Raw genomic sequence first — 56,923 nt, 5'->3', positions numbered from 1 at the left:
ATGGCGGGACTGGTGGGATCGGCGATCAGCGGGGTGGCGATGTCGACAAGACGGCCGTCGACCCATTTCAGGACGAGATTGGCGGTGCGGTAGCCGGCCACGACCAACTCGAAGGCGCCGTCGCCGTCGATGTCCGTGACCGCAATCCCGTTCGACGGCCGCGGCGGGTTCTCGGCGAGCAGCGACGAGCAATCGAGGAACATATGCACCCTCTTGTCCCGTGGTCGGTCCACCCCCGCCGCCCGCAACAGGCCTTTGGAGCCATTGGGCTTTCGAGCGGTGTATCCCTGTTGATACCCCGTCCCCGCCCGGCCGTAAACCCGGACGGAGGATCAGGGGCGGCCTATGTCCGATGCCGCATCCCGAATCCACGCGGCAGGATCGTCTCGCCGGAAAGAAAAATCCCCCCGGCGCCGTGACGCCGGAGGGATTTCGCCAATGAGAAATCGAGGGGCCGAAGGCCGGATCCGCTCAGATGCGCTTCTTCGCGCCGGCGTTGCCGGCCGCACGCTTGGCCGCCGCATCGTCGTTGCCGGCCGGCTTTTCCGCCGTCTTTGCCGCCGCCGCGGCCTTGGCCTGTTCGCGGGCCGGCAACTCGATGTTGACCTCCAGCGTCGAGCAGTCGCCGCCGCGGTCGAGCTTCACCTCGACCTTGTTCTCGTCGATGTTGACGTATTTGGCGATCACCGCCAGCAGTTCCTGCTGGAGCATCGGCAGATAGTCGGGGCCGCTGCGCCCGGCGCGCTCGTGCGCCATGACGATCTGCAGACGCTCCTTGGCCTGGACGGCCGACGCGCGCGGGGCCGCGCGGAAGAAGTTGAAGATGCTCATGCGCTCCTCCGCAGGAGCCGGCTGAACAGGCCCTTCTTCTGGGGGGTGACGAAGCGATGCTCGATGTCCTCGCCCAGGAAGCGGCCGACCGCATCCGAATAGGCGAGACCGGCGTTGGAGACCTCGTCGAGAATAACCGGCATGCCGACGTTGGAGGCGCGCAGCACCGCCTGGCTTTCCGGAATGACGCCGAGCAGCGGGATCGCCAGGATCTCCAGCACGTCGTCGACCTTCAGCATCTCGCCGCGCTCGACGCGCTCCGGGTCGTAACGGGTCAGCAGCAGCTGCTGCGTCACCGGCTCCAGCCCCTGCTCCGCCCGGCGGGAGCGCGAGTTCAGCACGCCCAGGATGCGGTCGCTGTCGCGCACCGACGAGACTTCCGGGTTGGTGACGATGATCGCGTGGTCGGCGAAATAGAGCGACATCAGCGCACCGCGCTCGATGCCGGCCGGGCTGTCGCACAGGATGTAGTCGAATTCCTTCGACAGCTCGTTCAGCACCTTCTCCACCCCCTCGCGGGTCAGCGCGTCCTTGTCGCGCGTCTGCGAGGTCGGGAGGATGTACAGGTTCTCGATCCGCTTGTCCTTGATCAGCGCCTGGTTCAGCTTCGCTTCGCCGTTGATGACGTTGATGAAGTCGAAGACCACACGGCGCTCGCAACCCATCACCAGATCAAGGTTGCGCAGGCCAACGTCGAAATCGATGACGACCGTCTTGAAGCCGCGAAGCGCCAGCCCGGTCGCAAAGGCCGCGGACGAGGTCGTCTTGCCGACACCGCCCTTGCCGGAGGTCATGACGATGATCTTGCTCAACGGAGCCTCTCCCATAATCCCAAAGTTGCCGTCACCGATACCAAACACCGTCCGAAGATTTCAGTCCCCGGACAAGATTCCGTCGTTTCAGCTCTCAGGCGGTCTTCAGCAGGTCCATGCTGAGGACGCCGTCGCGCAGGAAAACCTGCACGGCTTTCTTGTAAAAGTCACTGCCGATGTCTTCGCTGACGCGGTAATTGCCTGCGACCGATAGCACCTCCGCCTCCAGGCTGTGGCAGAAGATGCGGGCGTTGCCGTCGCCGGAGAAACCGGCCAGCGCCCGGCCGCGCAGCGCGCCATACACGTGGATGTTTCCGTCGGCCAGCAGCTCCGCTCCGGGGGAGACGGAGCTGGTGACGATCAGGTCGGTCTTCTCGGCATAGACCCGCATGCCGGAACGCACCGGCTCGGTCACCACCACGGTCGGACGGTGGACGACCTCGATCAGCACCTGCGGCGCCGGGATCGGTGTCTGCTGATCGTGCTGCCGCGGGTCGGGGGCCTTCACCACCTCTTCCAGCTTGGCGGCGCGGCCCGACGGCATCGGCGTCAGCCCGACCGTCATCGCCGCCTCGCGCACCGGCTGCGGCCCGCCCTGGAAGCCGACCGGCAGCAGATTCAGCGCCTGCACCTGCGACACGAAGGCGCCCAGGTCGAAGACGATGCTCTCCGGCAGGTCGTCGAAGTCCAGCACGACCGGCGCATTGCGGAAGAAGTTGGGCGCCTGCCGCACCTTGACGTTCAGTTGGGTGAAGAAATCCGGCGATGTCGGGGCGAAAACCTTCAGCACCATCATGGTGAAGGAGTTGCCACGCAACTGGAACGGCGCATCCCGTTCGGCGACCTGACTGGCGCTGCTCACCGTAGCCTTCCCGTTCGTTCCTGCCGCCCCGTGCCGTGCTTCCGGTTCACCCATGCGCCCGAAACCGCCCCAGGGGCGCCGTCGCGCAGCACCGGCATCGAGCCAGCCAATCAGCGCCTTCTAGCCGTCCACACCGGTCGGATTCAAGAGTTTCCCCGTCCGCCGGGGTGACAATCGAAAGCTCCGCCGCCGCCTGTAGCGAGACAAACGCCCACCCTCCCCGGCCATCGCCCGATGCGACGATCTGGGATCGCAGCCCGCCACCGCGGTGGACAGGCCAGGGTTGCAACTTGACTTTCGATTTCCCCCGTGACCGACCATAGTAATGAAAGCGCACGACAGCGGCAAAGCCTTTCGGTCGTCTCCGCCGGAAGGCTATCCCACGGCCGGCCCGGCTCGGCGGAAAGGGTTACCAAGCCCGCTCTGGCGGCTTTCCTGCGGCACCCACACCACATCTGGTATGAATATTTTGCGTCGGCCGCAATTTTGCCTGACGCCGCGCGTTATCACCGGTACAGTCAGGTTGCGTGGCTTTCAACGACGACGAGGTTCTCTTGCACCTTGTTTCGCCCATAGAGCACCTCCCCCGTCGGCCCGCACCGGCATGTCCGGACCCGGCACGGCAACCGGCCGCAGTGCCCGGCGAAGCACTCATCACCGCGCATCCATGCGACCGATCGAGCCTCCCCCCTGCGGGAGGCTTTTTTGTGCCCGGAATCCCCGTTCCAGGGTTTGGCGCCACCCCCACCATTCGAGGAGATGCGACATGGCCAAGCGTTCGAGCAAAGGCATCGCCGCGGCGGGCGACTCCACCGTCCACCCGCTTTTCCCCGGTATGACCGCCCCCGCCGCCTTCGGCTGGGACCCGCTCGGTGGGAGCGAGGATCGCCGCGACCAGAGCTATCTCCGCAAGGTGAAGCCGCAGAACCCCAACCAGAAGCTTCTGATGGACGCCATCAAGACGCACAATCTGGTGGTGGCGCTGGGTCCGGCGGGCACCGGCAAGACCTACATCGCCATCTCCTCGGCGGTGGAGGCGCTGGAATCGGGCAGCGTCGACCGCATCGTCCTGTCCCGCCCGGCCATCGAGGCGGGCGAGAGCATCGGTTACCTGCCCGGCGACATGCATGAGAAGATGGCGCCCTTCCTGCGCCCGCTCTACGACGCGCTGACCGACCGGCTGGGCTCCAAGCGGCTGCGCACCATGATGGCCGACGGCACCATCGAGATCGCCCCGGTCGGCTTCATGCGCGGCCGGACCCTGAACAACGCCTTCGTGGTGATCGACGAGGCGCAGAACTGCACCTATGCCCAGATCAAGATGCTGCTGACCCGGCTGGGCTGGCATTCCACCATGGTGCTGACCGGCGATCCCGACCAGACCGACCTGCTGGACAACCTGTCCGGGCTGGCCGACATCGCCCGCCGGTTGGAGGCGGTGGAGGGAATCGCCGTCGCCCGCCTGACGGAGAAGGACATCGTCCGCCATCCGCTGGTCGCCAGCATGCTGACGGTCCTCTGATCCCTCGGGATCGTCCCGTGGTTGCGCGGGAGTTGCGGCCGCCGCATCTCCCGACAGCCAAATGGCCGACCCTCGCCGGGCACACTCCACTATGGTTGCAATTATGACATTCCGTTGAACGAAACGTAAGATATACGAACATTACCGCTTGACGAGCAGCCCCGATCCGGCAAAAAGTCCCGAAAATTTTATGGACACCGCCGTTTCGTTGCCGGAAGGGGTTGCCGCCGTGACCGTTGCCTTGTTCGAACGCATCAGCATCAAGGGCAAGATCGCACTGATCCTGGCCGCGGCCGGCTTTGGGCTGGTCCTGGTCGCCGCGGTCAGCCTGATGGGCCTGCACGCCGAGATGATGGCGGACCGCCAGGACAAGACCCGCAACGTCGTCGAGGTCGCCCACAGCCTGATCGCCCATTTCGAGGCGCAGGAGCGTGCCGGCACCCTTCCCCGTGCCGCGGCGCAGGCCCAGGCGAAAATCGCGCTCAAGGCTCTGCGCCACGATGGCGACGAGTATTTCTTCATCACCGACCTCGCCCCGCGCATGATCATGCACCCGATCAAGCCGGAGCTGGACGGCACCGACGTGTCGCGCAATGCCGATCCCAACGGCAAGCTGCTGTTCCAGGAGTTCGTCCGGGTGGTTAAGGCCGACGGCGCCGGCTTCGTCGATTACCTCTGGCCCAAGCCGGGATCGGCGCAGCCGGTGGCGAAGCTGTCCTATGTCAAGGGCTTCGCCCCCTGGGGCTGGCTGATCGGGTCGGGCATCTACATCGACGACGTCGACGTCGCCTTCCGCCATGCCGCGCTGCGGCTGGCGGGGACCGGGCTGCTGATCGCACTCGCCGCCGTTCTGCTCGCCCTGCTGGTCAGCCGCGCCATCGTCCGGCCGCTGGACGGGCTGGGCCGCGTCATGCAGGATCTGGCCGGCGGCAACAGCGCGGTCGCCGTGCCCAGCCTGGACCGCGGCGACGAGATCGGCGCGATGGCCCGCACGGTCGAGGTCTTCCGCGTCCAGCAGATCGATCTCGCCCGCCATTGGGACCGGCAGAAGATCGAGCATCGCGTCACCGAACAGCGCGCCCAGGCGCTGAAGCGGCTGACCGACCGCTTCGACGCCACCATCGCCGAGACGATCCGCACCGTCGGCAGCGCCGTCGGCACGCTGGAGACCACCGCCCGCGCCCTGTCCGCCACCGCCGACCGCAACCGGCGCGAGGCGACCTCCGTCGCCGGCGCCTCCCAGCAGGCCAACAGCAGCGTACAGACCGTCGCTTCGGCGGCGGAGCAGTTGACCGGCTCCATCGCCGTGATCGGCGAGCAGGTGGTGACCTCCTCGGCCATCTCCACCCAGGCGGTGGAGGCGTCGCAGAAGGCGGGCGAGCGGATCGACGGGCTGGGCCAGGCTGCCCAGAAGATCGGCGAGGTGGCCGACCTGATCGCCGGCATCGCCGGGCAGACCAACCTTCTGGCCCTGAACGCCACCATCGAGGCGGCACGCGCGGGCGAGATGGGCAAGGGTTTCGCCGTGGTCGCCGGCGAGGTGAAGACGCTGGCCAACCAGACCGCCAAGGCCACCGAGGAGATCGCCCGCCACATCGGCGACGTGCAGGAGGCGACACGCGCCGCCGTCGCCGCGATCCACGAGATCGGCGCCATCGTCGCCCGCAGCGACGAGATCAGCACCTCCATCGCCACCGCCGTCCAGCAGCAAGGCGCCGCCACCGGCGAGATCGCCCGCAGCGCCGGCGAGGCGGCGGAGGGCACCCGGCAGGTTTCCACCAGCATCGACGCGGTGTCCGACGCCGCACTGGAAACCGAACGGTCGGCCGAAGCCCTGCTGGAGGCCGCCGGCGGTCTGTCTCAGCAGGCCCAAGGACTGCGCGGCATGGTCGATGCCTTCCTGGTCAATGTCGGGGCGATCAACACCGCGCCGCTCGCCGCCCTGCATAATGCGCCGTCGGAAGGGTCGGAGCTGTTCATGCCGTGGACGGAAGGCCTTGCGGTCGGCGAGGAGGTGATCGACACCGACCACATGATCCTGATCGCGCTGATGAACGAGGCGGCCTCCCTCGCCCAGCAGGCCAAGGCCGGGCCGAAGGGACGGGAGAGCGGCAACCGCCGGGCGCTGTCCGAGGCCGTCGGCCGGCTGCTGGCCTACACCGACCTGCATTTCGAGCAGGAGGAGCGGTTGATGGACCGGTGCGGCTATCCCGACGTCACCGCCCACAAGGCCCAGCACGAGGCTCTGCGCACCCGTGCCGGCGAGCTGCGCCGCCGTCTGGATGCCGGCGAGTCCGTGGCTGACGAACTGCTGGCGCTGCTGCGCGAATGGCTGTTCGAGCATATCCAGCGCGCCGACAAGCGGATCGGCGAGCATCTGGCGGCGACGGGCCGCAGCGTGGCGGCGAAGGCGGCCTGACCGTCGCATCGGCTGCACGATATCGGCTGCGCGTTGGCGCCGCGCCCCCTTGACCTCGGCTGCGGACGGCCCCATTCCTGACGGACCATGAAGACACGACTCCTGCGCATCGCCGCCGCCTCCGCCCTCGCCATCGCCGTGTCCGCCGGGATCGCCTGGTGGCAGGTGCGCAACGCCGCCACCACGGTGGAAAGCGGAACGAAGTCCGCCGTGCCGATCGGCGGTCCCTTCACGCTGACCGATCACACCGGCAAGTCGATCACCGACGCCGATTTCCGCGGCAAGTATATGCTGATCTATTTCGGCTATACCTATTGCCCGGACGTCTGCCCGACCGAACTTGGGGTGATGACCCAGGCGCTCGACCAGCTGGGGCCGAAATCGGAGCAGGTCCAGCCGATTTTCATCACGATCGACCCGGACCGCGACACTGTGGCGCACATGAAGGACTATGTGAGCCTGTTCCACCCCCGGCTCGTCGGCCTGACCGGCACGCCGGAGCAGGTGCGGGAGGCGGCACGCGCCTATCGCGTCTATTATGCCAAGGCACCGCAAAAGGATGGAAAAGCCGATGACTACCTGATGGATCACTCCAGCTTTATTTACCTGATGGGGCCGGACGGAAAGTTCGTCGGGGTGTATCCCGGCGGCACCACAGCCGACAAGATCGCCCAGGATCTGTCGTCCCGCATCGGGAGCTGATGGGGGCGGACCGGCCCCGGACCGGGTGAAAAGCGGCGAAAAAACCCTGAAAAGCGGTCATACCACCGGGTTTTTTCGCATGCTGGAGCGGGACAACGCGCCGCAGCGCGGCGAAATCGGTCACTTTTCCGCTCTTTCCTATATTTTTCAAAGACTTACACCACAGGTTTTGCGACTTGACAGGGTAGCGCCCCGCCCGTATGGTCTCGCCGCTTTCGCATGGCTGCGAGCCAAGAGTGATTGAGAGGCGGAATGAACAACAAATCGCCCCCCGATCCCTTGGATGACCTCGAAGTCCGGTTGCGGAAGGCGCGTGAGGGACAACGCGGCTGGTCGGGCGGACCCGGTAGCAAATACCACCGTCCGCCGCAGGGCGCTCTCGCCACCGCCTGGCGCATCGGGACTGAACTGGTTGCGGCCATGATCGTCGGCGTCGGCGGCGGGCTTCTGCTCGATCGCTGGCTCGGCACCGCGCCCTGGGGACTGATCGTCATGTTCTTCCTGGGGGCTGCGGCGGGAGTCCTGAACGTCTACCGGGCCGTCACCGGCTTCGGCATCGCCGCCGGCTATCGCCGGCCCACTGGGGACGATAACGAGCGCCAAGACGGCGACGCACACTGAGCGAGGACGACCTTGGATCCGCTGCACCAGTTCCAAATCAACCCGTTGTTCCAGATCGTGCTCGGCGGCTACGACGTGTCCTTCACGAACTCGGCCTTGTTCATGGTCGTGGCCGTGGCGGCGATCTACGCCCTGCTGGTCATGGGCGTGGCGAACAAGTCGATGGTTCCGGGCCGCCTGCAGTCGCTGGCCGAGATGTTCTACGAGTTCGTCGCGAACCTGGTGCGCGACAACGCCGGCCACGACGCCCGCCCCTATTTCCCGTTCGTGTTCTCGATCTTCATGTTCGTGCTGATCGGCAACATGATCGGCATGATCCCGTACACCTTCACCTTCACCAGCCACATCATCGTGACCTTCGCGCTGGCGGCGACGGTGTTCGTGTTCGTGACCATCCTGGCCCTGATGAAGCACGGCCTGCACTTCTTCTCCTTCTTCATGCCGCATGGCGCTCCGATCGCGCTCGCCCCGATCCTCATCCCGATCGAGGTGATCTCCTACGTGATGCGCCCCGTCAGCCTCTCGATCCGACTTTTCGCCAACATGATGGCGGGTCACACGATGCTGAAGGTCTTTGCCGGCTTCACGGTCATGATGATCAGCGGCATGGGCGCGCTGGGCTTCGTCACCGGCCTCGTCCCGCTGGCGATCAACGTCGCCCTGACCGGCTTCGAGTTCCTGGTGGCTTTCCTGCAAGCCTACGTCTTCTCGATCCTGACCTGCCTGTACATCCGCGACGCCCTGGAACTGCACTAAGCAGCGCCTGACGGTCGCCGGACTAAAGTTCACCAACAGTTCCAACAAGTTCACCCTTACCTAGAGGAAGAGAGTACTATGGATCCTCAAGCCGCCAAGTTCATCGGTGCCGGTCTTGCCGTTATCGCCCTCGCCGGTGTCGGCCTGGGTATCGGCAACATCTTCTCGACGCTGATCGGCTCGATCGCCCGCAACCCGGCCGTCCAGCCGAAGGTCTTCCCGATCGGCATTCTGGGCTTCGCGCTGACGGAAGCCGTCGCGCTGTTCGCCCTTCTGATCGCCTTCCTGATCCTGTTCGCCTAAGGCCAGAGCGGCTTTTCAAAAAAACAGCTCTGACGCGGCGCCGGGCTTCCTGATCGGAGTTTCGGCGCCGCTCCTTTGCCTAGGGGGACCGATCATGCCGAACCTGTTGGCCAAAGGCCGGCTGGCCCGCTGGTCGGGAGTGGCGGGCGCTTCGCTCGCTACCCTCACCACGATGGCCGGCACCGTCCTGGCGGCCGCGGCGGAGCACGCTCCGGACGCGGCGCACGGCGGCGAGCACGCTTCCGGCGGCCTGCCGCAGCTCAATCCCGCCAATTTCCCGACCCAGATCTTCTGGCTGGCTCTGACCTTCGGCGTTCTCTACTACCTCATGTCCAAGAAGGCGCTTCCGCGCGTGGCCGAGGTTCTGGAAGCGCGGCAGGAGCGCATCTCGCGCGATCTCGCCAAGGCCGCCCAGTTGAAGGAAGAGGCCGAGGCCATCCTGGCCCAGGTCGAGAAGTCCCTCGCCGGCGCCCGCAGCCAGGCCCAAGGCGTCATCGCCGAGGCCAGCGCCGAGATCGAGGCGAACAACCAGGCCCGTCAGGCCCAGCTGAACGCCGACATCTCCGAACGCCTGCGCAATGCCGAAGCCTCCATCGCCGCGGCGAAGGAACAGGCTCTGGCCAACATCCGCGCCGAGTCGACCGGCATCGTCCGCGACATCACCGGCCGTCTGGCCGGCGTCGACGTCGATCCGGCCCAGGCGGATGCCGCCGTCGCGGCCGTGCTTGAGGAGCGCCGGGGATGAACGCACCTGAATTTTGGGTAGCAATCGCCTTCGTCATCTTCGTGGCCCTGGTCTGGAAGAAGGCGTCGGCCGCCATCGGCACCATGCTGGATGGCCGTGCCGAGCGCATCCGCTCCGAACTGGACGAGGCCGAGCGTCTCCACCGCGACGCGCAGGCCCTGCTGAACGGCTACCAGAGCCGTCTGGCCGACGCCCAGAAGGAAGCGGAGGCCGTTCTGGCCCACGCCCGCGAGGAAGCCGCCCGCCTGCGCAGCCAGGCCGGCAGCGACCTCGAAGCGTCGCTGAAGCGTCGCGAGGCCCAGGCCATGGACCGCATCGCCCAGGCGGAAGCCGCGGCGCTGGCCGAGGTCCGCAACCTGACGGTCGACATCGCCATCGGCGCCAGCAAGCGCGTCCTGTCCGGCGGCCTGCCCGCCGCCCAGGCCGACAAGCTGATCGAGCAGTCGATCAGCGAGCTGCCGAAGCATCTGCACTGATCGGTCCCCCGATCGATCACCGATCTTTGGTGATCAGCCGGGTTCCGCGGCAATGATTGTTGCGGCGCGAACAACGGACTTTGGAAAAACCCCGGCCTATGCGCCGGGGTTTTTCTTTGCTCGAATGGAACGGTCGCCGCTCCTCCCCTGCCCTCCCCATCGACCGGCCGGAGTTCCGTTCACCGATGCCCGATATCAACCCGCTCCCTGCTCCGCTCCCTTCCGTGTTCGTCTCCCACGGCGCCCCCACACTAATCCTGGAGACCAGCGCCGGACGCGACTTCCTTGCCGGGCTGGGACGCAGGCTGGGCCGGCCGAGCGCGATCCTCGCGGTTTCGGCCCATTGGACCACCCGGGTACCGGCGGTCAGCGGGGCGACGGCGCCGGAGACCGTCCACGACTTCTACGGCTTCCCCGATGCGCTCTATCGCATGCGCTACCCGGCACCGGGCGCGCCGGCGCTTGCCGACCGGGTGGCGGACCTGACCGGGGCCGTCGTCGATCCGTCGCAGGGGCTGGATCACGGCGCCTGGGTGCCGCTGATGCTGATGTATCCGGAGGCCGATATCCCGGTGGCGCAGTTGTCGGTAATGCCCGGCCGCAGCGCCGCCGACCACATTGCGCTTGGCCGGGCGCTCGAACCCCTGCGACGGGACGGCGTGCTGATCCTCGCCAGCGGCGGCGCCGTGCACAACCTGCGGGAGTTCCGCTTCGGCGGCACCAGCGCCGCCCCCTGGGCGACCGGCTTCGCCGGCTGGCTGGACAGGACGCTGGAGGCCGGCGATGCCGAAGCGCTCGGCAACTGGCTCGACGCCAGTCCGGACGCCCGCCGCGCCCACCCGACGGACGAGCATTTCCTGCCGCTGCCCGTGGCGCTCGGCGCCGCCGGGCCGCGGCCGAGGACCGTGCGGCTGCATGCCGGATTCGAGCATGGCAGCCTGGGCATGCACGCCTACGCGTTCACCGACACCGAGAGTGATGCGGGCTCCGCCTGATCTTTGGCGGTACTCCGTCGCACACTTGTCTGTTTGCCTGAGGGGATAGCCAAGCTACAATCCGCGCCGCGCGGCGACCGGCCGCTCATTGCGCAGCGACAGGCTGCTCATTGGTTGTGGCCGGTCGGATGCGGGAATCGTCAGGCACAGCGCGAGCGGGAGTCGGTGTGAAGCGGAACGGCATTCTGTCCCGGAGCGGCCGCCGGACCCGATTCCGCGACATGACCGTGTCGGCGCGGGTGGGCGCGGGCTTCGGCATCGCGCTTGGGCTGGTGGTCCTGCTGGCCCTGGTCGGGCTCGGCTGGTTCTACGCGGTGTCGCGCGACATCGGCGCCTTTTCCGGCCGGGCCGACCTGTCCCAGGTGGCGGCCGACGCCGACGTCAGCCTGCGCGACCTGGAGGTCGCGGTGCGCGACCATCTGACCTACGGCGACGACCAGAGCCTTCTCGACGCCTCCTGGCGCCACGACACGCTGCGCGAGCGGCTCGACGCGCTGGCAAAGGGCGTGGTGGAGACGGCCGACCGGCAGGCGGTGGCCAAGGCCCATGCCTCGCTGGAGGATTATTGGGCGGCGGTGCAGAAGCTGATCGCCCTGCGCGGCGACCGCAACGGCCAGATGACGGGCGTGCTGGAGCCCCTGGTCGCCGAGACCCGCCAGAAGCTGAACCAGCTCAAGAATGCCGGCGGTGTCGATTCGACCGCGCTCGCCAGCGACGCCGCCATCGCCACCCTGCTGATGCAGGAGCATCTGACCCGCTACATCGACCGCCGCGATCCCCAGGACGCCGAGGCGATGCGCGCCCAGCTGGCCGTCGCCCGCGAGCGTCTGGCCGAGATGAACCGCTATCTGTGGGTGCCCGGCACCAAACAGGCCATCGACGAGGTGACCGCCCTGCTGGCAAAGGCGGGCGGCGTGCTGACGGCGATCGAATCCTCGGTGGTCGAGGAGGACAATTTGCGCGCCGAGGCGATGGCCGCCAACGCGGCCGGCATCGCCGCCAATCTGGGCGAGATCCGGCGGCGGGCGGAGGCCGGGACCCAGGCCTTGCGCGGCACGCTGGGCAACGGCCTGTCCGGCTACACCAGCGTCGCGCTGTGGATCGGCGGCCTGATCCTGCTGGCCGGGCTCGTCGCGCTGTGGCTGGTTCAGCGCAGCGTCGCGGTTCCGGTGAAGACGATGGCCAACGCGGTAACGGCGCTGGCCGCCGGCCGCACCGACGTCACCCTTCCGGCGCTGACCGGCCAGGACGAGATCGCCGCCATGGCCCGCGCAGTGGAGGCGCTGCGCGGCAGCGCCGAGGACACCGATCGCGAGCGTCGCGAGGCGGAGATCGAACACACCCGCCTGCTGCGCGAGAAGGCGATGGCCGAGGCCGCCAGCCAGGCCAAGAGCGACTTCCTGGTCAATATGGGCCACGAACTGCACGGCCCGCTGACCGAGATCGTCAATGCCAGCCAAACGCTGATGACCGACCTGCACCGGCTGGGAGTCGACGAGTTGGCGACCGATGTCGAGCATATCCAGTGGACCGGCGAGCAGCTGACGACCCTGGTCGACGCCATCCTGGATTACGCCAAGGTCGAGGCCGGGGCGATGGACGTCTGCCTGCAGGATTTCGACATCAACCGGCTGCTGACGGAGGCGCGCGAGCGGTCGATGCCCGCCGCAGACCTCTACGGCAATGCGTTGGACCTGTCGGCGCCGGCCGGGCTGGGGCAGATGCATTCGGACTTCACCAAGGTGCGGCAAATCCTGCTGAACCTGCTGGACAATGCCTGCAAATTCACCCAGGACGGCACCGTCACCCTGTCGGCGGAGAAGGTGGAGCGCGACGGCGCCCGCTGGTATCGCTTCACCGTCTCCGACACCGGTCGTGGCTTCCCCACCGCCCAGACCGGCCGGCTGTTCCAACCCTTCGTCCAGGGCGCCGGCAACGGTGCGGTGGCGACCCGCGGCCAGGGCAAACCGCGTGGCGCCGGGCTTGGGCTGACGCTGGTCGGGCACTACACCGCCATGCTGGGCGGCGACATCGAGGTGGCGAGCGAGCCCGGCCAGGGCACCCGCATCACCATCGCCCTGCCCGCCGTCTATGAACCGCCGGCGGAGGAACGCCCGCTTCAGGTGGAAGCGGTCGGCAATGCCAAGCCGCTGCTGCGCGTCGCCAGCCTCAAGCCGGCCGGGCATCTCGCCACCAGCACCTCGATGACGCAGATCGGCCCGTAACGCAGGCCGGTCAGTAGCGGGGGCGCGCGGTGTCTTCCGGCGCGTCGCCGTCATCGATCGGTTGGCCGTACTTCATCCGCCGCATCTTCTCCGCCACCCGTGCGATCTCATCGGGCGGCAGGATCACCGGCTCACCGAACTGCTGGGCATGGAGATACTGGCGGGCCAGCGTCTCGACCTCCACCGCCAGCGCCAGCGCGCTCGCGACATTGACGCCCAGCACAATCATGCCGTGATTGGCCAGCAGACAGGCCAGCCGCCCCTCCAGCGCCGCCAGGGCGTGGTCGGACAGTTCCTGCGTGCCGAAGGTGGCATAGGGGGCGCAGCGAATCGAATCGCCTCCGGCCAGCGCCACCATGTAATGGAAGGACGGGATGCCGCGGCCATGCACCGCCAGCGCTGTGGCGAAGGTCGGATGAGCGTGAAGGACGACCGTCACGTCAGGCCGCGCCCGCAGGATGTCGCGGTGGATGCGCCATTCCGACGATGGGCGGCGGTTGCCGAGATAGGTGCCGTCGAAGCCCATCTCGACGATGTCGGCCGGAGCAATGGCGTCATAGGCCATGCTGGTCGGCGTGACCAGAAATCCGCCGTCGATCCGGTGCGACAGGTTCCCCGACATGCCCTGGTTGACGCCCAGCCGGTTCATGGCGAGGCAACCGTCGATCACGGCCTGACGTTCGGCGAGGTTGCTGGTCATGGTGGGCGCTTCCGGGATGGTGGAAGCGCCAAGGGGCCATGGAGTGTGGAAAGGGTCAAGAGGGACGACGAGCGCGCCCCCCCTGAGCCCCCTTATTCCGCCGGCGTCCCGTGATGGCCGTGGCGCACCCTCTCGCCGGTGACCTCCTCGACCCACAGCGAGTGGTGCTCGCGCGCCCATTGCAGTTCGACCTGACCGTCGCCCATGGCGGCGAAGGCGCCTTCCATGCCGATGGAGCCGATGTAGATGTGCGCCAGGATGATGGCGATCATGACGACGGCAATGGCCGCGTGGGCCAGTTGGTAGAGCTGCAGTTCCTCCAGCGTGGCGAAGCTGAAGGGGAAGACCAGCTGTACGCCGGTGAAGCCGAGCGCGGCACCGCCGACCACTGTCGCCCAGAAGATCACCTTCTGGCCGCCGTTGAACTTGTGGGCCGGCGGGTGGACGCCCTTGGAGAACAGGCCGCCCGCCTTCAGGAACCAAGTCAGGTCATGACGCGACGGGATGTTGTGCCCGACCCACATGACGAAGATCAGCGCCACACCCAGGATGAAGGCGAAGCCGAGGAAATTGTGCGCCAGCTTGCCGTAATGGGACAGGGCGGCGAACGGCTCGGGCCCGATCAGCGGCAGCAGCGTGTACCGGCCGTAGAGAACGTTCAGGCCGGAGATGGCGAGCACGACGAAGCTGCCGGCGGTCATCCAATGCACGCCGCGCTCGAAGGCGTTGAAGCGCTGGATGGTGCGGCCGGTCTTCTCGCCGTCGATGCGGATGCGCCCGCGGACCAGGAAGAACAGCGCCAGCAGGGCCAGGATGCCGCCCAATACCCAGGAGCCGTATTGGCTGAGCGGCCCGTTGCGCACGGCGCGCCACGCCTCGCCTTCCGACTGGATCAGGACGCCGGCCTGCCTGTTGGGGATCGAGACGGTGCCCTGCTCCCCCAGCCGGATGCCGTGCCACGTATCGCCCAAGCTCTGGCCCGGGACCTGGGTCGGCACCAGCGGACCGTCGCGGTCGACCTGCTGTTCCGCCACCGGCCCGCCGACGCGGACGCTGGACTGGGCGGCGGCCGGCAGCGCGACGCCACCGGCAAAACCGACCCCAAGCAGCAGGGCGGCAACAGCCGACTTCATGCGATGACCTTCCATCGGACGCTCCCTATCGCACGGCCTGATAGGCGGTGCGCTGTTGCAGCGCCCGCACCTGCTCGGCGGTCAGCGGCGTGTCGGCCGCACCCTGGTAGACGCCCTTGTCGAGATGGACCGGGCGCGGCGCCCCGTCCTCCTGGCAGCCGGCCAGCAGGACAGCGGCGCCGAACGCCAGCAGGACGAGGCGCGTCACCGTCACAGCCCCTGCTTCTGGACGGGCATGCCGCCGGCAGCGCCGCCGGTGCCCTGGAACAGGGAACCGCCGGGCTGGCCACGCTCCTGACCCGACTTGGTCTGATAGGCGGTGCCCCAGCCCCAGGCGCCGGAACCGAAACCGCGGGCGGCGACGCGCTCGCGGTAGATGTCCGAGACCGTGTTGGCGTCACCGGCCAGCAGAGCCTTGGTCGAGCACATCTCGGCGCAGAGCGGCAGCTTGCCTTCGGCCAGACGGTTGCGGCCGTACTTCTTGAACTCCGCCTCCGAATTGTCGGCTTCCGGCCCGCCGGAGCAGAAGGTGCACTTGTCCATCTTGCCGCGGGTGCCGAAATTGCCGGCTTGCGGATACTGCGGCGCGCCGAACGGGCAGGCGTAGAAGCAATAGCCGCAGCCGATGCACAGGTCCTTGTTGTGCAGGACCACGCCCTCGGCGGTCTGGTAGAAGCAGTCGACCGGGCAGACTGCCTTGCAGGGCGCGTCGGAGCAATGCATGCAGGCGACCGAGATCGTCCGCTCCCCCGGCCGGCCATCGTTGATGGTGACGACGCGGCGGCGGTTGATGCCCCAGGGCACCTCGTTCTCGTTCTTGCAGGCGGTGACGCAGGCGTTGCACTCGATGCAGCGCTCGGCGTCGCACAGGAATTTCATCCGGGCCATGGTTCAAACTCCTGCGCGTCAGGCCGCCTGGATGCGGCAAAGGGTGGTCTTGGTTTCCTGCATCTGGGTCACCGAGTCATAGCCGTAGGTGGTCGCCGTGTTGGCGGCCTCGCCCAGCACGATCGGGTCGGCCCCGGCCGGGTATTTGGAGCGCAGATCCTGCCCCTGATACACGCCGCCGAAATGGAAGGGCATGAAGGCGACGCCGCGGCCGACACGGTCGGTGACCATGGCCTTGACCTTCACCTTGCCCTTTTCCGGGCCTTCCACCCACACCAGCTGGCCGTCCTTGATGCCGGCGTTGTTGGCGTCGAACGGGTTGATCTCGACGAACATGTCCTGCTGCAGCTCGGCCAGCCAGGGGTTGGAGCGCGTCTCGTCGCCGCCGCCCTCATACTCGACCAGACGGCCGGAGGTGAGGATGATCGGGTATTCCTTCGACACGTCGCGGTCCTGGATGGACTTGTACAGCGTCGGCACGCGCCAGGACTTGGTGTCCTTGTAGGTCGGATAGCTGGCGACCAGATCGCGGCGCGGGGTGTAGAGCGGCTCGCGGTGGATCGGAACCGGGTCCGGGAAGTTCCAGGCGACACAGCGCGCCTTGGCATTGCCCGGCGGATTCAGGCCGTGCTTGATCGCCACGCGCTGGATGCCGCCGGACAGGTCGGTGGTCCAGGACACGGCCGCGACCTTCTCGCCGCCGATCTTCTGGATGACCGCCAGTTCCTCCGCCGTCAGGTCCTTGTCGAAGCCCAGCTTCTGGAGCATCGCCATGGTGACTTCCGGATAGCCGTCCTTGATCTCCGACCCTTCCGGATAGGAGCCCTCGGCCAGCAGGGTCACGCCGTTGCGCTCGACGCCGAAGCGGGCGCGGAAGGCGCCGCCGCCCTCGGCCACCGGCAGCGAGGTGTCGTAGAGGTTGGCGGAACCCGGATGCTTCATCTCCGGCGTGCCCCAGCAGGGCCAGGGCAGGCCGAAGTAATCGCCGTCGCACGGACCACCGACGGCGCGCAGCGTCGTCTTGTCGAAGGTGGCCTGATGCTGCATGTGCAGCTTGAGGCGCTCCGGCGACTGGCCGGTATAGCCGACCGACCACATGCCGCGGTTCCACTCGCGGGTGATGTCCTCGACCAGCGGCTCGTTGCCGTTGACCTTGATGTTCTTGCAGAGATCCGCCGCGAAGCCGAACTTCTTGGCGAAGAGATACATGATCTCGTGGTCGGGCTTCGATTCGAACAGCGGCTCGACGATCTTGTCGCGCCACTGGACCGAGCGGTTCGACGCGGTGGCCGAGCCGTAGGTCTCGAACTGGGTCGCGGCCGGCAGCAGGTAGAAGTCGTTCTTGCGGTCGGGCAGCACCGCCGTCATCGTCGGGTACGGATCGACGACGACCAGCAGCTCCAGCTTCTCCATCGCCTTCTTCATGTCGGGCAGACGGACCTGGCTGTTCGGCGCGTGGCCCCAGAAGACCATGCCCTTGACCGGGTTGGGCTGGTCCAGGTTCTCCTTGGCTTCCAGCACACCGTCGAACCAGCGCGACACCGGGATGCCGGTGCTCTCCATCAGTTCCTTGGAACCGAAGCGCTTCTGGAGGCCGTCATAGGGGAGATCCCAGACGCGCGCCCAGTGGCGCCACGCACCTTCGGCAAGGCCGTAATAGCCGGGCAGGCTGTCCGAGGTGACGCCGAAGTCGGTCGCGCCCTGGACGTTGTCGTGGCCGCGGAAAATGTTGGTGCCGCCGCCCGAAACGCCGACATTGCCCAGCGCCAGCTGCAGCACGCAATAGGCGCGGGTGTTGTTGTTGCCGATGTGGTGCTGGGTGCCGCCCATGCACCAGACCAGCGTGCCCGGACGGTTGGAGGCCAGCGTGCGGGCAACGCGCTGCAGCTGCGAGCCCGGAACGCCGGTGACGCGCTCCACCTCTTCCGGCGTCCACTTGGCGACCTCGGCGCGGATGTCGTCCATGCCGTAGACGCGCTTGGCGATGTAGTCCTTGTCCTCCCAGCCGTTCTGCAGAACGTGCCAGAGGATGCCCCAGATCAGCGCGACATCGGTCCCGGGACGGAAGCGGATGTATTCGTTGGCATGGGCGGCGGTGCGGGTGAAGCGAGGATCGGCGACGATCAGCGGGGCGGCGTTCTGCTCCTTCGCCTTCAGCACATGCATCATGGCGACGGGATGCGCCTCGGCGGCGTTGGAGCCGATGAAGAACAGCGCGCGCGACTTCTGGATGTCGTTGTAGCTGTTCGTCATGGCGCCGTAGCCCCAGACGTTCGCCACGCCGGCCACGGTGGTGGAGTGACAGATGCGCGCCTGATGGTCGACGTTGTTCGTGCCCCACAGCGCCGCGAACTTGCGGAACAGATAGGCCTGCTCGTTGCTGTGCTTGGCCGAGCCGAGCCAGAACACCGAATCGGGACCGGACTGCTCGCGGATCGACAGCAGCTTGGAGCCGACCTCCTCGATGGCCTGGTCCCAGCTGATGCGGGTCCACTTTCCGTCGACCATCTTCATCGGATAGCGCAGGCGGCGCTCGCCGTGAGCGTGCTCGCGCACCGAGGCGCCCTTGGCGCAGTGCGAGCCGAGGTTGATCGGGCTGTCGAAGCCGGGCTCCTGGCCGATCCAGACGCCGTTCTGCACTTCGGCCACCACGGTGCAGCCGACCGAGCAATGGGTGCAGACCGTCTTGATCTGCTTCACCGGAGCGCCGGCGACGGTGGCGGCGGTGGCGGCGTCGGCCTTCTTCACCATGCCGAAGGGGATGGCCGAGGCCAGCGCAGCGCCGCCGGCGGCGATGCCGGAGGTGCGCAGGAAGGCGCGGCGGTCGACAGTGACGCCGGTGGCGGTCGCCAGCGTCTGGGTCAGGGTGCGGGCGAGATGGCGGCCGCCGGAGGTGGCCGAGCTTTTCTTGATGAGCATCGGGGCGTTCCTCTTAGAAGCGGCTGACTTCGTAGACCTTCCGGACATGGTCGGTCTCGCGGTAACCCGTGGAGGTCGTCTCGGCCGGGGCGGCCTCGGCCGTTCCGCTCGCGGCGGTCACGCCGGCCGCGACGGCACCGAGCGCGCCGACGCCGAGACCGGCGACGCGGAACAGGTCGCGCCGGGCGAGACCCTTTTCCGAGCCCTGAATGTCCGTGTTCCGCTTTGCTGCTTCGTCAGTGGCTTTGACCGCGTTCCGCGTCATGGCTTCGCTCCTCACCTTTACGCCGCAAGGTCGAAGGCGCGCGCCTCGACCGCCAGAAAACTTCGTCCGACCGCACCGACCGCCCGATAGAATCGGGCCGAGGGCGAGGCCTCCAAATCCGCGAAGAACCGCCCGGCCCAGGAGCCGATGTGGCGGTCGAAGAAAGCCCGCTGCGCATCGAGACCGACGGCCCCGTCCTCCTCCGGCGCGAACGCGCCGGTGATCAGGCCGGCCATCATCTCGCACAGGGCAGCGATATGGTCCTCCGGCTCCGACACGTCGTCGGCACGGGCGATGCCCAGCCGCGCCATGTCGGCGCGCAGCTCCGCCAGCGGCTTTTCGTTCAGGAATCCGGTCAGGTAGAAGGACCCGTAGGGCGTGCGCTCGCTGCCACCGACGCCGATGAAGAGGGTGGTGAACTCCTCCTCCACCGCCGCCGGGTCGCTATCGCGCGCGGCGCCGGCCAGTTGATCGAGAGCCGCGCCGAAGTCGCCGCCCTCCCCCGCCAGATCGCCCAGCGTCGCCAGGAGGGCAGCGTCGGGCGCACGCGCGAGCAGGCGCGCCAGCAGGCCATAGACCTGCGCACGCAGCAGTTCCTCCTCCGCGACCGCGGGGGAAACGGTGTGATCGACGGCCCTGGACACGCGCCGCAAACTCCTCTCGGACACAAGACGGGGGTATCGGCGTTCACGGTTTCACCGCGCGCCGTCTTTGGACCGATGGCCCCGCACCCCTTTTGATGCACCTGCGAAAAGCCGTTGCCTTACAGTGGCTTAGCGTTCGGCAGATGGATAATAGAAGGACTGAACCTGTCCATTTGTCAACTAAGGACGCGCCCGAAAGTGGGGACAAATGAAACTTTATCGTGCCGCTATGCTCACGCTGTCAGAGCGCCCCTGACTTTTGAGGGGGTCTAAATCGGCGCGACGATCCGTCGCAATTTGAAAGTCGTTTTGCGAGGGAGTGCGCTGCGGGCAAGCCCCCTCTCCCCCCGGGGAGAGGGTCGGGGTGAGGGGGAGGCATGACGTGGGCAAATGGGGAGATAGGGACTGTGCGCCGATCAGTAAGGTTCCGCAGTGCGTCCCCCTCACCCTAACCCTCCCCCCGAAGGGGAGAGGGAATTGGTGGTTGGGGAGTAGGGGTTTCGCTTACCTCGGCAATATTCGCGTCAGCCGTGGTCGGAGCGCTAGGCACATCCCCCGCCACCTCGTCCAACGTGTCGAGGAAGCCCTTGCCGACGCGGTAGAGCGTCTTCACCGAAACATCGCCGGTGAACAGGCTGGCGTAATCGTCGGCGTAGTCCTTCAGGCCGTCGTCATTGGCGTAGACCGGGTCGGAGGTCCACAGCTTGCGCAGGGCCTGACGGTGCAGATCCTCCGGCACCTCGGCGCGCAGGAAGGGGGTGAAGTCGGACTCGCCGGTCAGTTCCTCGATCGGCGGCAGGTCCTTCAACGGGTCTTCGGGGTCCGCATCCGGCTGGGCGGACCCGACCGGGACGTCTTCGGCAACGGGGATCGGAAGGTCGGCCGTCTCTTCGACCGGCGGCACCTCGACGGGAGTCGGCTCCGGCTTGACCGCCGTGCGTTTCAGGCGCGACCAGCGCGACAGGAAGGCTTCGTCGCTCACCGCTGCCGGTCCTCTTTCTCGAAATGGCGCTTGCGCTCGCGCTTGTGGAAGGGGACGTCGACATGGTGCTGCTCGACGAAATCACGAACCAGCGCAATCACTTCCGCCGGCATCGGCACCGTCTCCACCACGTCGGCACCGACCTGATAGCCCTCCCCCTCGTGGGCCGACGCCGTGACGGTGAAGGGCACCAGCGCTTCGCCGTCCGGGCCGGGGCGCATCACCACCCACAGGCGTGGCGGGTCCTGCGACAGGTTCAGGCGGTAACCTTCGGTGTCGGTGCGGAACAGTTCCAGCGTCAGGGTGGCGGCATGGCTTTGGGTCCAGCCCTCCCCCTCCATCAGCAGCCGGCCGGGCGGGTCCACCGGACCGGCGCCGGGGATGACCGACACCGGGCGCCAGCTCCAGTCGGCCCAGGCGGTGACGCCGCGGCGGCGCTCCACCACGATGCCCAGCGGCATGGTCTCGATACGCTCCAGCGGTTCCGTCATGACACGTGCCCCGATGCCAGCAGGCGTTCCGCCTCGGCCAGATCCTCAGGCCGGTTGGTGTTGAAAAAGGGATCGACAGGATCGACCGCGAAGTCGGCGACGGCCAGGCGGTAGCGGGCGGTCCAGGCATCGACCTTGCGGATGCCCTCCTCCACCATGGCGCGGCGCAGGTCGCCGGCCAGACGGATCGGCCACAGGCCGAAGACCGGATGCTCCTGCCCACCCGAACGGGCACAGGCGAGGTCGGCGCCCTCGCGCTCCAGCGCCGCCACCATGCGGGTGACGAGGTCGCGCGGGATGAAGGGGGCGTCGGTGGCGAAGCTGGCGACCCAGCCGATGCCGGGGGCCGTGCCGCGCATCCACTCCATGCCGGTCAGCACGCCGGCGAGCGGGCCGGCATAGCCCTCCACCACATCCGCCGCCACCGGCAGGTGGAGATGGGCGAAGCGGGCCGGATCGCCGTTGGCGTTCAGCACCAGCGGCCCGACCTGCGGCCGGACGGTGGCGACGATGCGTTCCAGGATGCTGCGGTCGCCCAGCGGGCGCAGGCACTTGTCGCCGCCGCCCATCCGGCGCGACAGGCCGCCGGCCAGCAGGACGCCGCCGATGTCGGGGTGAACGGAGTTAGTCGTCATCGCGGCTTCCCTTGCGTCCATGCCGACGGTCCTCGTCGGTTGCACCGGCGGTATCGGCGTCGAAGACCAGCCGGTCGGTGCCGGCCAGCGCGATGAAGCGCCTGCCCTTGGCCCGGCCGACCAGCGTCAGGTTGGCCTGCCGCGCCAGCTGCACGCCCCAGGCGGTGAAGCCGGAGCGCGAGACCAGGATCGGAATGCCCATCTGCACCGTCTTGATCACCATCTCGGATGTCAGGCGGCCGGTGGTGTAGAAAATCTTGTCGTCGGCGGAAATGCCGTTGAGGTGCATGTAGCCGGCGACCTTGTCCACCGCATTGTGGCGGCCGACATCCTCCATATAGACCAGCGGCCGGTCGCCCTGGCACAGCACGCTGCCGTGGATGGCCCCGGCCTCCAGGTACAGGCTGGGCTGCAGGTTGATCTGCTTGGACAGCGCGTAGATCCACGAGGTGTGGAGCCGGACGTCGGCGGGAAGCCTGACGGACTCGAAGGTCTCCATCACGTCGCCGAAGGCGGTGCCCTGGGCGCAGCCGGAGGTCAGCGTCTTCTTCTTCAGCTTGGATTCATAATCGGTCGCGCGCTCGGTGCGGACGACGACGGTGTCCGTCTCCTCGTCCACATCGATGCCGGTGATGCGGTCGTCGCGCCGCAGCATGTTCTGGTTCAGCAGATAGCCGACGGCCAGACAGTCCGGATAATCGCCGATCGTCATCATCGTGACGATCTCCTGCCCGTTCAGGTACAGGGTCAGCGGCCGTTCGACCGTGACCGAGGTCTCGATCTCGCGGCCGTCCTGGTCGAGGCCGCGGACGCGCTCGGTCAGCTTGGGGTTCGCCGGATCCGGCGCTATGGTGAAGGTCTTCAGGCTCATGGTCGGGCTCATGCGCGCGAGTGTGGGCGAGCGGCGTCCGTCGGACAAGCCCCCGCCGGAATGATTTGAAAAGTGATTTGGACTGAATGCAGGATTTTTCCCAAGCCCTCGCCGTCGCTTTTTCCATGATCGTGTCGATGGACGAGGGGCTGATGCGGATCATCGGCCTGTCGCTGCGGGTCAGCCTGTCCGCCGTCGCCATCGCCACGCTGATCGGCCTGCCGTTGGGCGCCGCCGTCGCGGCGTTGCGCTTTCCCGGCCGGCGCGCCATCGCCATCACCTTGAACACGATGATGGGGCTGCCGCCGGTGGTGGTCGGGCTGGTGATCTATCTGCTGCTGTCGCGCTCCGGCCCCTTCGGGGTGCTGGGACTGCTGTTCACGCCGGCAGCGATGATCGTCGCGCAGACGGTGATGATCGTGCCGATCGTCGCCTCGCTCACCCGCCAGACGGTGGAGGATCTGCTGGTCGAGTATGACGACCTGCTGCGCGTCACCGGCGCCGGGCCGATCCGCCGGCTGGCCACCCTGCTGTCGGAAGCGCGCTGGAGCCTCGTCACCACCGTGCTGGCCGGATTCGGGCGCGCCTCGGCCGAGGTTGGGGCGGTGATGATCGTCGGCGGCAACATCGAGCATGTCACCCGCGTCATGACCACCGCCATCGCGCTGGAGACCAGCAAGGGCGACCTGCCCATGGCGCTGGGGTTGGGCATGGTGCTGATGACCCTGTCGCTGGCGGTCAACCTCGCCGCATCCCTGCTGAAGGAGACGGGCGAGCACGCCTGACCCGACGCGGCCGGTTTTTCCGCCATGCGGCAAAATCGACCGAATCCCGGCAAGGCTTTGCAGGGATTGCCGGCATACGCTATGCCTTGTAGGCAACAACGCCTTTTGGAAGGAGTGACGCGATGCTGCGCCGTTCGTTCGTGCTGGGGGTTGCCGCCGCCGCGGCCCTGACCGGCCTGATCCAGGCAGCCGTCCCGCCGTCGGCGTCGGCCGCCGACCGCTTCATCACGGTGGCCTCCACCACTTCGACCGAGGATTCCGGCCTGTTCGGCTCCATCCTGCCGAAATTCACCGCCAAGACGGGGATCGAGGTGCGGGTCGTCGCCAAGGGCACCGGTCAGGCCATCGACCTCGCCAAGCGCGGCGACGCCGACGTGCTGTTCGTCCACCACAAGCCGTCGGAGGAGAAGTTCGTCGCCGAAGGCTTCTCCACCCTGCGCAAGCCGGTGATGTACAACGATTTCGTCATCGTCGGTCCCGCCGGCGACCCGGCCGGCGTCAAGGGCGGCAAGGACGTCGCCGCCGCCCTGTCGAAGATCGCCGAGACCAAGGCCCCCTTCGTGTCGCGCGGTGACGACAGCGGCACGAACAAGGCCGAACTGGCCCTGTGGAAGACGGCAAAGCTCGATCCGGCGAAGGCGGATGGCGGCTGGTACCGCTCCATCGGCCAGGGCATGGGCCCGACGCTGAACACCGCCGCCGCGATGAACGGCTATACCCTGACCGACCGCGGCACCTGGCTGAACTTCAAGAACCGCGGCCCGCTGACGGTGCTGGTGGAGGGCGACAAGCGGCTGTTCAACCAGTATGGCGTTATGCTGGTCAACCCGGCCAAGTTCCCCCACGTCAAGGCGGCCGACGGTCAGGCCTTCGTCGATTGGCTCGTCTCCGCCGAGGGGCAGAAGGCCATTGCCGACTACACCATCAACGGCGAACAGCTGTTCTTCCCCAACGCCAACGAGCCGGGGGCGTAAAGCCGCCTCGCTTTCTGCGACCCCGCTGTCCGGCAGGGTCGCAGGAACTGTCCAGTCAGCGTTTATCCGGACCGGCCCCAATAAGATTCCCGTTCCCATCGCGCCGCATTCCCCCATATGAGTGTCCTCAGGCCAGGGGCGTCAGCCCCAAGCGACAGGAGTTTTGGGGACGATGAAGATCGGCGATCGGACGGTGCTCGTCTGCGACTGCGCGCACAGCATCGCGCTGGACGGGGCGGCGCTGGGCAAGGCATGCGGCGACGGCAGCGCTCCCACCGTGCATACCCAGCTGTGCCGGGCGCAGCTCGACCGGTTCGAGGCGGCGGTCGCCAGCGGGCAGCCGCTGCTGGTCGCCTGCACGCAGGAAGCGCCACTGTTCAGCGAGATCGCGGCGGAGGTGGCGCCGGATACGTCCCTGACCTTCACCAACATCCGTGAACGTGCCGGCTGGTCGGACGAGGGCGAGCTGGCGCTGCCGAAGATCGCAGCATTGCTGGCCGAAGCAGCCCTGCCGATCCCGCCGACCGGCGCCCTGACCCTGACCTCGCAGGGCACCTGCCTGGTCTATGGCAATGACGAGCGCGCCATCGAGGCGGGGCGCGAACTGGCCAAGCACCTGGACGTCACGGTCCTGCTGACCAGCGCGAAGGACATCGCGCCGCCGCCGGTGATGGACGCGGCGATTTTCCGCGGCCGCATCCGCACCGCCCGCGGCTGGGTCGGCGCCTTCGAGATCGTGGTGGACGATTACGCTCCCGCCCTGCCCTCCTCGCGCGGGGCGCTGGGGTTCGAGCCGGCGCGGCAGGGGGCGTCGGCCCGCTGCGACCTGATCCTCGACCTGACCGGCGGCACGCCGCTGTTCCCCGATCACAAGCGTCGCGACGGCTATCTGCGCCCCGACCCCAACAGCCCGGCCCAGGTGGCCAAGGCGCTGCTGGAGCTCGCCGATCTGGTCGGCGAGTTCGAGAAACCGCGTTTCGTCGACTTCAAGGCCGATCTCTGCGCCCATTCGCGCAGCCGCAAGACCGGCTGCACCCGCTGCCTGGACGTCTGCCCGACCGGGGCGATCACGCCGAACGGCGATCATGTCGCCATCGACCCGCATGTCTGCGCCGGCTGCGGGTCCTGCGCCGCGGTCTGCCCGACCGGGGCCGCGACCTATGCCCTGCCCCCCGCCGCCACCGTCTATGAGCGGCTGCGCACGCTGCTGGGCACCTACCGGAAGGCGGGCGGCGAGGCGCCGGCGCTGCTGATCCACGATCCGCGCCACGGCGACGCGCTGGTCGGCATGATGGCGCGGCATGGCCGCGGCCTGCCGGCCCGCGTGCTGCCCTTTGCGCTGAACGAGGTGACGCAGGTCGGCTTCGACCTGTTCGCGCTGGCACTGGCCTACGGCTGCACCCATGTCCGCGTCCTGACCGGCTCGGAGAACGACGGGGAGACCGCCGGCCTCGCCAACCAGATCGGGCTGGCCGAGGCTGCCTTCAGCGGGCTCGGCTACGGCTCCGGACGGGTGGCGGTGATCGACGCCGCCGATCCCGACATGGTCGCCGACGAGCTTTGGAACCTGCCGGCGGACACCGTCGAGGCCGGGATGTTCCTGCCGATGGGGCCGAAGCGCACGGTGACCATGCTGGCATTGCGCCACCTGCACAAGGTTGCACCCACCCCGGTGGAGGTCCTGCCGCTGCCGCCGGGCGCGCCGTTCGGCCGGGTGTCGGTGGATGTGGCGGGCTGCACGCTCTGCCTGTCCTGCGTCGGCGCCTGCCCGACCGGGGCGCTGCTCGACAATGCCGACAAGCCGATGCTGTCCTTCGCCCAGGATGCCTGCGTGCAGTGCGGCCTGTGCAAGACCACCTGCCCGGAGAAGGTCATCTCACTGGTGCCGGAGATCGACTTCCGCGATCAGGCCCGCGGTGCGACGGTGGTGAAGGAGGAGGAGCCCTTCTGCTGCGTGTCCTGCGGCAAGCCCTTCGCCACGAAGTCCTCGATCGAGAAGATCGTGACGACGCTGGCGGGCAAGCACTGGATGTTCGCGACGCCGGAGGCCGCCAACCGCATCCGCATGTGCGAGGACTGCCGCGTGCGCGACCAGTTCGAGCGTGGGAACGAGCCCTTCTCCCTGGGCCGCCCGCCGGTGCCGCGCACCACCGACGACGACCTGCGCGAACGCGAGGAGGCCGAACGGGAAGCACAACTGGCGGCAGTGCGGCAAAAGCTGATGTGACGTCGAGATCCCTTGATCGCCGTCAAAGTCGGCATACCGTGATGTGGAATACGGTCGCGTCACCGTTGCACATCGTGCGTGTGGCGAACATATACTGTGGCGGCCCGCCAGCGGCCGCCCGTGGAGTCCAGCGATGATCAACCCCGTGTCCGATAGCCTGCCGTCAGCCGCCACCGCCCCGCTGATCGATCCGTTCGGCCGCAAGGTGGAGTATCTGCGCGTGTCGGTCACCGACCGCTGCGACCTTCGCTGTGTCTACTGCATGGCGGAGGACATGAGCTTCCTGCCGAAGGCGGAGGTGCTGACGCTGGAGGAACTGGACCGGCTGTGCAGCGCCTTCGTGAAGCTGGGCACGCGCAAGTTGCGGCTGACCGGCGGCGAGCCGCTGGTGCGGCGCGACGTGATGCGGCTGATCCGCTCGCTGGGCCGCCACATCGACTCGGGCGACCTCGACGAGCTGACGCTGACCACCAACGGCACCATGCTGTTCAAACATGCGGCCGGGCTTTATGAGGCCGGGGTGCGGCGGATCAACGTATCCCTGGACACGCTCGACCCGCACAAGTTCCAGGCCATCACCCGCTGGGGCAAGCTGGACAAGATCCTGGGCGGCATCCAGGCGGCCAAGGACGCCGGGCTGAAGATCAAGATCAACACGGTGGCGCTGAAGGGCGTCAACGACGACGAAATCCACCGGATGGTGGCGTGGTGCGGCGAGCAGGGCTTCGACCTGACCTTCATCGAAGTGATGCCGATGGGCGATATCGGCGAAGGCGCCCGGCTCGACCAGTATTGGCCGCTGACCATGCTGAAGGCCGAGTTGCAGAAGCGCTGGACCCTGACCGAGAGCGACCACCGCACCGGCGGCCCCGCCCGCTATGTCCGGGTGGAGGAGACCGGCCAGCGCGTCGGCTTCATCACGCCGCTGACCCACAATTTCTGCGAAAGCTGCAACCGCGTGCGGCTGACCTGCACCGGCACGCTCTACATGTGCCTGGGCCAGGAGGACGCCGCCGACCTGCGCACGCCCCTGCGCGTCAGCGACGAGGACGGCCCGCTGATCGACGCGGTGCGCGAGGCGATCACCCGCAAGCCCAAGGGCCACGACTTCATCATCGACCGCCGCCACCAGGGGCCGGCGGTCGGGCGGCATATGAGCGTGACGGGGGGGTGAGATCGGGGGGCGTCAGACCCCCACCCCGACAACCAACCAAGAGCGAGCACCGCCATGCCCCTGCCCTTCCTGTCCGGACTGCGCGTCATCGACCTTGGGCAGTATCTGCCCGGCCCCTATGCGGCGCAGCTTCTCGGCGACTTGGGCGCCACGGTGGTGAAGGTGGAGGCGCCGGCCGGCGATCCGCTGCGCCGGCTGGGTCCCGTGGACAGCGACGGCACCACCGCCGCCTACAAGCTGCTGAACGCCGGCAAGACCGTCATCCGCCTGGACCTGAAATCGGCCGACGGGCGCGCGGCGCTGGAAGGGTTGCTGGCGAAAGCCGACGCGCTGATCGAAAGCTACCGGCCCGGCGTGATGGACAAGCTGGGGCTGGGGCGGGAGCGGCTGCGGGAGATCAACCCGAAGCTGGTCCATGCCAGCCTGTCGGGCTGGGGCTACGACGGCCCCTATGCCACGCGGGCCGGGCACGATCTGAATTACATGGCGGTCGGCGGCGGGCTGGATGCCTCCGGGCTGCCGGACCGGCCGGTCATCAGCTATCTGCCGGTCGCCGATTTCGCCTCGGCCCAACAGACGGCGCTGGCGGTGGCGGGCGCGCTGCTGGGGCGCGAGCGGACGGGACAGGGCTGCTTCCTCGACCTGTCGATCATGGAATCGGTGCTTGGCTGGCAGGGCATGACCCTGACCGCGGCGGCGCGCGGCACCATGCCGAAGCGTGGCGAGGCGCTGCTGTCGGGCGGGGCCGCCTGCTACCGCATCTATCGCACCGCCGACGGCCGCTTCGTCACCCTGTCGGCGCTGGAGGCCAAATTCTGGCAGGGCTTCTGCGAGGCGGTCGGCCGGCCCGACTGGATCGCCCGGCAGGAGGATCCCCTGCCCCAGACCGACCTGACCGCCGAGTTGGAGACCCTGTTCGCCACCCGGACACTGGCGGAGTGGAAGGCGCTGCTCGACCCCGTCGACTGCTGTTTCGAGGCGGTGCCGGAGCTGACGGAGGTGCCGGACCACCCGCACGTCGCCGCCCGTGGACAGGTCCGCGTCGCAGCCGGCCCGGAGCCGCTGGTCGAAACGCTGATGGGCCTGCGCGTCGACGGCGCCCCGCCGCCGGAGCGCGCGCCCTTGCAGGAAAGCGATGCAGCCACGGTGCTGGCCGGCTGGGAGTAAGCCTCAGCCCTCCCGCCGGTAGGGCGACAGTTCCTCGTCCAGCGCCTCGATCTCCGCTTCCACCGCGGGGCGTTCCTGCTGAAGGTAACGCTCCACCGCGCGGCGGAAGCCGGGGTCGGCGATCCAATGGGCGCTGTAGGTCGGCACCGGCAGGTAGCCGCGCTGGATCTTGTGCTCGCCCTGGGCGCCGGCCTCGACCCGCGCCAGCCCGCGCTCGATGGCGAAGTCCAGCGCGCGGTAATAGCACGCCTCGAAATGCAGGAAGCGATAGCGCCCGTCGGAGCCCCAGTTGCGGCCGTACAGCGCGTCGTCGCCCAGCAGGTTCAGCGCGCCGGCCACCCACTCCCCACCGTCCTCGCACATCACCAGAACCACCCGGTCGGCCATGGTCCGGCCCAGCAGGTCGAAGAAGCGGCGGTTGAGATAGCCGCCGCCCCATTTGCGGTCGGCGGTGTCCAGGTAGAAGCGGTGGAAGGCGTCCCAATGCTCCGGCTTCAGTTCGTCGCCGGTCAGGGTGTGCAGGCGCACGCTGCTCTCCGCGACCTCGCGCCGTTCCTTGCGGATCGCCTTGCGCTTGCGGGAGTTCAGCGCCGCCAGGAACTCGTCGAAGCTGCCGTAACCGCGGTTGTGCCAGTGATACTGCACGCCCAGCCGCTTCAGCCAGCCGGCCTCGCCCAGCCGGTCCCACTCCGCACGCTCCGGGAAGGTGACGTGGGCGGAGGAGACGCCGTACCGCTCCGCCACCTGCTCCAGCGCCGAGATCAGCGCGTCGGCGACGGCGTCGGCCCGCGGTCCCGGCGCCACCAGCAGGCGCGGCCCCGGCACCGGCGTGAAGGGCACCGCCACCTGCAGCTTGGGGTAATAGCTGCCGCCCGCCCGCTCATAGGCATTGGCCCAGGCATGATCGAAGACATACTCGCCGTAGGAATGGCTTTTCAGATAGGCGGGCACCGCGCCGACCATGCGGCCGGACCCGTCATAGGCGGCAAGATGGCTGGGTTGCCAGCCGGACTTACCGGTCGCCGATCCCGACTCCTCCAGCGCCAGAAGAAAGGCGTGGGAGAGGAAGGGATTGCCGGGACCGGCGCAGGCGTCCCAGTCCTGCTGGTCCGCCTCGCCGATCCCGGTCAGAACCTTGACGGTGATGGCATCGTTGCCGTCGGGCATGCATGCGTCTCCTTGAACACTGGCAAGGAGGTAGGCTTCATGCCGCATTACAGCAAGACGCCGTCACCGCCGTAAACGCATCAGGCCACTTCGAGGATCGCGTCGACCTCGACCGCGACGTTGCCGGGCAGCGACGGGGCGCCGACGGCAGCGCGGGCATGCTGGCCGGCCTCGCCGAAGACGTCGCGCATCAGCTCCGACGCGCCGTTGATGACCAGCGGGTGGTCGTGGAAGTCGGCGCCGGAATTGACGAAGCCGCCCAGCCGCAGCACGCGGGTGACGCGGTCGAGGTCGCCGCCCAGCGCGGCCTTGGCCTGGGCCAGGATGTTCAGCGCGCACAGGCGTGCGGCTTCCTTGCCCTGTTCGACCGTGAAGTCCTGGCCGACCTTGCCGACGAACTTGCGCTCGCCGTTCCAGACCGTGACCTGGCCCGAGATGTAGAGGGTATTGCCCGAACGGGTATAGGGCACATAGGCGGCCACCGGGGCGGCGGCCTGCGGCAACTCGATGCCCAGTTCCGCCAGGCGTGCGTCGATCCGACCGGTCATGATGCTTCTCCCTTCCCTGCTTTGGCCCGCGTCGGGGCCATGCGTTCGATGTTTGGGACGTGGTTTGGAGCCCGACCATAGCCGTGCCTGCGGGGCGGAGGGAAGATTCTTGCCGCCCGGCATCCCGGCAGAACCGTCCGTCAGCGGCAAAAGATTCCGGGAAACTTTTTCGGACGCCGGGCCCGAACCCTTGGGCCCAACCCTGCCCTTTTTGCCGACCTATTTTTATTTCATAGCGAAATCAGTGACTTATGTCACACCACACGAGTTGGCACGGCGCTTGAAAGAGTGGTGTCAGGAAAACGCACGTTGCCTCGCCGGTCAAATGACCAGGGGCGGGGACAGCCTCAGAAGGAGACTAGGACCATGGCCGGAAATGTGACCCTGACCGCCTCGATGCGCACCAACCTGCTGCAGCTGCAGAGCACGCAGTCGCAGATCGACAAGAAGCAGAACATCCTGTCGACGGGTAACAAGATCAATTCGGCTCTCGATGGTCCCACCTCCTTCTTCGCCGCCAAGGGCCTGAACCAGCGCGCCGGCGACCTGACGTCGCTGAAGGACGCGATGGGTCAGTCGATCAGCACGATCCAGGCCGCCGACAAGGGCCTGACCTCCATCGACTCGCTGGTCGATCAGGCCAAGGGCCTGACCACCGCCGCCTACGCGGCTCTGGGCAACGACGCCGCCTCCATCGCCACCCGCAAGTCGCTGGCCTCGCAGTTCAATACCCTGAAGGACCAGATCGACAAGCTGGCCGCCGACAGCGGCTATCAGGGCAAGAACCTGATCAACGGCAACGGCATGAGCATGGACAGCACCAGCGCGTCCCGTGCCGCCGTCAACACCATCGTCGGCGTCGACAACGCCCGCGTCACCAACGTGATCTCCGCCGACACCTACGCCATCCGCATCAAGGGTGACGGTTCGGTCGAGGGCAAGACCGCCGACATCTCCACCGCGGAGAACGCGCACGGCCTCGTCGGTCTGAAGCTGTCGGGCACGATGTCGAGCACGCTGGGCAGCTTCTCCGACGTCCAGATCGAGGTGCGCGGCGCCAACGGCCGCACCCGCGACTTCATCGTCAAGGACGGCGACGAAAGCCGCACGATCTCCTACTTCGACAACACCCAGACGATCGAAGCCAAACTGCAGACGGCGGCGACCTCGGGCGTGCCGCAGGTGTCGACGGTGAACGTCAGCGGCACCATCGAGGAAGGCGACATCTTCTCGATCACGGTGGAAGGCCAGTCCTTCAGCTACACCGCCACCAGCGGCGACGTCTCCGTCGGCCAGAACGCCGCCCTCAACGTCGCGACCCGGCTGCAGGCCTCGATCAGCAACGCAATCGCCAGCGGCGGTCGTCTGGCCGGCAAGGATGTCGCCACCGCGTCCATCGGCACCAGCGGCACCATCACCCTGACCGGCAACACCACGGCCGGCGTGGTTCGCGAGATGACGGTGACGACCAGCGCGACCAACGCGCTGACCAAGAAGATCTCGGAGAGCTTCGCGTCGGGCACGATCGTGTCCTTCACGGTCGACCGCCGCCTGCTGGAAGCGGCGAACAACCAGGGCAACGGCATCTCGACCATCGAGAAGAAGGTCGACCTGCAAATCCAGGTCACCAACTCCAACGGCGCCCAGGTCACCCGCGACGGTATGAACAGCCGCGGCGACGGCAAGCTGGACGGCGGCGAGCAGTCCTTCACCTTCGACAGCGGCACGGTGCGCCTGAACGTCGACGCCAAGACCATCAAGCAGGCCGCCTCGGCGAACTGCTCGGCCAACATCGTCACCAAGCAGATCTCCGACGCCAACACGTCGAACGACATCACCGTCCAGCTCAACGAGCGCAACACCAACTCGATCACGGTGAACGCGGTCAACCTGTCGACCAGCGGCCAGGGCCTGCAGATGGATGCGGCGCAGAACGGCTGGATGGACCGCGCCGACATCGACAAGGCGGTCGCCGGCCTGGATCATGCCAAGGCGACGATCCGCTCCGCGTCGCAGAACCTGTCGACCAACCTGAACATCATCACGACCCGCGAGAGCTTCACCAAGGAGTTCAGCGACGTGCTGACGGAAGGCGCCAGCAAGCTGACGCTGGCCGACCAGAACGAGGAAGGCGCCAGCCTGCTGATGCTGCAGACCCGCCAGCAGCTGGGCACCATCGCCCTCTCGCTCGCCAACCAGTCGCAGCAGTCGATCCTGCGCCTGTTCTGATCCGGAACGGCAACCGATCACACGAAAAGGGGCGCCCCCGCCGGGGCGCCCCTTTTCCTTTGTGGACTTCCCCAACCGGCTTGGCCCCAACCGGCTTGGCGCCGGTCAGCGCCGCCGCAGGGCCTCCGCGATCAGCGCCCGGGCGTCGGCGGCCAGCGCCGCCCGCCCCTCCGCCCGCGTGTACATCATGTGGCCGCCGGGATGCACCGTCACCGAAACCCGGCCGCGTTCCCCCTCCGGCAGCTCCAGCCTGGACGCGACCCAGCGCGACGCCATGTAGGGCGTGATCAGGTCGGTGCGGCCATGGACGATCAGCACCCGCAGCGCCGGCTGCAGGGTCAATGCCGTCTGCAGCGCGTCCACGGCGCTCGGCACCGTCATGCGCGGCCAGTCCCAGTTCCGGTTCACCCGGTCGCTGAGCAGCCGGTAAGGCGTGTCCGTCCGCACCCCGAGCGCGTCGTGGACATAGGCGGCGAAGGCCGTGGTGTAGGTCGGGATCGTGCCCTTCAGGAAGGGGTCGAACGGCACGCGCGGCGCCCCCGGATCGGGGTCGGGCGCGGTGAAGGTCCCGTCATAGATGCTGAGGACCTGCTCCCGGTCGCGCAGAAGCTCGCGCGTGAAGACGCCCATCGGAATGCGCCCGCGCTGGCGCCGCACCATTTCCACCGGCAGGCCGGTGATGCGCGCCACCTCGGCGAAGACGTCCTTTTCCGCGTCGAGCCGGCCGTAGTCGAGCCGGGCCAGCCCGGTCAGGTAAGGGCCGAGCGCGAAGCGTTCCGCCGCTTCGGCCGCCTGTTCCGGCGTGCCGGCCGCACGCCCCAGCGCCGCGGCGGAGGCGGCCATCGACGGCAGCTTCAGCGCCGGGCCGAGGATGCCGTCCTCGTCGATGGCGGCAAAATCGACGACGGGGGAGACCAGGATCAGGCCGTTCACCGCAAGCCCGACCCGTTCGATCAGCTCGTCCGCCATCCTGGCGATGCGGAAGCCGCCATAGCTCTCCCCCGCCAGGAAGGTCGGCGACGACCAGCGGCCATTGCGGGTCAGCCAAAGACGGACGATCTCGGCCATCGACCGGGCGTCGCCCTCCACCGACCAGAAGCGCTTCTCATCCTCGTCCGGCTTCAGCCCGCGGCTGTAGCCGGTGCCGACCGGATCGATGAAGACCAGATCGGTGAAGGCCAGCCAGCTGTCGGGATTGTCGACCAGCGGCGCCGGCGGTCGCGGCAGGGTTCCGTCCGGCCCGAAGGCGACGACCTTGGGGCCGGCGGCGCCCAGATGCATATAGGCCGATGCCGCCCCCGGTCCGCCGTTGAAGACGAAGGTGACCGGACGCGGCCCCTCGGATGGATTCTTCGATTCGGCCGGTTCGGCGGTGTAGGACACCGTGAAGATGCGGGCCGCCAGTTCCTCCTTCGCGCCATCGCGAAGCGGCAGGAACTCGGCCGTCGCGCTGTAGGCCAGCGCCCCGCCCGGCAGCGGCAGGCTGTGCCGGGTGACGCTGCGCTGGGGGTCGAAGCCCTGGAGCCCGTCGGATTTGCGGCCTTCGGAATTGGGGTCGGCCGGCTTTGCCGCGTCCGCCTTTCCCGCTTCGGTCGTGCCGCCTTCCGGCCGGTCCGCCGCGGCGGCGGAACCGGGGACCAGCGGCGGCATCAGCAGGGCCGGAAGCAGGGCCAACGCCAGCAGGCGCGACAGTCTGCGGGAGCGGGAAGGCGCGGACAGGAGCGGCATCTGGGAATCCAAGACAGTTTCTGCGGGGCGGTCTCCAGCCACCGCATATTGCGGCCCAGTCCGCGATCCGCAACCGGCCCCGAGTCCCATGCCATTTTTAGGACATATTTTTTCCGACGCCGACGTCGCGCCGGGCTTGCCGCTTGCACTGTGCGATACAAACTGACTAACCCGAAAAGGTAACGACTTCCGGGTTAGAGTTCTTTCATTGCCCATCCGGGCCAACTTTGACGGGATCCCGCCGACATGCTCCTTCCACGGCACGCCACCATACGCGCACGGCTGTTCCTCGGCTTCGGCGCGGTGCTTGTGCTTCTGATCAGCCTGACCGTCATCGGGGTCCGCGAGGTGCGGAAGATCGATTCCGATCTCACCCGGATCAACGACGTGAACAGCGTCAAGCAGCGCTATGCCATCAATTTCCGCGGCAGCGTGCATGACCGCGCGATTGCGCTCCGCGACGTGGTGCTGACCAGCGATGCGGCGACGCTGTCCGCCGTCCTGGCCGACATCGACCGGCTGGCCGCCTTCTATGACCAGGCGGCCAAGCCGCTCGACGCCATGTTCGCGACCATGTCCGACATCGAGCCGGAGGAGCGGGCCATGCTCGCCGGCATCAAGGAGATGGAAGCGAAGACCCTGCCGGCGCTCAAGGCGGTCATCGCCGCGCGCAAGGCGGGTGACATGGCCGCCGCGCAGAAGGCCCTGATGCAGGACGCCCGGCCCGCCTTCACCGAATGGCTGAAGCGCATCAACGCCTTCATCGACCTGCAGGAGCACAAGAACCAGCAGATCGCCGCCCGCGCCCGCACCGTCGCCAGCGGATTCCAGACGCTGATGCTGTCGCTGTGCGCCGCCGCCCTGCTGCTGTCCGGCGCCTTCGGGCTGTGGACGGTGGCGGCCCTGCGTCCGCTTCGCCGGCTGACCGACGCGATGCTGACGCTGGCCAAGGGCGACCTGAGCGTCGCCGTTCCGCCGTCAGAGGCCAAGGACGAGATCGGGCAGATCACCGGCGCCGTCGAGGTGTTCAAGGCCAACGCCGTGGAGGCCGACGCCTTCCGCCGCCGCCAGGCCGAGGCCGAACATGCCGCCGAGGAGCGCAAGCATGCCGAGATGGCGGCGCTGGCCGACCGGTTCGAAAGCGAGGTGAAGGGCGTGGTCGACAGCGTCGCCTCCTCCTCCACCGAGGTGCGATCCCTGGCGCAGTCGCTGGCGACGACCGCCGACCATACCGAAACGCAGGCGACCACCGTCGCCGCCGCATCGGAACAGGCGTCGGTCAATGTCCAGACCGTGGCCGCCGCCGCCGAGGAACTGGCCGCCTCCATCGCCGAGATCGGCCGGCAGATCGGCGAGAGCAGCCGCAAGGCCAAGCAGGCGGCCGATCAGGCCGACGGCACCAACCGCATCGTCGACGGCCTGTCGTCCAAGGCGAACCAGATCGGCGACGTGGTGAACCTCATCAACTCCATCGCCGGTCAGACCAACCTGCTGGCGCTGAACGCGACCATCGAGGCGGCGCGCGCCGGCGAGGCGGGCAAGGGCTTCGCCGTGGTCGCCAGCGAGGTGAAGAGCTTGGCCAACCAGACCGCCAAGGCCACCGGCGACATCTCGCAGCAGATCGCCGAGATCCAGACGGCGACCGCCGACGCGGTCCAGGCGATCCAGAGCATCGCCGCCACCATCGGCGAGGTGAACGTCATCGTCGGTACCATCGCCCAGGCGGTGGACGGACAGAACGCCGCCACGATGGAGATCGCCCGCAACGTCCAGCAGGCGGCGGCCGGAACCAACGAGGTCTCCTCCTCGATCGGCGGTGTCCTGCAGGCGGCGTCGGAGACCGGAAGCGGCGCCAGCCGCCTGCTCTCCTCGTCCGGGGAGTTGTCGAAGCAGGCCGAACTGCTGCACGCGCAGGTCGACCGCTTCCTCGGCAGCGTGCGCGGCAAGGTCTGATCCCGGCACGGTCCGGTCCGGTCCCGTCACGGCCTGGAATAGTAAGGGGGGTGGGGCAAAAGGTAGCAAAGCCTACGCTTGCCGGTTGCGGCCGGGGACACTAGGAAGTCTCCGGCCGCCGCAGGCTCTGCGGGTTACGTCCGCCGGATGCACCTTCGACCGCCGCCCCCTCCGACCGAAATTGGGCCCCGCCATGATCGACAGCGAGAGCAACGACACCGTCGATTACGGCCGCCTCGTCTGGAGCGACGATCTGGTCCTGGGCGTCAACTCCATCGACGAGCAGCACCGGGAGTGGATCGCGCTGGTCCAGGCCTTCGAACACGCCGTCACCGAAGGCCGGCCGGCCGAGGAGATGCGCAGCACGCTGGCCGCCGCCGTCGCCTACACCGAGTCGCATTTCGCCGACGAACAGCAGGTGATGGAGGAGGCGGGCTATCCCTTCCTCGACGACCATATCGGCCAGCACCAGCTCGCCTGGGACCGCGTGCATGCCTTCGCCTCAGGCGAGGTGGCGGACGAGGAGATGCGGCGGAGCCTTGCCGAATTCCTGCCGCAGTGGCTGATGCTGCACATCAACACCGCCGACCGCCAGTTCGCCCGCTGGCTGAAGGGCACCATGACGCCCGGCACCGGTTCCGGCACCTCTCCTGGGGGGCCGACCGGTCCCGACGGCCGGGTGTTCGGCGACATTCCCGTCTGAATCCCGCCCCGCGCGGGCGGGATCCGGACCGCCTGCCGTTGCGATTCGCCGGAACCGCCGCTACACAGGGGGCATCCGCGCGAGCCATCCCGTTTTCCGGAGCGTTCTTCCATGTCGACCCTGCCCGATCAGGCCACCATCGCCGCCACCGCGGCCAAGATCCTGCTGGAGATCAAGGCGCTGCACTTCAACGCCGAGACGCCCTTCATCTTCACCTCGGGCTGGGCGAGCCCGGTCTACACCGACTGCCGCCGCATCGTCTCCTTCCCGCGCGCCCGCAAGGCGCTGATGGATTTCGCCGTCGCCACCATCGAGCGCGAGATCGGCTATGAGGCCATCGACGCGGTGGCGGGCGGCGAGACCGCCGGCATCCCCTTCGCCGCCTGGATCGCCGACCGGCTGGAACTGCCGATGCAGTATGTGCGCAAGAAGCCGAAGGGCTTCGGCCGCAACGCCCAGATCGAGGGCCTGCTGACCGAGGGGCAGCGCGTCCTGCTGGTCGAGGATCTGGCGACCGACGGCAAGAGCAAGGAGAACTTCGTCACCGCGCTGCGCAACGGCGGCGCCCAGGTGACCGACACCTTCGTGATCTTCCACTACGGCATCTTCCCGCAGTCGAAGGTCAACATGGACGCCATCGGCGTGCGCCTGCATGCGCTGTGCACCTGGTGGGACGTGCTGAAGGTCGCCCGCGACAACCGCTATTTCGACGAGAACACCCTGTCCGAGGTCGAGAAGTTCCTGAACGACCCGGTCGGCTGGTCGTCGGCCCACGGCGGCAAGTCGAGCATGTGATGCCGGCGGGGGGCGGTGCGTGCCGCCCCCTTGACGCCGCTCCCTCAGCCGCGGCGGACGTAGAAGGCGTCGCCCCAGCTGTGGTGGAATGGACTGATTTCCTCGACCCGCTCGAAGCCGTGGGGGAACAGCAGATCGTCGATGTCGGCGATCCGGCCGCAGCCCTGGTAAAGTTCGGCGTAGTTCACCTCCACCGCCACGGCGTCGAAACGTCCCAGCAGCGGGCCGCAGCCGGCCAGGATCATGCGTTCCGCGCCCTGCGTGTCGATGGCCAGCACATTGTAGCCGTCGGCATCGATTCCGAATTCCGCCAGGATGTGGGGAAGCGGGGCCGCGTCGACCTCGATGGTTCCGGTCAGGGTGATGCCGGGATAGACGTCCAAATGCTCCTTCGGCGGCAGCAGAGAACTGGACTGGCTGCCGCTCATCCGGGAAAAGGGGAGCCGTCCGACCCGGTCGGACACCGCGCGATTGACGCAGACGACATCCGGATTGCCGACGAAGCGGGGGGCCAGGCGGCCATAGGTGTCCGGATCGGCCTCGACGAACAGGACCCGGCGGCAGCCGGCTTCGACATACTGGGGATACTCCTCGCCCTCGTGCGCGCCGACATGGACGATTCCGCGCGGGATGATGCCATAGCGCGGAAACAGGTCGGAATAGCGGAACATCGTACGGTCACGGGTGAATAGCCGCTGCACATGGCGTGGCGCCACCGCCAGATGGGTACAGGCCCCGTCATCCGCAGGCGGTTGCAGGCAATGCTGCAAGGTCCGGCCGTCGAAACGGAACATCGAATAGCGATGGCGCTGCAACAGGGCATAGAGCGCCGGCAAGTCGCCGGACGCCCCATCACCGTTCCCGGCTCCGTCGAACTGAAGGAAATCGATGCGGCGGAGCCGCAGCATCTCTCCGGCGCTTTCCAGTACCGGCAGCACACCGCCGACGCGATGCAGCACCAGCCAGTCGACATGCCGCAGGCCCAGGCCGGCGCACCAGTCGTCCAGCGGACCGGGTGCGTCCGCGGCGATGACGATCCGGTCGTCCGATCTCAGTCCGTCGGACCACGCCTCCGCCCCCTGCCCGGCGGCGAGCAGCGTGACCCGCCCGTTCAGGAAATTCTCCAGCAGAGCGGTCACCGGCGCAGCACTCATACCCGTCTCATCTCCAGTTCACCGGTCCTGTTGCCGAAACCACGGTCGGCCGGACGCGGGGGCGATCATAAAGTCCGCTGTCGGCGAAAATGACAAGCCGCCTGTCATGCGGTCGTCCCATCTCCCGCCGAAGATTCACTGCGCAGTGTCGGCCGCCGCCTGCTCCGGCCGGGGACGGTGGTTGAAGCGCACGCGGACGATTTCCCACCGCGCTCGCGCCTGGGCGACGGCACCGTCGCAGGGGCGGCGGTCCAGTATGTCAAAGGAAAGCGTCGACAGCCCGTCGCCGGCCGGGATCTTGCCGGTGGACCAAAGCTCCTGAAAGACGCGACGGTTGACGACGGAGATCGGCGACGGCGCCGCATCCGGCGTGAAACCGTCATTGTCGTGGTCGAGCGGCTGGAAGCGGCCCTTGCGCCGGCCGGTGGGGATGCGGCGCGCCCGGATGCGCAGCGAGAAGTCGAAATCCTCGTACCCCCAGCCCCAGAACAGGTTGGAATAGCCATCGACCTGCCGCATGACGCCGTTCGGCATCAGCAGCGCGCCGCCCATCGTGCTTTCCAGGTTGGTGGTTACCGTCCTGTCCGACCGCCCAGGCGCGACCGGCCGCTGCTCCGCCCCAAACCAGAGGATGGGGGTGGGGCAATCGGCCCAGGAATAGTCGGCATCGACCGGCAGGTAATCGACGTCGTGCAGACAGGTATAGTCGCTCTGCCCTTCGCCCAGCAGGAAACCGGCATTCTTCAGCGCCCCCCGGTTGAAGGGAAGGCCGTCCTCCTGCTCCACGATGGTGACGCGATAGTCGATCCTCGGCACGAGCCGGTCGAAATAGGCGCTCACCCACGGAACGAATTGCCGCAGATGGTCCTCCCGATCCCGATAGGGGACGACGATGTGGAGGCGCGGGTTCGCGCTGTCGCCGGTCGTCATGTCAGTCCTTCCCTTCCTGCGCAGCGGATGGCAAACCGCTGCCGCCCTCGGCCGCGATGGCGATTGCGCGCGGAGGCCCGCCCGCAAGATGAATGTCCCACATCGCCCGATAGGCCGCCTCGAGATGCCGGGTGAATCGGGGCGTATCGAACAGCGGGCAGGTCTGCCGATCGCGGATCAGCCGCTCCCGCAGGCCGCGGAGCCGTTGTGGTGAACACGCAAGGTCCACCGCCGCCGCCTCATAGGCCTCCTGCCCGTCGACGATCAGCTCCGGCAGTCCGGCGGCCCGCAGCAGGCTGGCCGCCACGCGCCCGGCAAAGGTCGTGCCGCGCCGCGTCAGCACCGGCAATCCCGCCCACAGCGCGTCGCTGGCGGTGGTGTGCGCGTTGTAGGGAAGCGTGTCGAGAAACAGGTCCGCCAGCCGGTGACGCGCCAGATGCTCGGCATGGGGAATCGGGCCGGCGAAGACGAGACGGCCGGGATCGAGGCCGCGCGCCTCGCCCTCGCGGCGCAGGTTGGCCGCCACCTGCGGATTTCCGGCATAGAGCCACAGGACGCTGCCCGGCACCGCCGCCAGGATGCGCGCCCAGCCGTCGAACAGGGCGGGCGTCAGCTTGTAGGCGCTGTTGAAGCAGCAGAAGACGAATCCGTCGGCCGGCAGTCCGCAATCCGCGCGCGACGGGGTGTCGGCGGCGATGGCACGGCGGCGGTCGTTGGGCTGGTAGCAATCCGGCAGCCGCACCACCCGCTCGGTGAAGAACGCCTCCTCGCCCTCCGCGATCACCTCGGGGTCGGCCAGGATGTAATCGACATAGCCGGCCCCCAGCGTGCCCGGATAACCCAACCAGTTGACCTGCAGCGGAGCCGGGCGGGCAGCCAGGATCGACGTCCGCGAGAAGGTGGTGAAGCCGGTCAGATCGACCAGAATGTCGATACCATCGGCCGCGATGACCTGCGCCGCGTCGGCATCGCCATGGCGGTGCAGGTCGACGAACCGTTCGAGCCCCTGCTCGAACCGGCGGCGCAGCGGGCTGCCGTCGTCGGCGCCGGTCGAATAGGCGGTGACGGCGAAGCGGGACCGGTCATGCGTTTCCAGGGCATCCACCATCAGGTGGCCCATCGCATGTTCCCGGAAATCCGACGACAGATAGCCGATCCGCAGACGGCCATCGCGTGGAAGAGCGGGAGGCCGGGAGAGAGGAACCGCGCCGCGGGCCTTCGCCGCCGCCCAGCGGGTCGCGGCCGATTGCTGGTTGGCAAGGGTCGAGGCGCAGGACAGGACGTCGAACGGGGATATGCCCTCCGCCCCCTCCCGCACCCGGCGGAGGAGCAGCGACTCCAGATCGTCCAGGTCCCGCCAGTCGCAGAGCAGCCTCTGCTGGTGAACCAGTTGGCCAAGCGCCGCGCCATGGCCGGGAACCAGCCGCAGCACCCTCCGGCAGGCCACCGCCGATACCGCGCTCCAGCCGCTCATCGCGGCGGCCATCGCCAGATCGGCGCAGGCATCCGCATCGTCGGGAGCCAGGGCGACGGCATTGCGCAGGGCGGCGACCGCAAGATCGGGGCGGAAGGCCTCCGCCAGCACGCCGGCCAGCCGCCGCCAAGCCTCGGCGTTCAGCGGCTGCCGGACGAGCAGGCTTCTCAGGATCGCCAGTGCGCCGTTGGACTCGCGCAGGAACGACAGGAGCTGAGCCAGATTGATCTCCGCCGTCGGGAAATCGGGCTGCAGGTCCAAGGCCGCGCGATAGCCGGCGACGGCCTCGCGCAGGCGGCCGAGTTCCCGCAGGGCGTTGGCGAGATTGTTGTGCGCCGCCGGATTGGACGGCTCCAGCCGGACCGCGGCGGCGGCGGCACGCCAGGCGTCCTCACGGAGGCGCATTGCATGCGCCGCATTGCCCAGAGCCAGCCAGTTCCGCGCGTTCGCCGGGTCGAGCGCCACCGCCGGACGGCCGGCGGCGACCGCGTCGGCCGGGCGGCCGGCGGCATGGAGCAGGCAGGTCAGGTCGTGCCGGATGCCGACGTCGAGCGGCGCCAAGCCGATGGCCTTGCGGAAGGCCGCTTCCGCCTCCGCATTCCGGCCAAGGTGATGGAGCGCCACGCCCAGCCTGGACAGTGCCGAGGCGTCGGCGGGAGACAGCCGCGCCGCCTCCCGATGCGCGGCCACCGCCTCGGCAAAGCGTCCGAGGTCCTGCAGGGCGACGCCGAGATTGTTGTGGACCTCCCCCAGATGGGAATGGGTCGCCAGTACCTTGCGGTAATGAGGTTCCGCGTCCTGCGGCCGTCCCTGGCTGTGCAGGGCCAGCGCTAAGCCATAATGGGCATCGACCGAATCGGGCGCGGCCCGCAGCGCCGCCGCATAGACCGTCGCCGCCGCATCCCAACGGGCCATGCCGGCCATCGCCGCCCCGAAATCGAGATAGACGTCCAGGTCCTTGGCGATGGCCAGCGACTTCTGGAACAGGATCACCGCCTCGCGCGGGCGGCCCAGCCGCAACTCGACGACGCCAAGCCGGTGCAGGGCCTTCGGATTCTGCGGCTCGGCCTGCAGGGCTTCGAGGTATCGCGCCCTCGCCTCCTCCGCTTTGCCGGCCCTTTCCGCCGCCATTCCCCGTGTGAAGCTGGTCAATTGGCCTTTGTCCGCCATAGCCGACCTCAGCTGCGCCAGCGCGTGTGTTCCAGGATGCGGGGAATCCCGGCCGGACGTCTGGCATCACCCCAGTTCGAGATGTCGGGAATGGTGGTCACGCCGTGGCGGCGGCCGAGCAGGCTGAGGATGCTCTGGTCGTGGCGATGGTCGCGAAACTCCGGATAGTTCGGCAGGCCGCATTCGTTGGGGGCGTCGGTGATCAGCCGGGCATCCTGGGCATAGCGCAGCCATCGGGAAATGAAGTCCCGGCTTTCCGGCCCACGCTCGCAGACGATGAAGCTGGCGAGGATCTGCGGCGCGTCGATGAAGGGCGGCCGGTCAAGCCCCATGAAATGGAAACAGTCGCGCTTCGTCCAGACACGGTTGCTGTGCTCGTCCTCCAGCGTGAACAGCAGAACCGGCAGGTCGCGCCGCCGGCGGCAGAGTTCGATCACCGGATCGACGTTGTGGACGAAATGGGCGCCGCTGTCGCTGTAGAACAGCATGTCGCCGTCCTGCAGGTGCTCACGCAGCACGAGATCGATGAAATAGGGCTTCCACAGCCAATAACCGGCCCCGCGCGGCTGCTCCAGGATATGCCGGTTCCGTGCGGCGAAGGTGGCGTCGATGTGCTGCCGGCCCATCATGGCCACGCCGTCGAAGCCGCCCACGGCAAGGCCGGTCTGCGCATTGTATTTCTGCGCCGTGGTGAAGGCCCCGTCGGCATAGTTCAGCAGCACCCGCTTCATCGCACGTCCTCCCGCCGCTCAAAGCCGGCTTTCGATCCATTCGGCCAGACGGAAGGCGTCGAAATAGAAGTCCTCCGCGCCCAGGAACGGCGGCGTGCTGCGATAGCGGCGATAGGTGTCATAGTCGTCGTCGGCGGCCAGGATGGCATCGCAGGCCTCCTCGTCGGACGCATAGCGCGACACGTCGATGAAGCTGCCGGCCGCGACATCGCGCAGGACCCCCGGATCGCCCCAGTAGAGCGGCACGGCGCCGGCCTGGAAGGCGTCGAGGATCTTCTCCGTCAGATAGCCGGGATGGCTCGCATTCTCGAAGGCGAAGGCGAAGCGATAGCGGGAAAAGACCCGGATCTTCGGCAGCCAGCCCATCTTGACCACGCTGCCGGTGTTGTTCAGCAGCCAGCCGACCGACTCCACATGGCGTCGGGCGCAGAGCATCTGAAAGAAATCGTTGCGTCGGGCGCAGTTGGGATTCTTGTAGAGGAAGGCGCAGAATTTCCGCTTCGCGGCCTCCTCCCGCGTCGGCGGCACCGGCGGCAGGACGGACTGGCAGAAATGCGGCGTCGCCCCCTCCCGCCTGTGGTCCCAGGCATGCATGACGTAGAGCGGCAGGCGGTAATGGCGGGGATCGTCGATGCGGTCGAACGACACCGACATGTCGACGCCGTCGAGCGGCGGCCGCACATTCTCGCCGGTGAAGAACATCGACCGGGCGGTCCGCGCCTCGCGGTGGCGGGTGCCGAACACCGACACGATGGCGAGATCGCTGTCGTTGTCGACGACCGAAACGTCGAAGCGGGCGGACAGGATATCCACGAAGAAGTTGGCAGCCGGATCGAACTCCGGCCAGAAATCGAAGAAGGCGATCTTCAGCCGCGGCTTCGCCGCGCGAGCGCCGCGGCCGGGCCCATGCAACAGAAAGCTGTCGAGCCGCGCCGGGTCCCGATGGGAAGACGCCAGAAATTCCGAAAGGAAATCGCTGGTCCGCTGGTCGATCATGCCCAAGACGCTCCCGCACGCACTGATTGCCGCGAGCGGCCCCCTGCCCCGGACAAGCTCGGCGGCCACACCGTAAGTTTGCCGCCGCCCGCTTGCCAGCGCTATTTTCGGAACCACCGCGCGGCGCTTGACCGGCGACGTGGTTTCGCAGTTGCACATTTCGCAGTCGCACAGGGCGCATGTGAGCGGTCCTTGACCGTACGGCCCGCGCCGCTAATATCCGGCGCCATGGACGTCTCTGCACGGATCCCGATGATGATGCGCGCACCGGCGCATCGCGCGCGAATTACCGGCCCGGCTCTCTGAGGAGGGCCGGGATCGAGACCTTATGTGCGTCGGGTGGCAGGACCACGCCGCCCGATGGTGACGCCTTCCCCAGGGATCCGATATGACCCGCGATTACAAATCGACCGTCTTCCTGCCGCGCACCGACTTCCCCATGCGCGGCGGCCTGCCGACCAAGGAGCCCGAGCTGCTGAAGCGCTGGGCCGAGATGGACCTGTTCGGCAAGCTGCGCGCCGGCGCCAAGGGCCGGAAGAAGTTCGTGCTGCACGACGGCCCTCCCTATGCCAACGGCAACATCCACATCGGCCACGCCGTCAACAAGATCCTGAAGGACGTCATCGTCCGCTTCCGCCAGATGCAGGGCTTCGACGCCGACTATGTCCCCGGCTGGGACTGCCACGGCCTGCCCATCGAATGGAAGATCGAGGAGAAGTACCGCAAGGCCGGCAAGAACAAGGATGACGTGCCGCTCATCCAGTTCCGCGCCGAATGCCGCCAGTTCGCCGAAGAATGGGTCGGCATCCAGGCCGCCGAGTTCCGCCGGCTGGGCGTGGAGGGCGACTGGAAGCACCCCTACGCCACCATGACCTTCCCGGCCGAGGCGCAGATCGTCCGCGAAATCCACAAGTTCGCGATGAACGGCGGCCTCTACAAGGGCTCCAAGCCGGTCATGTGGTCGGTGGTGGAGAAGACCGCGCTGGCCGATGCCGAGGTGGAATACCACGACCACACCTCCACCACCGTCTTCGCCCGCTTCCCCGTCTGGGGGTCGTCGGCGCCGGAGGTGGACGAGGCCAGCATCGTCATCTGGACGACCACGCCCTGGACCCTGCCGGCCAACCGCGCCATCGCCTATGGCGACGAGATCGAATACGCGACCTTCAAGGTGACCGCCGTCGCCGAAGGCAGCAAGGCCGTGGTCGGCGAGCGTCTGGTGCTCGCCACCGGCGTGGCCGAGGGCGTGCTGAAGGAGGCCGGCGTCACCGAGTGGAAGCAACTGCACCGCTTCCCCGGCTCGCGCCTCGCCGGCACCTATTGCCGCCACCCGCTGAACGGCAAGGGCTACGACTTCAAGGTGCCGCTGCTGGCCGGCGACTTCGTGACGACCGATGCCGGTTCGGGCTTCGTCCACATCGCCCCCGGCCATGGCGAGGACGACTTCCGCCTGGGTCAGGCCAACGGCATCGAGGTGCCGCAGACGGTGGGCGAGGACGGGCGCTATTACGCCCATGTGCCGCTGTTCGCCGGGCTGGCCGTCTACACTGACCAGGGCAAGCCCGGCCCGGCCAACAAGGCGGTGCTGGAAGCCTTCGAGGAAGCCGGGTCGCTGCTGGCCAGCAACCGGATCAAGCACAGCTATCCGCACAGCTGGCGGTCGAAGGCGCCGCTGATCTTCCGCACCACGCCGCAGTGGTTCATCTCGATGGACACGAACGACCTGCGCAAGGTGGCGCTGCAGGCGATCTCCGACACCCGCTGGGTCCCGCCGCAGGGCGAGAACCGCATCCGCTCGATGATCGAAAGCCGTCCGGACTGGTGCATCAGCCGCCAGCGCGCCTGGGGCGTGCCGATCGCCCTGTTCGTCCGCAAGGCGACCGGCGAGATCCTGCGCGACGAGGCGGTGTTCGCCCGCATCGCCGACATCTTCCAGCAGGAGGGCGCCGACGCCTGGTTCGCCCGCGATCCGCAGGACTTCCTCGGCAACGCCTATTCCGCCGAGGAGTTCGAGCAGGTCCGCGACATCGTCGACGTCTGGTTCGAGTCGGGCTCCTCGCACGCCTTCGTGCTGGAACAGCGGCTGGAGGAGCTGGCCTGGCCGGCCGACCTCTATCTTGAGGGTTCGGACCAGCATCGCGGCTGGTTCCATTCCTCGCTGCTGGAAAGCTGCGGCACGCGTGGCCGGGCGCCCTACAACGCGGTGCTGACCCACGGCTTCGTGCTGGACGAGCAGGGCCGCAAGATGTCCAAGTCGCTGGGCAATGTCGTGGCCCCGCAGGAGGTCTGCGACCAGTATGGCGCCGACATCCTGCGGCTGTGGATCATCAATTCCGACTATTCGGAAGATCTCCGCATCGGCAAGGAGATCATCAAGACCCAGGCCGACCTGTACCGCCGCCTGCGCAACACGCTGCGCTACCTGCTGGGCGCGCTGGCCGACTACACCCCGGCCGAGCGGATCGACGCCGCCGAGATGCCGGAGCTGGAGCGCTGGATCCTGCACCGCCTGTCGGAGCTGGACACGCTGGTCCGCGAGAAGGTCGAGGCCTACGACTTCCACGCCCTGTTCGTGGCGCTGCACAACTTCTGTGCGGTGGAGCTGTCGGCCTTCTACTTCGACGTCCGCAAGGACAGCCTCTATTGCGACCCGGTCGATTCGGTGCGCCGCCGGTCGGTTCGGACGGTGATGGAGCACCTGTTCTCCACCCTGACCGCATGGCTCGCCCCGATCCTCTGCTTCACCGCCGAGGAAGCTTGGCTGGCGCGTCCGGAAGGTCTGGGCTGGACCGAGGAAAGCGTGCATCTGCGCGGCTTCCCGGAGGTCCCGGCGGAATGGCGGAACGACGCTCTCGCCGCAAAGTGGGAGTCGGTGCGCAACGTCCGCCGCGTCGTTACCGGCGCGCTGGAGCTGGAGCGTGCCAACAAGGCCATCGGCTCGTCGCTGCAGGCCGACCCGACCGTCCATGTCGACTCGGCGACCAAGGCCCTTCTGGCCGACGTCGATTTCCAGGACGTCTGCATCACCTCCGCCATCGAGGTGACGGACGCGGCGGCGCCGGAGGGGGCCTTCACCCTGCCCGACGTCCCCGGTATCGCCGTCGTCCCGGCGCTCGCCGAAGGCGAGAAGTGCGAGCGCTGCTGGAAGGTCCTGGAGGAAGTCGGCACGGTCGCCGACCACCCGACGCTGTGCATCCGCTGCTCCGACGCGGTGGCATGAGGCGTTCCGCCACAACCGCGGTCCTATCCCCTCTCCCCCCCGGGGAGAGGGCTAGGGTGAGGGGGATCCGCTTGCCGGACGCTCCTCGCCGCGCATCCCCCTCACCCCGGCCCTCTCCCCGGGGGGGAGAGGGAGGATGTGTGGGCACATGAACGCCTTCGTCGCCAACCAAACCCGCTCCTACTGGCTGTTCGGGCTGATCGTCGCCGTGGTGGTGGTCGTGCTCGACCAGGGCAGCAAATGGTGGATCCTCGAACAGGTCATGCAGCCGGTGCCGCATGTCATCGAGGTGACGTCCTTCTTCAACCTCGTGCTGGTGTGGAACTACGGCGTCAGCTTCGGCACCTTCGCCGGCGGCGGGGCGCTGATGCCCTATATCCTCAGCGCCATCGCCGCGGTGATCGCCGTCTGCCTGGTCTTCTGGCTGCGGCAGGCCGAACGGCGGCTGATCGCGCTGGCGCTGGGCTTCATCATCGGCGGGGCGGTGGGCAACGTCGTCGACCGGCTGATGCATGGCGCCGTGGTCGACTTCCTCGATTTCCACGTCGCCGGCTGGCATTTCTGGGCCTTCAACGTCGCGGACAGCGGAATCAGCGTCGGCGTGGTGCTGCTGTTGATCGACGGACTGTTCGCGGGCCGCGAAAAGTCGTAAGAGTTCCGTCGCCGGTGGCGCTATAACCGCCGGCGAGCGCTGACCCAAGCGGCCTCGACCTTCGGGCCGGGTCGCTACGACGTGACAGACGACGGGATCCTCCGAACGTGACCAGCATCTCCTCCGCCCTCTCCTTCCCCCGGAATCGGCTTCCGCTCATCGGGCTGGCGCTTGCGGCGTTGACGCTCGCCGGCTGCTCGGATGTGCGCCGGTCCATCGGTCTCGACCGCCAGAGCCCCGACGAATTCGCCGTCGTTTCCCGCGCTCCGCTGACCCTGCCGCCCAGCATGCAGGACCTGCCGAAGCCGCGCCCCGGCGCCGCCCGCCCGCAGGACAGCACGCCGACTCAGACCGCGGCCGGCGCCGTGTTCGGCGGCGCCGCGCGCCGCACCGGCAATGCGGCCGGCGAGTCGTCCGGCGAGCGCTCGCTGATCGCCCAGGCCTCGGCCCGCGACGGCATCGACCCGAACATCCGCGCCAAGGTCGATCAGGAAACCACCCAGCTGATCATCGCCGACAAGAGCTGGATCGATTCGCTGCTGTTCTGGCAGAAGCAGGAACAGCCCTACTCGCTGGTCGACCCGGCCAAGGAACAGCAGCGCTTGCGCGAGGCCCAGGCCCAGGGCAAGTCGCTCGACGGCGCCGCCACCCCGACGATCGAGCGCAAGCGCAAGGCGCCGCTGGAAGGCCTGTTCTAAGCGACAGCCATTCGAACCGCCGTTTCAGCCTTGTCCAAGGCGCGGTATCACACCAGTTTTCGGGGGCGCCCTTCCCAGCGAAGGGCGCCCTTTCGATTCGGACCTCCTGATCCGGGAGCCTTCATGCCTGCCGTCCTCTCCGCCCGCCGCTTCGCCGCGGCCGGTCTCCTGGCCCTGACGATGACCGTCGCGGCTCCCCTGGCGCCGATGCCGCTCACCGCTCCACCGGCTTACGCGGCGGAAAAGGGCGTGTTCTTCCCCGAAAGCTTCAGCCTGTCCAACGGCATGCAGGTGGTGGTGATCCCCAACCACCGCGTGCCGGTGGTGACCCACATGGTCTGGTACAAGGTGGGCGCCGCCGACGAGGAGCGCGGCCAGTCCGGCATCGCGCATTTCCTGGAACACCTGATGTTCAAGGGAACCGACGTGATCAAGCCCGGCGAGTTCAGCCGGATCATCGCCAAGAACGGCGGGCGCGACAACGCCTTCACCAGCTACGACTACACCGCCTATTACCAGAACGTTGCGCGCGACCGGCTGGAGATGGTGATGCGGATGGAGGCCGACCGCATGGCCAACCTGAAGCTGACCGACGCGGTGGTCTATCCCGAACGCGACGTCATCATCGAGGAACGGCGCCAGCGCATCGAGAACGAGCCGGCCGACCGGATCGGCGAGCAGATCAACGCCACCATGTTCGTCCATCACCCCTACGGCACACCGGTGATCGGCTGGCCGCAGGAGATGTCGACCCTGACACGGGAAATGGCGGAGCATTTCTACAAGACCTGGTACGCGCCCAACAACGCCATCCTGGTGGTGTCCGGCGACGTCACGGTGGAAGAACTGAAGCCGCTGGCGGAACGCTATTACGGCGCCATCCCTGCCCGCCCGGTGCCGGAGCGCAAGCGCGTGACCGAACCGCCGCTCAATTCCTCCCGGCAGGTGGTGCTGCGTGACGAGGAGGTGCGGCAACCGTCGGTCCGCCGCATCTGGACCGCACCGTCCTATCGCGTCGACCCCGACCATCAGGCTTATGCGCTGCAGGTGCTGGCCGAGATCATGAGCGGCGGCACAACGTCCCGCCTCTATCGCAGTCTGGTGGTGGATCAGAAGCTCGCCACCTCGGCCTGGCTCGGCTACGGCCCGACCGCCTGGGACATGGCGACGCTCAGCGTCGGCGCCAGCCCGGCCGCCGGGGTGACGATGGAGAAGCTGGAATCGGCGCTGTGGGCGGAAATCGACAAGCTGATGAAGTCCGGCGTGACGGAGGATGAGGTCGCCACCGCGCGCAAACGCATGCTGGCCGCCGCGGCCTATGCCCGCGACAGCCTGACCGGGCCGGCCCAGACGCTGGGAGCGGCGCTCGCCACCGGCCAGAGCATCGACGATGTGGAAAGCTGGCCGGTGCGGATCGATGCCGTCACCGCCGATCAGGTCAACGCCGCCGCCCGCGCCGTGCTGAGCCAGACCAACCACGTCACCGGCCTGCTGCTGCCCCCGACCGGAAAGGACAGTTGAGGATGAGCGTGCGTCACATTTCCATGCGGTCGGGCATCGCCGCGTTCTTCCTCGCCGTCGTTGCCGTCACCCTCCCAGCCCACGCGATGGACATCAAGCGCGTGGTCAGCCCCGGCGGCATCGAGGCGTGGCTGGTCGAGGACCACAAGGTTCCGGTCATCGCGCTGGAATGGGCCTTCGAAGGAGCCGGAGGCACCGACCCGAAGGGCAAGGAGGGGCTGGCGAACCTGACCTCCACCATGCTGGACGAGGGCGCCGGGCCGTACGACTCCCAGGCCTTCCAGGCGCGGTTGCAGGACAACGCCATCGCGCTGGGCTTCGATGCCGGACGCGACGGCTTCAGCGGGTCGATGCGCACGCTGACCGAACATCGCGACGAGGCGCTTGAGCTGACCCGTCTGTCGCTGACCGAGCCACATTTCGCGCCCGACTCCCTGGAGCGCATGCGGGCCTCGATCACCGCCAGCCTGAAGCGGGACCTCGCCGATCCCAACTATGTGGCGCGGCGCCAGTTCTATTCCACCGCCTTCCCCAACCATCCCTATGGCGACGAGATCCGCGGCACTCTGGAAAGCCTGCCGACCATCACGCCCGACGACCTCCGCCGCTTCGTGAAGGGCCAGTTCGGCCGCGACCGGCTGGTGGTTGCCGCCACCGGCGACATCTCGCCGGAGGAGCTCGGCAAGGCGCTGGACACGGTGTTCGGCGGGCTGCCGGCCAAGGCCGATGTGCCGCCGATTCCCGACGTGACGATGTCCGGGCTGGGCCAGACCATCCTGCTGCCGCGGCCGACCGCGCAGACGGTGATGCTGATGGGCCAGCCGGGCGTCAAGCGCGACGATCCCGACTGGTATGCCGCCACGGTGATGAACTATGTGCTGGGCGGCGGCGGTTTCGGATCCCGCCTGATGGAAGAGGTGCGGGAAAAGCGCGGGCTCAGCTATGGCGTCTACAGCTATCTCATCCCGATGGACCATGCGGCGCTGGTGATGGCCAGCGGCTCCACCGTGAATGCCAAGGCGGGTCAGGCGCTCGACATCATGCGCCAGGAATGGGCGCGCATGGCGAAGGACGGGCTGACCGATCAGGAGATGGCCGACGCCAAGACCTATCTGACCGGCTCCTTCCCGCTGCAGCTCGGCTCGACCCAGGCCATCGCGCGCATCCTGCTGCAGGTGAAGCGCGACAACCTGGGCATCGATTACCTGAACCAGCGCGACCGCTACATCAACGCGGTGACCCAGGCCGACATCAAGCGCGTCGCCCAGCGCCTGCTCGACCCGGCCAAGCTGCTGACCGTGCTGGTCGGCAAGCCGGACGGCGTCTCGCCGACGCGGACGATCGAAGGGGGGAGTTGAGGAAGGGGGGCGTCAGCCCCCCAAATCAACCCCTTACCCTCACGCCAAATCCGGCTGGCTCCCCGGAAAGCGCGGATCGCTGGGGTCGACCGGATGGCCCGGCACCTTGCCGGGAATGATCCCGACCTGATCCGGCCGCGCGGCATCGTCGCGGTCGTTCTGCTCTTCGCGCTCTTCCAGCGGCGGCGTGGCGGGCTTGTCGGACATGGCTTCCTCCTGTCGAATTTCCTGACAGTCACAACAGTCCGTCCGCCGTCCGGTTGCACGGCTCGGCCGGCGTGCATAGGCCGATAAGCAGCACCAACCGCCGCGTTTTGGCCCGTGGCCGATGCCGGCGGTCGGTGTTAGGCTCCCTGCGCCCCGCAGATGGGCCGCGTCAAAGGACCGCTGACGTCAAGGAGTCCAAAGCATCATGACCGCGCTGACCCGTTCACACGCCTGGGCCGCTCTCGCCCGTCACCGCCAGGACATGGCCGGCACGCACATGCGCGAGCTGTTCGCCGCCGATCCCGGCCGGTTCAAAGCCTTCTCGCTGGAGGCCGCGGGCCTGTTCCTCGACTATTCGAAGAACCGCATCACCCAGGACACGGTCGGCCTGCTGCTCGACCTCGCCCGCCAGCAGGATGTGGAAGGCGCCCGCGCCCGCATGTTCGGCGGCGAGCCGATCAACCTGACGGAAAAACGCGCGGTCCTGCACACCGCCCTGCGCAACCGCTCCGACCGCGCGGTCACCGTCGACGGCCGCGACGTGATGCCGGCCGTGCGCGCCGTGCTGGAGCGGATGGACGCCTTCGCCAACTCGGTGCGCGACGGGGAGTGGCGCGGCTACACCGGCCAGCCGATCACCGACGTGGTGAACATCGGCATCGGCGGTTCCGACCTCGGCCCGGTGATGGCGACGGAGGCGTTGAAGCCCTTCGCCCATGCCCATGTCGCCCTGCATTTCGTCTCCAACGTCGACGGCACCCATCTGGCCGAGCAGTTGAAGTGGCTGGACCCGGAGACGACGCTGTTCGTCATCGCGTCCAAGACCTTCACGACGCAGGAGACGCTGACCAACGCCCACTCCGCCCGCCGCTGGTTCCTGGAAACCGCGCAGGACGAGGTGCATGTCGCCAAGCATTTCGTCGCCGTCTCCACCAACGAGGCGGAGGTCCGCAAGTTCGGCATCGACCCGGCCAACATGTTCGGCTTCTGGGATTGGGTCGGCGGCCGCTATTCCCTATGGTCGGCCATCGGCCTGCCGATCATGATCGCCATCGGGCCCGAGCGCTTCGCCGAGTTGCTGGCCGGCGCCCATGCGATGGACGAGCATTTCCGCACCGCGCCGCTGGAGCGCAACATGCCGGTGCTGATGGGCCTGCTCGGCGTCTGGTATCGCAATTTCTGGGACGCCTCGTCCTACGCGGTGCTGCCCTACGACCAGTATCTGCACCGCTTCCCCGCCTATCTCCAGCAGCTGGACATGGAGAGCAACGGCAAGTCGGTGACCCGCGGCGGCGAGCCGGTGGACTACCAGACCGGCCCGGTGCTGTTCGGCGAGCCCGGCACCAACGGCCAGCACGCCTTCTACCAGCTGATCCACCAGGGCACCTCGCTGATCCCCTGCGACTTCATCGCCGCAGCGACCACCCACAACCCGATCGGAGCGGAGGCCGGCGCCCATCACCGCATCCTGCTGTCCAACGTCTTCGCCCAGACCGAAGCGCTGATGCGCGGCAAGACCGCCGACGAGGTGCGGGCGGAGATGACCAAGGCCGGCAAGCCGGCGGATGAGGTGGAGGCGCTGGTCCCCCACCGCGTCTTCCCCGGCAACCGCCCGTCTAACACCATCCTGATCCAGAGCCTGACCCCGGCGACGCTGGGCGCCCTGATCGCGCTGTACGAGCACAAGGTCTTCGTCCAGGGCATCGTCTGGGACATCAACAGCTTCGACCAGTGGGGCGTCGAGTTGGGCAAGCAGCTGGCCAACACCATCCTGCCGGAGATGGAGACCGGTCCGGCCGAGGGGGCGCATGACAGCTCCACCACCGGGCTGATGGCGTGGTGGCGGGCGCACCGCTAAGGAGCGCCCCGGCTTACGCCAAGTAATTGTATGTGTGCGAACGCAATCGGGCGGGATAGCCTTCCCCCGATAGCGTTCGCAACATCGCCGCCACGCCACGGTTGAAGAGGGAAACGGTCTTTGCACCAACCCTCACAACCGGAGCGACCCAATGTCCACACGCTTGCGCCTCGCCATCCTGATCTACGGCATGATCCAGGGTGTGGTCTTCGGCATCGGCACCGTCCTGGTTCTGGCGGTCCCCAGCTTTTCCGAGCAGGCGATGACGCTGATGCCGACCGTGGTGATCCTCAGCATCGTGCTTGCGGCCCCCATCGCCTGGTTCGTGGCGCCGCGCATGCGTCTGCGTTTCTGGCAGCGCCGGGAAGAGCGGCAGCAGGCGCCGCGCCGGGTCACGCTGTCCTGACCGCTTAGTCCGTGCCGTCTTCCGCGACCATGGCGAACAGCCAGTCGCGGAAGGCGCGCATGGTCGGCGTCTCCGGCCGCGATTTCAGCGACGTCAGCCAATAGGCGCCCTTGCACACGGTGACGGCGAAGGGCTGCTCGATCAGGCCCAACGCCAGCGGCCGGCGGAACATCGATACCGGAGCCAGCGCCACCCCGGCCCCCTGGATCGCCGCCTCCACCATCAGGGAGGAGGAATCGAAGACCGGCCCCTTGACCGGCGGCATCACCGACGGCTCCATCCCCGCGGCGGCGAACCAGCCCGGCCATTCGTCGGACCGGTAGGAGCGCAGCAGGGTCTCGCGGCCGACATCGGCGGGGTCGCGCAGGCGGCGGGCGATCTCCGGAGCGCACAGAACCGACAGCGGCGCGTTGAACAGCCGGATCGCGTCGGTGCCGTGCCACGCGCCGTCGCCGAAGCGGATGGCGTAGTCCAGCCCCTCCGCCGCGATGTCGACGCGGTTGTTGTTGGTGGACAGGCGCAGATCGACGAAGGGATGCGCCTCACGGAAGCGCATCAGCCGCGGCAGCAGCCAGCCGACGGCGAAGGTGCCGACGGCGCCGACCGTCAGCACCTCGCGGAACCGCCCGCCCTCGAACTGGTCGAGCAGGCCGCCGATGCGGTCGAACGCCTCCTCCAGCGTCGGCAGCAGCGCCCGCCCCTCGTCGGTCAGGGCGAGGCCGCGCGGCAGGCGGTGGAACAGGCTGGCGCCCAGCCGTTCCTCCAGCAGCTTGACCTGATGGCTGACGGCGGCCTGGGTCACGCACAGCTCGATGGCGGCGCGGGTGAAGCTGAGATGCCGCGCTGACGCCTCGAAGGCACGCAGGGCGTTCAGCGGCAGGTAGGGCCGGACCACGGGTTCCCCGGACGATGCTTGATGCCGGAGGGTGAGCTAACATCGATTGCGGGCAGGCTCCAGCGGGATGTGGGGGCATTGTCAACCGACACCCCCATAACTCACCGCCCGGCCCTCACCGCCCGGTCAGCACCTTGCGCGTGTGCAGCGCGATCATCCGTTCCTCGTCGGTCGGGATGACATAGACCGGCAGCCGGCTGCGCGACGTGGAGATCTTCGTCGCATTGGCCTCGTTGGCCGCCGCGTCGATCTCGACGCCCATCCAGGCAAGCTTGTCGCCGACCCGCGCCCGCACCGGGGCGGAGCGTTCGCCGATGCCCGCCGTGAACACCACGGCATCCACCCCGCCCATCGAAGCGGCCAGCGCGCCGGTCTCCTTGGCGATGCGGAAGCAGAACAGTTCCACCGCCTCCTGCGCATGCGGGTCGCTGCTCTCCAGCAGGGCGCGCATGTCGTTGGAGATGCCCGACACGCCGAGCAGGCCGGACTTGTTGTAGAGCATCTTCTCGATGGCGCCGGCGTCCATGCCCTTGCGCATCAGGTAGATCAGCACGCCGGGGTCGATGGTGCCGCAGCGGGTGCCCATCGGCAGGCCATCAAGCGCGGTGAAGCCCATAGTGCTGTCGACGCTGCGCCCGCCATGGATGGCGCACATGCTGGCGCCGCTGCCGAGATGGGCGACGACGACCCGCGAGTCGCCCAACTCCGGCGCGATCTCCGGCAGGCGGCGGGAGATGTACTCGTAGGACAGGCCGTGGAAGCCGTAGCGGCGCACGCCCTCCTCCGTCAGCTCCCGCGGGATGGCGAAGGTCTGTGCCTGCCAGGGCTGGTTGCGGTGGAAGGCGGTGTCGAAGCAGGCGACCTGCGGCAGCTCCGGATGCGCCTCGGCCAGCGCACGGATGGCGGCGAGGTTGTGCGGCTGGTGCAGCGGAGCCAGCGGCACCAAGCCGTCCAACTCATCCAGCACGGAGGAGGTCAGCAGCACCGGGGCAGCGTGGCGGACGCCGCCATGCACCACCCGGTGGCCGGCGGCGATCAGCGTCGCCCCCTCCAGCCTCTCTTCGATCCAGTCGAGCAGGTAGGACAGCAACGCCGTGCGGTCGCTGGCCTCACCCGCCCCCCAGCTCTTCTCGGCGAGCGGGCGGCGCTGGGCATCCTTGGCCTCGAACACCGGCTGGGTGCCGATGCCCGAGATCTGACCGTTGATGGTAACCACCGGATCCCCGCCGCCATGATCCCGGAACACCGAGAATTTCAGGCTGGAGGAGCCGGCATTGATGACGAGGATCGCGTTGGACATGGGCCCCGCCCTCCTCACTCGGCCGCGGCGGCGGCACCGCGGCGGCGGGCGGCGGCCGACAGGACGGCCACGGCGCAGGACGCCAGACGGGTGCGCACATTGTCGG

Annotated in this window: 53 protein-coding genes (2 of these 53 cut by a window edge); 26 read left to right on the top strand and 27 right to left on the bottom strand. The window is 67.9% G+C overall.

Annotation, left to right across the window (positions count from 1 at the left end; translation table 11 throughout):
- The 4 genes from B9N97_RS16365 to minC form a co-directional block, all read right to left on the bottom strand.
- A protein-coding gene (locus tag B9N97_RS16365; protein ID WP_085088450.1) for a CRTAC1 family protein crosses the window boundary here: on the bottom strand, positions 1–203 show its beginning. Its footprint begins 1,183 nt before the window's first position; the window shows 203 of its 1,386 coding nt (coding positions 1–203); its start codon is at positions 201–203; its stop codon lies off the left edge, out of view.
- Between the two features lie 268 nt (positions 204–471).
- On the bottom strand, positions 472–831 hold the full coding sequence (gene minE, locus B9N97_RS16360) for a cell division topological specificity factor MinE (protein ID WP_085088448.1): 360 nt from the start codon (positions 829–831) through the stop codon (positions 472–474).
- Positions 828–1,643: a septum site-determining protein MinD gene (minD, locus tag B9N97_RS16355; RefSeq protein ID WP_085088446.1), complete on the bottom strand. Its 816-nt coding sequence runs from the start codon at positions 1,641–1,643 to the stop codon at positions 828–830. The genes minE and minD overlap by 4 nt, the downstream gene beginning before the upstream one ends.
- A gap of 94 nt (positions 1,644–1,737) precedes the next feature.
- Complete coding sequence (gene minC, locus B9N97_RS16350) at positions 1,738–2,505, bottom strand: septum site-determining protein MinC (RefSeq protein ID WP_244560740.1); 768 nt, start codon at positions 2,503–2,505, stop codon at positions 1,738–1,740.
- A 766-nt stretch (positions 2,506–3,271) separates the two neighbouring features.
- On the opposite strand from minC, the gene B9N97_RS16345 reads away from it, so the two are divergent.
- The 10 genes from B9N97_RS16345 to B9N97_RS16300 all read left to right on the top strand — a co-directional run bounded on the left by B9N97_RS16345 (position 3,272) and on the right by B9N97_RS16300 (position 13,269).
- Complete coding sequence (locus B9N97_RS16345; protein WP_085088440.1) at positions 3,272–4,027, top strand: PhoH family protein; 756 nt, start codon at positions 3,272–3,274, stop codon at positions 4,025–4,027.
- 229 nt (positions 4,028–4,256) lie between these two features.
- Positions 4,257–6,446, top strand: a complete 2,190-nt coding sequence (locus B9N97_RS16340; RefSeq protein WP_085090615.1) for a bacteriohemerythrin — start codon at positions 4,257–4,259, stop codon at positions 6,444–6,446.
- Between the two features lie 87 nt (positions 6,447–6,533).
- Positions 6,534–7,148: an SCO family protein gene (locus B9N97_RS16335; protein ID WP_085088437.1), complete on the top strand. Its 615-nt coding sequence runs from the start codon at positions 6,534–6,536 to the stop codon at positions 7,146–7,148.
- Between the two features lie 252 nt (positions 7,149–7,400).
- A complete protein-coding gene (locus tag B9N97_RS16330) occupies positions 7,401–7,769 on the top strand; it encodes an AtpZ/AtpI family protein (RefSeq protein WP_085088435.1) in 369 nt (122 codons plus the stop codon).
- Between the two features lie 12 nt (positions 7,770–7,781).
- Complete coding sequence (locus B9N97_RS16325) at positions 7,782–8,525, top strand: F0F1 ATP synthase subunit A (protein WP_085088432.1); 744 nt, start codon at positions 7,782–7,784, stop codon at positions 8,523–8,525.
- Between the two features lie 78 nt (positions 8,526–8,603).
- Positions 8,604–8,828, top strand: a complete 225-nt coding sequence (locus B9N97_RS16320) for an ATP synthase subunit C family protein (protein WP_012973363.1) — start codon at positions 8,604–8,606, stop codon at positions 8,826–8,828.
- Between the two features lie 94 nt (positions 8,829–8,922).
- Positions 8,923–9,573: a F0F1 ATP synthase subunit B family protein gene (locus tag B9N97_RS16315; protein WP_085088429.1), complete on the top strand. Its 651-nt coding sequence runs from the start codon at positions 8,923–8,925 to the stop codon at positions 9,571–9,573.
- On the top strand, positions 9,570–10,049 hold the full coding sequence (locus B9N97_RS16310) for a F0F1 ATP synthase subunit B family protein (RefSeq protein WP_085088426.1): 480 nt from the start codon (positions 9,570–9,572) through the stop codon (positions 10,047–10,049). Before B9N97_RS16315 ends, B9N97_RS16310 begins: the two co-directional genes overlap by 4 nt.
- A gap of 185 nt (positions 10,050–10,234) precedes the next feature.
- Positions 10,235–11,044, top strand: coding sequence for a DODA-type extradiol aromatic ring-opening family dioxygenase (locus B9N97_RS16305; RefSeq protein WP_085088425.1), 810 nt, complete (start codon positions 10,235–10,237; stop codon positions 11,042–11,044).
- Between the two features lie 221 nt (positions 11,045–11,265).
- The gene (locus B9N97_RS16300; protein WP_244560739.1) at positions 11,266–13,269 is read left to right on the top strand and encodes a sensor histidine kinase; all 2,004 of its coding nucleotides are present in this window, start codon (positions 11,266–11,268) and stop codon (positions 13,267–13,269) included.
- A gap of 10 nt (positions 13,270–13,279) precedes the next feature.
- Here the strand turns inward: B9N97_RS16300 and B9N97_RS16295 are convergent, their stop codons facing one another.
- From B9N97_RS16295 to fdhD, 11 genes are all read right to left on the bottom strand, one after another.
- A complete protein-coding gene (locus tag B9N97_RS16295) occupies positions 13,280–13,969 on the bottom strand; it encodes a class II aldolase/adducin family protein (protein WP_085088419.1) in 690 nt (229 codons plus the stop codon).
- 92 nt (positions 13,970–14,061) lie between these two features.
- Positions 14,062–15,102 (bottom strand): formate dehydrogenase subunit gamma, encoded by a 1,041-nt coding sequence (locus B9N97_RS16290; protein WP_244560738.1) that lies wholly within the window; start codon positions 15,100–15,102, stop codon positions 14,062–14,064.
- Positions 15,103–15,127: 25 nt separating this feature from the next.
- Positions 15,128–15,310 carry a hypothetical protein gene (locus B9N97_RS16285; RefSeq protein ID WP_143266735.1) on the bottom strand — a complete coding sequence of 61 codons (183 nt, stop codon included), beginning with the start codon at positions 15,308–15,310 and terminating at the stop codon, positions 15,128–15,130.
- A 2-nt stretch (positions 15,311–15,312) separates the two neighbouring features.
- The gene (gene fdh3B, locus B9N97_RS16280) at positions 15,313–15,990 is read right to left on the bottom strand and encodes a formate dehydrogenase FDH3 subunit beta (protein WP_085088411.1); all 678 of its coding nucleotides are present in this window, start codon (positions 15,988–15,990) and stop codon (positions 15,313–15,315) included.
- Positions 15,991–16,008: 18 nt separating this feature from the next.
- Positions 16,009–18,909, bottom strand: a complete 2,901-nt coding sequence (locus B9N97_RS16275; protein ID WP_085088409.1) for a formate dehydrogenase subunit alpha — start codon at positions 18,907–18,909, stop codon at positions 16,009–16,011.
- Between the two features lie 13 nt (positions 18,910–18,922).
- On the bottom strand, positions 18,923–19,174 hold the full coding sequence (locus tag B9N97_RS16270) for a formate dehydrogenase (protein WP_244560737.1): 252 nt from the start codon (positions 19,172–19,174) through the stop codon (positions 18,923–18,925).
- A 17-nt stretch (positions 19,175–19,191) separates the two neighbouring features.
- On the bottom strand, positions 19,192–19,818 hold the full coding sequence (locus tag B9N97_RS16265) for a TorD/DmsD family molecular chaperone (protein WP_085090613.1): 627 nt from the start codon (positions 19,816–19,818) through the stop codon (positions 19,192–19,194).
- A gap of 448 nt (positions 19,819–20,266) precedes the next feature.
- On the bottom strand, positions 20,267–20,800 hold the full coding sequence (locus B9N97_RS16260) for a DUF3306 domain-containing protein (protein WP_085088406.1): 534 nt from the start codon (positions 20,798–20,800) through the stop codon (positions 20,267–20,269).
- Positions 20,797–21,291: a DUF3305 domain-containing protein gene (locus tag B9N97_RS16255; protein WP_085088405.1), complete on the bottom strand. Its 495-nt coding sequence runs from the start codon at positions 21,289–21,291 to the stop codon at positions 20,797–20,799. Before B9N97_RS16255 ends, B9N97_RS16260 begins: the two co-directional genes overlap by 4 nt.
- On the bottom strand, positions 21,288–21,926 hold the full coding sequence (mobA, locus tag B9N97_RS16250) for a molybdenum cofactor guanylyltransferase MobA (protein WP_085088402.1): 639 nt from the start codon (positions 21,924–21,926) through the stop codon (positions 21,288–21,290). The genes B9N97_RS16255 and mobA overlap by 4 nt, the downstream gene beginning before the upstream one ends.
- The gene (fdhD, locus tag B9N97_RS16245) at positions 21,916–22,797 is read right to left on the bottom strand and encodes a formate dehydrogenase accessory sulfurtransferase FdhD (RefSeq protein WP_085090612.1); all 882 of its coding nucleotides are present in this window, start codon (positions 22,795–22,797) and stop codon (positions 21,916–21,918) included. Before fdhD ends, mobA begins: the two co-directional genes overlap by 11 nt.
- An 86-nt stretch (positions 22,798–22,883) precedes the next feature.
- Here fdhD and B9N97_RS16240 point away from each other — a divergent pair, with 86 nt between their 5' ends.
- From B9N97_RS16240 to B9N97_RS16220, 5 genes are all read left to right on the top strand, one after another.
- Positions 22,884–23,582, top strand: a complete 699-nt coding sequence (locus tag B9N97_RS16240; protein WP_085088399.1) for an ABC transporter permease — start codon at positions 22,884–22,886, stop codon at positions 23,580–23,582.
- Positions 23,583–23,704: 122 nt separating this feature from the next.
- Positions 23,705–24,556, top strand: a complete 852-nt coding sequence (locus B9N97_RS16235) for an ABC transporter substrate-binding protein (RefSeq protein ID WP_085088396.1) — start codon at positions 23,705–23,707, stop codon at positions 24,554–24,556.
- 172 nt (positions 24,557–24,728) lie between these two features.
- Positions 24,729–26,783: a 4Fe-4S dicluster domain-containing protein gene (locus B9N97_RS16230; RefSeq protein ID WP_085088393.1), complete on the top strand. Its 2,055-nt coding sequence runs from the start codon at positions 24,729–24,731 to the stop codon at positions 26,781–26,783.
- 133 nt (positions 26,784–26,916) lie between these two features.
- Positions 26,917–27,957, top strand: a complete 1,041-nt coding sequence (gene moaA, locus B9N97_RS16225; protein ID WP_085088390.1) for a GTP 3',8-cyclase MoaA — start codon at positions 26,917–26,919, stop codon at positions 27,955–27,957.
- A 54-nt stretch (positions 27,958–28,011) separates the two neighbouring features.
- Positions 28,012–29,124, top strand: coding sequence for a CaiB/BaiF CoA transferase family protein (locus B9N97_RS16220; protein ID WP_085088387.1), 1,113 nt, complete (start codon positions 28,012–28,014; stop codon positions 29,122–29,124).
- A 3-nt stretch (positions 29,125–29,127) separates the two neighbouring features.
- Here the strand turns inward: B9N97_RS16220 and B9N97_RS16215 are convergent, their stop codons facing one another.
- Together B9N97_RS16215 and B9N97_RS16210 are read right to left on the bottom strand one after the other, a co-directional pair.
- A complete protein-coding gene (locus B9N97_RS16215) occupies positions 29,128–30,291 on the bottom strand; it encodes a GNAT family N-acetyltransferase (RefSeq protein ID WP_085088384.1) in 1,164 nt (387 codons plus the stop codon).
- An 80-nt stretch (positions 30,292–30,371) separates the two neighbouring features.
- Positions 30,372–30,839 carry a RidA family protein gene (locus tag B9N97_RS16210; RefSeq protein ID WP_085088381.1) on the bottom strand — a complete coding sequence of 156 codons (468 nt, stop codon included), beginning with the start codon at positions 30,837–30,839 and terminating at the stop codon, positions 30,372–30,374.
- 366 nt (positions 30,840–31,205) lie between these two features.
- Here B9N97_RS16210 and B9N97_RS16205 point away from each other — a divergent pair, with 366 nt between their 5' ends.
- Entirely contained in the window at positions 31,206–33,068 is a 1,863-nt protein-coding gene (locus tag B9N97_RS16205; protein WP_085088379.1) for a flagellin N-terminal helical domain-containing protein, read from the top strand.
- A gap of 105 nt (positions 33,069–33,173) precedes the next feature.
- On the opposite strand, the gene B9N97_RS16200 is transcribed toward B9N97_RS16205, so the two are convergent.
- Complete coding sequence (locus tag B9N97_RS16200; protein ID WP_085090611.1) at positions 33,174–34,796, bottom strand: S10 family peptidase; 1,623 nt, start codon at positions 34,794–34,796, stop codon at positions 33,174–33,176.
- 246 nt (positions 34,797–35,042) lie between these two features.
- Here B9N97_RS16200 and B9N97_RS16195 point away from each other — a divergent pair, with 246 nt between their 5' ends.
- The 3 genes from B9N97_RS16195 (at position 35,043) to B9N97_RS16185 (ending at position 38,247) form a co-directional block, all read left to right on the top strand.
- Positions 35,043–36,749 (top strand): methyl-accepting chemotaxis protein, encoded by a 1,707-nt coding sequence (locus B9N97_RS16195; protein ID WP_085088376.1) that lies wholly within the window; start codon positions 35,043–35,045, stop codon positions 36,747–36,749.
- A gap of 193 nt (positions 36,750–36,942) precedes the next feature.
- Positions 36,943–37,452, top strand: a complete 510-nt coding sequence (locus tag B9N97_RS16190) for a bacteriohemerythrin (protein ID WP_085088373.1) — start codon at positions 36,943–36,945, stop codon at positions 37,450–37,452.
- Positions 37,453–37,563: 111 nt separating this feature from the next.
- Entirely contained in the window at positions 37,564–38,247 is a 684-nt protein-coding gene (locus B9N97_RS16185) for an orotate phosphoribosyltransferase (protein WP_014247028.1), read from the top strand.
- 44 nt (positions 38,248–38,291) lie between these two features.
- Here the strand turns inward: B9N97_RS16185 and B9N97_RS16180 are convergent, their stop codons facing one another.
- From B9N97_RS16180 to B9N97_RS16160, 5 genes are all read right to left on the bottom strand, one after another.
- Complete coding sequence (locus B9N97_RS16180) at positions 38,292–39,401, bottom strand: FkbM family methyltransferase (protein ID WP_085088371.1); 1,110 nt, start codon at positions 39,399–39,401, stop codon at positions 38,292–38,294.
- A gap of 135 nt (positions 39,402–39,536) precedes the next feature.
- Complete coding sequence (locus tag B9N97_RS16175) at positions 39,537–40,331, bottom strand: galactosyltransferase-related protein (protein ID WP_085088368.1); 795 nt, start codon at positions 40,329–40,331, stop codon at positions 39,537–39,539.
- Between the two features lies 1 nt (position 40,332).
- Complete coding sequence (locus B9N97_RS16170) at positions 40,333–42,957, bottom strand: tetratricopeptide repeat protein (RefSeq protein ID WP_085090610.1); 2,625 nt, start codon at positions 42,955–42,957, stop codon at positions 40,333–40,335.
- Between the two features lie 26 nt (positions 42,958–42,983).
- Positions 42,984–43,706 (bottom strand): hypothetical protein, encoded by a 723-nt coding sequence (locus B9N97_RS16165; RefSeq protein ID WP_085088365.1) that lies wholly within the window; start codon positions 43,704–43,706, stop codon positions 42,984–42,986.
- Positions 43,707–43,724: 18 nt separating this feature from the next.
- Complete coding sequence (locus B9N97_RS16160) at positions 43,725–44,702, bottom strand: glycosyltransferase family 10 domain-containing protein (protein WP_085088362.1); 978 nt, start codon at positions 44,700–44,702, stop codon at positions 43,725–43,727.
- Between the two features lie 388 nt (positions 44,703–45,090).
- On the opposite strand from B9N97_RS16160, the gene ileS reads away from it, so the two are divergent.
- From ileS to B9N97_RS16135, 5 genes are all read left to right on the top strand, one after another.
- The gene (gene ileS / locus B9N97_RS16155; protein WP_085088360.1) at positions 45,091–47,922 is read left to right on the top strand and encodes an isoleucine--tRNA ligase; all 2,832 of its coding nucleotides are present in this window, start codon (positions 45,091–45,093) and stop codon (positions 47,920–47,922) included.
- 148 nt (positions 47,923–48,070) lie between these two features.
- Entirely contained in the window at positions 48,071–48,574 is a 504-nt protein-coding gene (lspA, locus tag B9N97_RS16150) for a signal peptidase II (protein WP_085088357.1), read from the top strand.
- A 107-nt stretch (positions 48,575–48,681) separates the two neighbouring features.
- Entirely contained in the window at positions 48,682–49,272 is a 591-nt protein-coding gene (locus tag B9N97_RS16145; protein WP_085088352.1) for a DUF3035 domain-containing protein, read from the top strand.
- 123 nt (positions 49,273–49,395) lie between these two features.
- Complete coding sequence (locus B9N97_RS16140) at positions 49,396–50,793, top strand: M16 family metallopeptidase (protein WP_085088349.1); 1,398 nt, start codon at positions 49,396–49,398, stop codon at positions 50,791–50,793.
- A gap of 2 nt (positions 50,794–50,795) precedes the next feature.
- Positions 50,796–52,151: a M16 family metallopeptidase gene (locus B9N97_RS16135; RefSeq protein ID WP_085088346.1), complete on the top strand. Its 1,356-nt coding sequence runs from the start codon at positions 50,796–50,798 to the stop codon at positions 52,149–52,151.
- Positions 52,152–52,190: 39 nt separating this feature from the next.
- On the opposite strand, the gene B9N97_RS35665 is transcribed toward B9N97_RS16135, so the two are convergent.
- Positions 52,191–52,358, bottom strand: coding sequence for a hypothetical protein (locus B9N97_RS35665; protein ID WP_167393318.1), 168 nt, complete (start codon positions 52,356–52,358; stop codon positions 52,191–52,193).
- Between the two features lie 205 nt (positions 52,359–52,563).
- On the opposite strand from B9N97_RS35665, the gene pgi reads away from it, so the two are divergent.
- Both pgi and B9N97_RS16125 read left to right on the top strand, forming a co-directional pair.
- Entirely contained in the window at positions 52,564–54,216 is a 1,653-nt protein-coding gene (pgi, locus tag B9N97_RS16130) for a glucose-6-phosphate isomerase (RefSeq protein ID WP_085088343.1), read from the top strand.
- A 151-nt stretch (positions 54,217–54,367) separates the two neighbouring features.
- Positions 54,368–54,622, top strand: coding sequence for a hypothetical protein (locus B9N97_RS16125; RefSeq protein ID WP_085088340.1), 255 nt, complete (start codon positions 54,368–54,370; stop codon positions 54,620–54,622).
- A 4-nt stretch (positions 54,623–54,626) separates the two neighbouring features.
- Here B9N97_RS16125 and B9N97_RS16120 read toward each other — a convergent pair whose 3' ends face one another.
- From B9N97_RS16120 to B9N97_RS16110, 3 genes are all read right to left on the bottom strand, one after another.
- Positions 54,627–55,517, bottom strand: a complete 891-nt coding sequence (locus B9N97_RS16120) for a LysR family transcriptional regulator (RefSeq protein ID WP_085088337.1) — start codon at positions 55,515–55,517, stop codon at positions 54,627–54,629.
- Positions 55,518–55,632: 115 nt separating this feature from the next.
- Positions 55,633–56,817: an acetate/propionate family kinase gene (locus B9N97_RS16115; protein WP_085088334.1), complete on the bottom strand. Its 1,185-nt coding sequence runs from the start codon at positions 56,815–56,817 to the stop codon at positions 55,633–55,635.
- Between the two features lie 14 nt (positions 56,818–56,831).
- Positions 56,832–56,923, bottom strand: the 3' portion of a protein-coding gene (locus B9N97_RS16110; protein ID WP_085090609.1) for a bifunctional enoyl-CoA hydratase/phosphate acetyltransferase. The gene runs 1,297 nt beyond the window's last position; only the last 92 of its 1,389 coding nucleotides appear in the window; its start codon lies off the right edge, out of view; it ends in the stop codon at positions 56,832–56,834.

Origin of the sequence: Azospirillum oryzae, from assembly GCF_900177515.1 — a bacterium.
Lineage (GTDB): Bacteria > Pseudomonadota > Alphaproteobacteria > Azospirillales > Azospirillaceae > Azospirillum > Azospirillum oryzae_A.
Note: the sequence above shows the minus strand (reverse complement) of the source record. Positions and strands in the feature narration are given on the sequence as shown.

Coding starts and splice junctions, on each gene's coding strand:
- minE (WP_085088448.1), bottom strand. CDS start 831: ATGAGCATCTTCAACTTCTTCCGCGCGGCCCCGCGCGCGTCGGCCGTC.
- B9N97_RS16345 (WP_085088440.1), top strand. CDS start 3,272: ATGGCCAAGCGTTCGAGCAAAGGCATCGCCGCGGCGGGCGACTCCACC.
- B9N97_RS16335 (WP_085088437.1), top strand. CDS start 6,534: ATGAAGACACGACTCCTGCGCATCGCCGCCGCCTCCGCCCTCGCCATC.
- B9N97_RS16330 (WP_085088435.1), top strand. CDS start 7,401: ATGAACAACAAATCGCCCCCCGATCCCTTGGATGACCTCGAAGTCCGG.
- B9N97_RS16320 (WP_012973363.1), top strand. CDS start 8,604: ATGGATCCTCAAGCCGCCAAGTTCATCGGTGCCGGTCTTGCCGTTATC.
- B9N97_RS16315 (WP_085088429.1), top strand. CDS start 8,923: ATGCCGAACCTGTTGGCCAAAGGCCGGCTGGCCCGCTGGTCGGGAGTG.
- B9N97_RS16310 (WP_085088426.1), top strand. CDS start 9,570: ATGAACGCACCTGAATTTTGGGTAGCAATCGCCTTCGTCATCTTCGTG.
- B9N97_RS16305 (WP_085088425.1), top strand. CDS start 10,235: ATGCCCGATATCAACCCGCTCCCTGCTCCGCTCCCTTCCGTGTTCGTC.
- B9N97_RS16300 (WP_244560739.1), top strand. CDS start 11,266: ATGACCGTGTCGGCGCGGGTGGGCGCGGGCTTCGGCATCGCGCTTGGG.
- B9N97_RS16295 (WP_085088419.1), bottom strand. CDS start 13,969: ATGACCAGCAACCTCGCCGAACGTCAGGCCGTGATCGACGGTTGCCTC.
- B9N97_RS16290 (WP_244560738.1), bottom strand. CDS start 15,102: ATGAAGTCGGCTGTTGCCGCCCTGCTGCTTGGGGTCGGTTTTGCCGGT.
- fdh3B (WP_085088411.1), bottom strand. CDS start 15,990: ATGGCCCGGATGAAATTCCTGTGCGACGCCGAGCGCTGCATCGAGTGC.
- B9N97_RS16275 (WP_085088409.1), bottom strand. CDS start 18,909: ATGCTCATCAAGAAAAGCTCGGCCACCTCCGGCGGCCGCCATCTCGCC.
- B9N97_RS16270 (WP_244560737.1), bottom strand. CDS start 19,174: ATGACGCGGAACGCGGTCAAAGCCACTGACGAAGCAGCAAAGCGGAAC.
- B9N97_RS16255 (WP_085088405.1), bottom strand. CDS start 21,291: ATGACGGAACCGCTGGAGCGTATCGAGACCATGCCGCTGGGCATCGTG.
- mobA (WP_085088402.1), bottom strand. CDS start 21,926: ATGACGACTAACTCCGTTCACCCCGACATCGGCGGCGTCCTGCTGGCC.
- fdhD (WP_085090612.1), bottom strand. CDS start 22,797: ATGAGCCTGAAGACCTTCACCATAGCGCCGGATCCGGCGAACCCCAAG.
- B9N97_RS16240 (WP_085088399.1), top strand. CDS start 22,884: ATGCAGGATTTTTCCCAAGCCCTCGCCGTCGCTTTTTCCATGATCGTG.
- B9N97_RS16235 (WP_085088396.1), top strand. CDS start 23,705: ATGCTGCGCCGTTCGTTCGTGCTGGGGGTTGCCGCCGCCGCGGCCCTG.
- B9N97_RS16230 (WP_085088393.1), top strand. CDS start 24,729: ATGAAGATCGGCGATCGGACGGTGCTCGTCTGCGACTGCGCGCACAGC.
- moaA (WP_085088390.1), top strand. CDS start 26,917: ATGATCAACCCCGTGTCCGATAGCCTGCCGTCAGCCGCCACCGCCCCG.
- B9N97_RS16220 (WP_085088387.1), top strand. CDS start 28,012: ATGCCCCTGCCCTTCCTGTCCGGACTGCGCGTCATCGACCTTGGGCAG.
- B9N97_RS16215 (WP_085088384.1), bottom strand. CDS start 30,291: ATGCCCGACGGCAACGATGCCATCACCGTCAAGGTTCTGACCGGGATC.
- B9N97_RS16210 (WP_085088381.1), bottom strand. CDS start 30,839: ATGACCGGTCGGATCGACGCACGCCTGGCGGAACTGGGCATCGAGTTG.
- B9N97_RS16205 (WP_085088379.1), top strand. CDS start 31,206: ATGGCCGGAAATGTGACCCTGACCGCCTCGATGCGCACCAACCTGCTG.
- B9N97_RS16200 (WP_085090611.1), bottom strand. CDS start 34,796: ATGCCGCTCCTGTCCGCGCCTTCCCGCTCCCGCAGACTGTCGCGCCTG.
- B9N97_RS16195 (WP_085088376.1), top strand. CDS start 35,043: ATGCTCCTTCCACGGCACGCCACCATACGCGCACGGCTGTTCCTCGGC.
- B9N97_RS16190 (WP_085088373.1), top strand. CDS start 36,943: ATGATCGACAGCGAGAGCAACGACACCGTCGATTACGGCCGCCTCGTC.
- B9N97_RS16185 (WP_014247028.1), top strand. CDS start 37,564: ATGTCGACCCTGCCCGATCAGGCCACCATCGCCGCCACCGCGGCCAAG.
- B9N97_RS16180 (WP_085088371.1), bottom strand. CDS start 39,401: ATGAGTGCTGCGCCGGTGACCGCTCTGCTGGAGAATTTCCTGAACGGG.
- B9N97_RS16175 (WP_085088368.1), bottom strand. CDS start 40,331: ATGACGACCGGCGACAGCGCGAACCCGCGCCTCCACATCGTCGTCCCC.
- B9N97_RS16165 (WP_085088365.1), bottom strand. CDS start 43,706: ATGAAGCGGGTGCTGCTGAACTATGCCGACGGGGCCTTCACCACGGCG.
- B9N97_RS16160 (WP_085088362.1), bottom strand. CDS start 44,702: ATGATCGACCAGCGGACCAGCGATTTCCTTTCGGAATTTCTGGCGTCT.
- ileS (WP_085088360.1), top strand. CDS start 45,091: ATGACCCGCGATTACAAATCGACCGTCTTCCTGCCGCGCACCGACTTC.
- lspA (WP_085088357.1), top strand. CDS start 48,071: ATGAACGCCTTCGTCGCCAACCAAACCCGCTCCTACTGGCTGTTCGGG.
- B9N97_RS16140 (WP_085088349.1), top strand. CDS start 49,396: ATGCCTGCCGTCCTCTCCGCCCGCCGCTTCGCCGCGGCCGGTCTCCTG.
- B9N97_RS16135 (WP_085088346.1), top strand. CDS start 50,796: ATGAGCGTGCGTCACATTTCCATGCGGTCGGGCATCGCCGCGTTCTTC.
- B9N97_RS35665 (WP_167393318.1), bottom strand. CDS start 52,358: ATGTCCGACAAGCCCGCCACGCCGCCGCTGGAAGAGCGCGAAGAGCAG.
- pgi (WP_085088343.1), top strand. CDS start 52,564: ATGACCGCGCTGACCCGTTCACACGCCTGGGCCGCTCTCGCCCGTCAC.
- B9N97_RS16125 (WP_085088340.1), top strand. CDS start 54,368: ATGTCCACACGCTTGCGCCTCGCCATCCTGATCTACGGCATGATCCAG.
- B9N97_RS16115 (WP_085088334.1), bottom strand. CDS start 56,817: ATGTCCAACGCGATCCTCGTCATCAATGCCGGCTCCTCCAGCCTGAAA.